A 55,613-nucleotide genomic window follows, 5' to 3' on the forward strand; every position below is an offset into this window, starting at 1 on the left:
CAGCTCAATCAGCACCCGCATATCCACGTCTCCGTCACACGCGGCGGCCTCGACATCAAACACGGCACCTGGCGGCAGCTGTTCTTTAAAAAGAAAGAGGTCGAGCAAATCTGGCGCAATGCCGTGGTTTACCTGCTGCGCGACAACTACGCGCAAATCAACCCTGGAGGCCTGCCGGGCCTCGGTCATATCCGTAATGAAGATCGGTGGCACCGTTATCTGCATGCGCAATATCGCCGCGCCTGGAAAGTGCATTTTGCCAAAAAGACGCGCGGTGCCTGGCGCAGCGTCAAATACCTCGGCCGGTACCTGAAGCGCCCGCCGGTGGCCGCTTCTCAGCTGCGCCACTACCGCGGCGGTGCCGTGGTGCATCCGTATTACGACCACCGCACACAGCAACACAAACGCCAGAAAATCAGCCAGGAAGAGATGCTGCAGCGGTACGTCAGCCATATTCCGGCGCGGCATTTTAAAATGGTGCGCTACTACGGCTTTCTGGCCAACCGCAAGCGCGGTTCGCTGCTGCCGAAGGTCTACGACGCGCTGGCGATGACGGTACGGGAAAAACCGAAGCAACCCGGATTTGCAGTGCTGATGAAAGGCTTCCTGGGTACCGATCCGTACCAGTGCATCCTGTGCAAGGGCCGGTTGCGTTTTACCGGTGCCGTGGCGGGCGAGCACGCCACCAAACTGCTCTCTGACCGGCTGCAGCGGATGGCGAAAAAACGATGGCTTCAGACCCCTTATCTGGATGAGTGCGCCTGAAAAATAGGTTTTAGCTTAAAAAAACAGCAAAACTTGCATTTTCCCGCATTACTCTGCGACAGGCCGCACCATATGAGGTTCTTCCTTGCCACGGTTCATGGTTAGGAAACCCAATAAGGGTCGATTGAGTTTCCTAACCATCAAGAAGATAAACTGGGTGCACTGGGCATTGGTGACCAATGCGGTTGTGCTGTGGAACACGCTTTACATGCAGGAGGCGCTGTCACATCTTCGCCAGTCGGACGAAATACCTGAGGAGGAACAGCTGACAAGGTTATCCCCGCTGATAAATGGCCATGTAAATATGTTGGATCATTATACATTTTCGTTATCGGAGGACATTTTGAACGGGGAGTTTCCCAACCATGAACAGTGGGTTAAATCAAGTATTATTGTTTTGAAAAATTCGACAACATCAGCTCTAATCAATTCTTCAATATTTTTCTCTTTACTTCCCATCATCCAGCCGCCCTCGTGTCTCCGGTCAAGAGATAAGAAAATAATTAAAAATCCTAATAACACACTATAACCGTTAAGAATATATCATGTCAAAATAAACGGCAAGTTATTGTTTTTGAATGGATTAATTTTTTTATCTATTTTTTTTACATTTGTTTTTTATAAGTATATCTGTATTATAATTGAAGGTGTTAGTGCATTTTGGCGTGCACACTCGGTACTATGCTGCAAAGATGAAGCCTTCCGTTACATCGGATGCCACTGCTATGGAGGGAGATTCTAGGAAGCCGTTAATCAGCACCGCAATTTTACAGCTATGGCAAACGGGGATAGGTAAAGTTCGGTGAAGTGCTACAGGCAAGCATGGCTTCGGTGATGAATAGCTCGAATTGAAGAGGGTATAGGAATGTTTGTTGTAATAGCGGCTATGAGCCAGCTAACGCCGCGAACTATGACCATTAACTGACGTTGATTTTAGCAGCGTTGCCGTGTTCGCTCTATGCAGGGGGATAAGTTAATTTTGATCAATTAGTAATGCCAGGCTACTTGTTAGCCTTATAATGCTAAGTTAAAAATTTATATGGCCTGTATTTAAACCATGAAGATACAATTAATTAGGCGTGTAATAATTCACATCTTTACATAAAGTTAAATCAAATTTAACCATAGGTACACTTATGAATACAGTTAATTTAAAACTAACCGAGCGGGAGCGAGACATTTTGATATATCTTTCTTTTGGTATGGATTCATCTGACATCGGCAGATTTCTTGGCATTCATCGAAAAACAGTTAGCTATTACAAAAAAAAAATAATGAAAGATCTGGGATTTAGAAATACAGCGTCACTTCTAACGTGGCTTAGAACTGAAAGGGCAAAGGAGTTGATATGCTGTAGATGAATAATGAGGCTGAGTCCTAGTGGAGCTAAATATGGACGTCAGCGGTCAGCAACAAAATTAATCCTGCTGAGTGCACAGAATTGATGTGCTCCTGAGAGCCACCATTTTCAGATGTTAGCTTGCCCTCATCAAGATAATCCTCGATATGGCGCAGAACAGTGGTCTCATGAATCAAATGGGACGGCGCAATCATGGATATAGACCAACCCAGAGCCGAAAGGATCACACAGCGAATTCTGTCGCAGACACGGCGATCACGACTTTGTCGGTGCCAGCCCTCAAGGGCTGCAATCTGTTCGGGTGGAATCGGATGTTCATGTGTTGAGCATGATCCCCTGCCGGCATGAAATCTAGCAGTTTCAATGATTACCGGTACAGCATTGAATGGTGGTCAAGAAATATTAATCTGTCGAAAAGAAACGTGCTACATATCTTTTATTAAGGTTTTCACCCTGTGCTAAAGTTGATCCAAAACTGGTTACACATGAATAAGATTCCATTACCCGATAGTGTTAGTGCCCCTTCAGTATTCCAGTTGATCTTCCTGACAGTGACATATGATTATGGGAAAGATATGGCGATTTTGTCCACTTTTAGGTTGGGATGCGTTAATCTTTATCGTCAATAAAATTAAGTAGATCAACCGTTTTATTGATACACCCTAATTTAATTATTTCCAGGGTCAGCCCGGAAGATCATTCCTCCCATTTTGGTGTTCGCGAATCATCAATAATATGATTTTTTTTGTTCTTTAATAATTCAGCCGCATCAAGTAAAATTCCCATGTACTGTAGGTCTTTGGTCCGAAAAGCAAAATATCGTAATTGTTTTGCAATTGAAAGGTTGTTAATAGTAACTCCAGAAAAAACCAAGTCAAGAACAGTTCTTCCAATAGCCGTTGATAACTCAGACAATCTATCTTGATCTAATTTCATCTCCCCCCCTCTAAACTAGACAGTGAATATATTTCTGTTTCCTACTTCGATTGAGTGCAAGATTTTGAAAGGGAGTTGGCCTTCCTGTCAGTTCCTCCACTCTGAGATAGTTCCCCTGTTCCAATCACAGCAAAGCGTTTTCTCCTTTTAGGGGGGTAATATATCACGTTCTACGCGGAGCGTTCCTGATATTCAGTTCATTCATCATCTTAGATCAATTAAACCGCACTGTTAGGATAAATGTATAGAACGTAGCGCCCCTACGGGGCGAGCACGGCAGCGCTGCTGCCTCAACCGTCTTTAAGCCTCAGCCTCACCTCAACGCCGGTGCCGTTTGACAGACCGCCCGCGAGGTGGCGCATGCCCCCGCTGCGTTGACTCCCGCATAAAATGAGCACACCTGTGGCGTGAGCCGGCTGGCGCCGACGCCCTTTTCCTGTTCCCTGCCGCCCTGTAAACTCTGCACCATGTACATTCCCCGCCCCGCAAAGCTGCTGTTCCAACATGATGATGGCTGGAGCCGCTATCTCGACAAACACGGCCACACCCTCAGCGACTGGACCAAACTCGCCGTCGAACGTATGCTCGCCTGTGGCACCTGCGCCATGGGCGTGCGCCGTTACTGCTGCGCCTCACCGGACTGCGCCCATGCCCGCTTCTTCCAGAGCTGCAAGTCAAAAGCCTGTAGCAGCTGTGGCCTCAAGGCCACCGAGCAGTGGATCGCCGAACAGCAGCACATCCTGCCCGACTGTGACTGGCAGCACATTACGTTTACCATGCCTCACCTGCTGTGGCCGTTCTTCAACAACAACTGGCCCCTGCTCAATGACCTGTTCCGCTGCGCCACCCGCGCCATGCTCCGCTGGACGCGCCAACAGGGGATCGAAGTCGGTATCTTCTGTGCGCTCCATACCTACGGCCGGCAGCTCAATCAGCACCCGCATATCCACGTCTCCGTCACCCGCGGTGGTCTTGACGTCAAACACAGCACCTGGCGGCAGCTGTTCTTCAAAAAGAAAGAGGTAGAATCCATCTGGCGCACCGCCGTGGTTTACCTGCTGCGCGACAACTATGCCCAAATCAACCCCGGCAGCCTGCCGGGTCTCGGCCATATCCGTAATGAAGATCGGTGGCACCGCTACCTGCATGCGCAATATCACCGTGCCTGGAAAGTACATTTTGCCAAAAAGACCCGCGGTGTCTGGCGTAGCGTGAAATACCTTGGCCGGTACCTGAAGCGCCCGCCGGTGGCCGCTTCTCAGCTTCGCCACTACCGCGGCGGTGCCGTGGTGCATCAGTATTACGACCACCGCACACAGCAGCACAAACGCCAGAAAATCAGCCAGGAGGAGATGCTGCAGCGTTACGTCAGCCATATTCCGGCGCGGCATTTTAAGATGGTGCGCTATTACGGTTTTTTGGCCAACCGCAAGCGGGGCTCGCTGCTGCCGAAGGTTTACGACGCGCTGGCGATGACGGTAAGGGAAAAACCGAAACGTCCCGGGTTCGCGGTGCTGATGAAAGGCTTCCTGGGCACCGATCCGTACCAGTGTATCCTCTGCAGAGGTCGGTTGCGTTTTGCCGGCGCCATGGCGGGCGAGCATGCCACCAAACTGCTCTCTGACAGGCTGCAACGGATGGCGAAAAAACGATGGCTTCAGGCACCGGCTCTGGATAAGTGCGCCTGAAAAACGGATTTTAGATGAAAAATACAGCAAAACAGGCATTTTTCCGCATGACCGTGCGACAGTCCGCACCATATGGGGTTCCTCCTTGCCGTTATTCATGGTTAGGAAACTCAAAAAGGTGCGATTGAGTTTCCTAACCATGAACAGGTTTTCCGTCCGGATCTGAAAGGGCGTCCTGTGGCCGTTCTTTCGAATAACGACGCTGCCCTGGTGGCAATCAACCGCGAGGGAAAAAACCTGGGGTTGAAACGAGGAATGCCATACTTCCAGGCAAAGGAAATCATTGAAAATCAAAATGTTACTATTTTTTCTAGCAATTTCGGCTTGTACGGTGACATGTCGATGCGATTCATGACTATTTTAGAATCACTAGCGCCCACAACAGCTTACAGTGTTGATGAGGCATTTTTACATGTATCTGGCATCGATGCAGTCGAGTCGTTCGAACATTTTGGCCATCGTGTTCGCGATACTGTGCTGCAGCAGACAGGCCTCACCTGCGGGATCGGTATTGCCCAAACTCTGACCCTTGCCAAACTAGCAAATTACGCCGCAAAAACCTGGCCGGCTACTGGTGGCGTCGTTGATCTGACAAACCGGGATAGACAACGACGGTTGATGGCGTTACTGCCGGTCAGCGAAATTTGGGGATGTGGGCGCCAGTTGACCAAAAAGCTGGATGCGATGGGGATCACGACTGCACTGCAGCTTGCCGACAGCAACCAGGCGTTGATACGCAGAACGTTCGGGGTTGTGCTCGAGCGCACCGTGCGTGAACTGAACGGTGTGCCGTGTATCTCGATCGATGCGCTGCCGGCAAAGCAGCAGATCATCGTCAGCCGGTCATTTGGCCAGCGCGTCACACAGCTGCAGGACATGCACCAGGCAGTGTGCCAGTATGCAGAGCGTGCGGCCGAAAAACTTCGCCGAGAGAAACAATATTGCCGACACATTTCAGTTTTTGTGCGAACCAGCCCCTTTGCGCCTCATGAACCGTATTACGCCAACAGCCACAGCGTCCAGCTCATGTTGGCCACGCAAGATACCCGCGACATCGTGGCCGCGGCATTGAAAGCCATCGAGTCCATCTGGCGCGATGGGTTTCGCTATCAAAAAGCGGGGATCATGCTGAACGATTTCTGCGACAAACCCGGCCAGATCGATCTCTTCGACGAACATCCACCGCGCGCCGATAGCGAAAAATTGATGAAAGCGGTCGATGGCATAAATCACTCCGGGTTGGGGAAAGTCTGGTTTGCCGGCCAAGGGATCAATAAAGTTTGGGCAATGCGCCGCGAACTGCTTTCCCCCTGCTACACGACACGACTCAGCGATATTCCCGTCGCCAGGCTGACGTAACCTTCTATATCACCGTTTTTCGATATCCAAACTGACCCCTAGTACGTCAGGGCCGGCCACTAGTTCAGAGCATACGTGAACGCCTTCGCCAGCTCCGAGTGTCGTGACAGGGTTTTCAGCTGTGGTTTAGCTTTTTGCTGACGTTCGGCAAGCCGTTGCTCCGCCGGCATTCCTCTTATATTGGCCCTCAAACCCCATAAACAAAACGTGGACGCTGCTTGATGATAGCGATTATCACTTTCATTGGAATGTGGCATCTGTGATGCTACCATCACAGAACGTCATATCACTTTGAAAAGGACAAGCAGGATGAAAACAAGAGCAGTGCTGGCAACTCTGGTTTTATGCAGCAGTTTTTATTCCATCGCTCAAACAGCCGACAACACAAGCGCTGAAATTCTCAACCGTCTGGATATGACCTCCTTTCACAACTCTCTGGGGCCGCGTCATTTGAAACAGGGCACAACATTAACTGAGTTAAAAAGCATCACAGTTTCCAGTGAGAAAGGAATGGCAACTGCAACTAATTCGGACAAGAGCTGGATTTACGCGTTGAAAGTGTTGGATGAAGACAAACAGAAAGAAACCTATACGGTTTGCTTTAACGACAAGGCGTTACCTGGCCCTCCGACTTACAACAACAGCCAGGAGCTGGTTGTGAAGAAAAGTTCCCAGGGAACTTACAAGGTTATACAGGTCATTGCCGAAAATTCAGCATGTGCATCGGCGCAGTGATCCAAATAAAATGCCTGGGAATTGGAAAGGCATAATTCCCAGGCGCCAGTTTATTTCAACTTACCGCTATTGATATCGGATTGGATCAATGCCGCTTCCGATTGCCTCCGCGTCGGATAGGCGTCTCCGAAGTTGTTGAGTTCATTAACCACATTGGCCCACTGCTTCTGCGTGACATAGCTCCAGAACGTGGGGGCCGCCTGCGCCAGGTTTTGACCATACTGATAGGCAACGCTGACGATCGCAGTACGCGTGTTGAGTGGTAATGCGCTAAACGGGCTGCCGGCCGCCGAGGAATAACGGCTGGCCATGCCGGCTGAGTATTGGTTGACATAAATATTGGAGATGTCCATCGCCTGTGATTCGGGCAATGACAGGGGAGACTGGTTCAACTTATCGACCGCGGATTGCCCTTTCAGTCCCAGGTATGGCGTTAAAATATCGACCAGATTTTGCGGCACGCCGTCATTCAGCATGGATTGAGCGGTACGCCCCCCAAGGTCAATACCCACGCCAATTGTCACGCCGGATTGGCCTAAAGCATTACCGGCCGCATCACGAGGAACATAGCCGGCCGCATGAAAACCCTCTTTCTCACGGATAAACTCCGTTTTGGCGATCCGGTTAGAGTTGGACAGGAATGAGGTCATCTGGTTGACGTCGCCGAAGGTGATGAACGTAGTGTCAGATAAGACCAGGATCATCGACCCCTGCTTCCAGACATCGCCCAGGCGATTAAGCTCGTTCAGGGCGTCACTGAAATTCTTGTACGTCAGTAACAGGCGTTTATCACCGCGCTCGATAGAGACGGTATCGTCGTAAGGGAGTTCGCCTGTCAACGGATCGATGGTACTTTGGTTACGTTTCGTGGCATCAAAGACATCATTATTGATAGCAAGAACCATGAAATCATCATGACCGGCGATATGAAACGGTACTGGGAAATTAAGCCCGCCGCCGGCGTTTCCGCCTGTGACAGGCACGCCATCAGGCGCTGAAGGGGACGTGGGTTTACCGATAACGACAATAGTATCACTCATAGTAAATTCCTCGTTGCGATTAAAAAAGCGCGCAGACAACTGTATGCACAACCAGTAAATTACCTTGTCGATATCGTTTCAGCGATTGAGCCGTGTTGTGCCATTGTTCACACAACAGCAGCGCGTTATGCGCGTTAGCGCATGAAGGCGACAGCTGGGCGGCAATAGAACACCATCAGGTCAGGGTCGCCGGTAACGCGGCGTAGCCGCCCAGACCTGATAGGAATTGCCTATCCAGCCCTTCGCCCTGCAAAGCCAGTTCTGCTAAACGCGATGTGTATCTTTGTGTGCGCCGTCGGAGTGGCCACGGCAAGGCGTAGTCGCCGCCGGGGCGTATCTCCGCGTTAGCGGGCCGTGAGGGCCGCTTACGGGCGTGTACGTTGAACTTGAAGCAACACTTCTGGCAGCGCCGAAATTGTTAGATACAACATCCATCATAAAAGCGACACTGTTCCGGCCCTTTGGGCCGGGGCGGGGCCGCTTTTCAGTGGTGGTCGGAGGATTGTGGTGCTGAGGTTGGTGAGTTCGGTTAGCTGAGAAATTTCGACGGTTCCTGCTTGGGTGCAGAGTCTTTTGCCTGCAGCTGTTGCTGCAGGAGGTACTTCAGGTTTTGCTGAGTGAGATTGGGATGTTAAGGGCGATGTTGTTTTTTGCCCGAGCGAAGTGAGGGAGGTACTCAGGGGCAACGGCGTAAGTCGATGCGCTGAGTTACTCCCTTTTTAAAGGGCTTAGTTTGTTCAGAAACAACCTTCGAAATTAAGCATATTGCTGAGTACCTTTTCGAAATTAATGCGGATTACGAAGTTAATGTCGAAGTTAAAGGGTTATTCCTCGTCGATCGCTATTGTCTGCGTCCCCGATCGACGTCGGCGGTCGCGAAAATCATGCCGGCATCTGCCGAAACAGGCCGGATCAATGGCCAACCAGGCATCCGCGGCGGGAAACAGGCAGCACAAAATCCCCGCAGGTCAGGCAGGGTAAGGCACGGTATGTTCGGGAAATTAGCCTGGAATGGCGCCGGCGCGCTCCAGCAGCAGCCGATAGAACGCCTCCGGATCGCTGTTCAGCAGTCCTGGCTGTTCACGTTTGAGCGTATTTTCCAGCTCCATGGCCTTCAGTGGCGAGCTGCCCATCGTCCACTGCACCCAGGCCTGATAAAAGCCGTTCTGCTTTTGACGCCGGGCGGCGGCCAGTTTTTTGATGCCGGCAGCGGTGTCATCCAGCAGCGTATCCAGCCGCTGCTCGTTCTGCTGCCGCCTGGCCAGTTCGTTGCCAATCACCTGCTCCGCGTTACGTTTGAGGTTTTGCAGCTCGGGACTCACCACCCAGCGCCGGATCTTTTTCAGCCGGTTTTTCAGCGAGTGCTTGCGCTCGATGTCGATCCCTAGATGCGCGATGCGCGCAAGGTGGCGCTCGTACTTTTGCCTGAGCGTTTCGGTCAGGCCGTTTTTAATCGCCCACAGCCGGTACTGATTCAGCCACTGGCGAATTTCGTCCACCTGGATGCCGCGACTGGTGAAGAAGTTCTCTGTCAACCAGATGCGCAGCGGCTTGTTCTGACCAGTGTCAGTATCCTGCCCGCGCGACACGATGAGGTAGTCCAGCTGCTCGAGCACCGACAGCGCATGCAGCGCCACGTCATACGCCTTGCGGCCGCTTTCGTAGACGTGCAGTACCCCCATGGCCTTGGCCACATCCTCGAACGGCAGCATGATCTCGAACGGGTAGTCGCTGTCCGGGTTGTAGTCGCAGTTGGCACCCAGCACAAGGGAAAGCACCGTCAGCGCCTCGCGGCTCTCCGAACGAGCAGCAATCCGCATCGGTTTGGGACGATAGTCCGGGTTGTTGCGTTGGGTATAAGGGATATAACCCTGCCGGCGCAGACCGATCAGGTCATCATTACGCCGCCAGTCGTGACTGCTCATGCGCGCCACCACTTTGCTCGCCATGCCCTTCGGCACCCGGCAGCACAGATTTGGGGTGTAACGACGATGAATTTTTTGTTGCCCACGCCGAAGCGCATTAGCTTCGCCACGCCGGGAGCTACGGGATTCATTGATATGGTGCTCAACATTCGCAAGTTGGCTATTCAAATAGCCCTTCGCTTATGTTGCGCCGAAGGAGTTGACCTTTAAAAGGCATAAAACTATACTCCCTGCATAGAGCAACGCTTCTATACAGTTTTAAGTGAGCCCCGTTAATCTTTCCCGTCCGCCAAGATAGAGAAGATTATCGGGGTTTTTGCTTTTCAGTGTTCCGATAACAGCCTCGGAACCCCTTCCCTGCCACCTTGCGGCGTGGCCAACCAAAAATTCTGCTAAACGATCAGTAATCTAGCACTCACGGCTACAACGATCAAGAATGTGATGTCGTTGCATTTCAAATGTGTCTTGTCGACTCCATTTCAATCAATCGCTCAATCATTTCGGCCTGTGTAATACCTTCTCGTTCACACATGCTTTGAAGTTGATGCTTGAGTGAGTCTCTAACAAAAACACGTACTTCTTTGTGTGTGCTTTTCTTCCGTTCCAGAGAGATCTGCTGCCGTTCAGCGGCGCTCAACGGACTCCCCTTACGATAGGAACGTTTCGTTCTCGATGAGGAAGTTACTACGCTTACGGCTTGTGTCATTTCAGCCTCCCCAAGGATCTAAAAAGGATCATTTAGCAGAGACTACTACAAAAACCTTGGCTTAGCAGCTTCAAAGCGATCTTTTCTGTCCAGAACATATGATATTGGCGGATATTGCCCTACATACTGAGATCTGCATCACCGATTTTTTTACCGTCTTAACGAACCAACCAGGCGAGCAACGCCAGCATCAACAAGTGACCTACATAGCCGTATAAGAAAAATCCTCGCGGCAATAGGCGCCGGTGATTGCCCTGGACACCAGGAACAGCCAGTGGGAACGACCCCATAATCAACAGTGTCGGTATCACAAGGCCGGCCAGCATCAGCGAGACAGGTAGATCGGCGTTGAGCATCAACACACTAAGGGGCCAGGAGATGATGGACAGGCCCCGTACCGGCCAAACAGTCGTTACATACCCCGGAAGAGAAACGCATAACCCATAACTGGCCAACAACACCAAAATGCCGGCAGTACCGTAAGTTCCGTCTGTAGCACCATATACATCCCACAAAAACAGCAGAACGCCACCGACCAACAACGGATTTGGCGAGCCTTTGCTTATTGGCCGTGAAGCCAACACTAATACTTGCGTTACCACCGCAAACAAGAACAAAATATTCGGATCGGTAAATGCCAGCCCGTCATGACGCATCACCAGCCAATAGCCCGGCTGCGCAACCACAGCCCATATCCACAGCCGAGTCGCCTGCGCCTGCCGGACAGGCCGCGACGCCAGGTTGTACCCCCACAGCAAGGCGAACAGCGGAAATGCTCCCCGCCCCAGCAGCAGCAGAACCGGCTCATTTAGCCCCAGCGCGCGGTTGGCGTGATCGACAACCATCAACACCAATGCCAAAAATTTCAGTACGTCCTGCTGCAGGGGGGTGAAGCGCACTACCTCGCGTACCTGCTGTAGTTTTCCGCTGTGCGGATCGAACATTGCCATCCGATTTCCTTTCTTAGTAAGTCGACTGCCAGTCCTGGCCCTGCGCCCAACGGGATTGCCAGTGAGCCAGGTACTGTTTGGCCACTTCCGGCATGTCGCGCAGCACCACCACATTTTCCGAGTTGGCGCGGTGTGCCGATCGGCTGAAATTAAAGCTTCCCGTTTCTGTCGTCACGCCATCCACGACGATCACCTTGTCGTGCAAAATTTTATAGCTGTTCACCGTCCTGACGTTCACGCCGGCGTTAGCCAGCAGGTTCAGTGCCGCCCGGCCGGCGCCGTTCTGGTTGGCCTTCGCATCGACCACCACCCCGACGACCACCCCACGCCGGTGCGCCGCAATCAGCGCCCGCGCCACCTCCGGCGAAGTAAAGGCGTACCCCATCAGGCGAATATCGCGCCGCGCTTCGCCGATAACGCTCAGTACCAGCTGCTGCGCCGTCCCTTCCGGCGAAAACCCCACCTGCACCGCCGGTGCCGCCAACAGAGGCGACGCCGGCAGCCAGCCGCTGAGCACCAGGGCGGCAACGCCAAACACGCGGGCGGGGAGTCGCCGCGTCTTATTCATGCTCATCCGCCCTGTTCAGCCGCGCCTTCAGGTGCTTCATGCCCATGTGGACCAACAGCGGCAACGGGACGAGCGCATTGCGCCAATACTGCGGCTGATCGCTCAGCACGTCCCACTGCACATATCCCCAGAGCGCCGCGGCCCCAGACAGCAAGACCGCTGCGTTTAACAAGACGCCCTGCGTCGTTGATACGTTTTGGGTTGTGTTCATCCGTTCTTCCTTTAGGTAATGCCGTGCGGGGCAGGGGCTTGTCGCTGTCTCGCGCGGCGTTGGACAAGCGCAGCGCGTCAGTCGCCGCCCAGGGTTTTCTCTTTGTTCAGTTCCCGCTCCGCATGGGTATCCCGCACCAGGTTCTGTTCATCCTGCTGCAGCCGGCTGCGGGTCGATACCGGCTCGCGCGCCACCTGGCGGACAGCGGCATCGACCCGCTGTGCCACATCCTGCCCCATCACCTCCCGCATGATCGCCTCCGGCAGACGGTCTTTCACGTCCTCGGCGCGCAGTTCGCCGCGCGCAAGCAACGCACGCAACTGTTCGTCGTTAAGCCCGCCCAGCCGCTGCGGGTCAGGGGCGTTCGGTTCACGGCCCAGTTTGTCGGCCTGCGTCTGCAGTTCACGCTGCAGGCGTTCTTCCGAACTCTCCGGCAATTTAATGACACTGTCGGACGCGCCGCTCTCCCGCGCAGTGGCCTTGAGCGTCTCGTCGTTCACCCACACCCTGCCGCCAGTCATCGCCTGGGGGTTGAACGGCACGTCGTCACCCTGCAGGCGTACCACCACGCCACTGTCGGGATAGCGTGCCGCCAGCCGGATACCGTCCTGCATCGTCCCGGCCAGTCTGGTCTCGTTGTTGCGGCTCCCCTGCAGCGCCACGAACTGCGCGCTGTCACTGCCGAACACTCGCCCCTGCGTCGGCAGTCCCCCGACGCTTTTCCCCTGGGTGTCCGCCAGCGGCGTCAGCCAGGCGCCGGCCGGTTTGCCGTTGGCGTCATACATCGGCAGCATGGCGTGCGGTTGGGGATATTTCTTGCCCGGCGACACATAGTGCGCCAGCGTGTCGCCGGTAAGTTGGCTACCGCGCAGCACCGCACGTCCCAGCGCGTTATCGGATAAAGAGACCGCTTTGCCGTAGAGGTCGGCGGCCGCTTTCTGGCTGCCCGGCGCCATCCCCAGTACCGCATCATGAGCCGTGGTGCGCGCCTTCGCCTTGCCGATGGCGTTCAGCCACCCGGCTTCGTTGTCGGTGTACACCTGCACGTGCTCCTTGGCGCGCGACAGCGCCACATAGGCCGATGCCCGGTTGACCAGCGGCTCACGCCCGCCTTCCACCCCCTCGAGCGTGATGGCAAAACGTTCGCTGGCCCCCTGTGCACCGTGGGCGGTGATGGCATAGGCCAAATCGACGTGCCGGTCTTGTTGCTGCTCGCGGGGATTGACGGTACGGGTCTGTTGTCCATCGGAGAGCGTGACCACGTCACCTTTTATCGCCTCGACCGTCCAGGTGCTGTTGGCCACATGCCCGCGTTCGACGTCCGATTTCGAGAAGCGCATACGGTCGCCCACACTTACCTCGATGGTGCGCGGGTTGTACAATGTGACGCCTTCGCGCACCGCACTGGCCGGGGAAAACTGCCGGGTATTGCCCTCGTTGTCCTGCAGGCTGACGGTACGGGACTGACTGTCGATGTCGGCCATCCGGTAGTAGGTGTTATCCAGCAGGACGACGGCGTCCCGGTTACGCGCCCAGGTGTCCAGCTTGCGCAGCTCGCCGTCGCGAATATTGGCGGTTTCCAGGATAGGTAGACTGACGGACTCACCCTTCAGCTCCCCGGCCGCTTTACGCTCGCCGTGAATGCTGGCATTGATGATGTGCCGATCGGCATTGAGGTGGGTGATAATCAACGTATCCTGCCGGGCCGCCTCGGTACGCCCCAGGTAATCGCTGACAATCGCATCATGAATATCTGGAATATCTACTGCAAGTTCCATCACCGACTTTGCCGGCACCCAGGCATTGGCTTGTCGAGGGACGTTGGCCGGCGCCACGGAACGCACCACGTCCAACGCGCCGGGCACATCGTTATCAATCATCTTGTACACCGCCGGCTTCAGCTCGGGGGTCTGGCGCACAATCTCTTTCATGACCGCCATATCGATGGCGCTGCGTCCCTGCGCCAGCCGGAACGGCGCGCCCGGTGCAATCGCCTCCAGCTGGGCGTCGTCACCGCTCATCACCGCGCGGCCGTTGCCCTCGGAAATCAACGCGTAGGCGCGCGCCATGTCGCTGTTGCCCACCATCGAACTCTCATCCACCACAAACAGCGTGTTGCGGTAGTCCGGTTTCTCGCCGCCGGCGACCTTCAGCCCCTCATCGTGCAGGAACGATGCCAGGGTTTGGGCATCGACGCCGGCCGCCTGCATTTCACCCACCGCGCGGTGCGTCGGCGCCAGCCCGACCACGCGGGGCCGCTCGCTTTCAGGTAGCTGTGCTATCCCTTCCAGCACCGCCTTGAACTGGGTGGTTTTCCCCACGCCCGCATAGCCCTGGATGGCTACAAACCTGTCGGTCGTACCGAGAATGAGGTCAACACTCTCTTTCTGCCCCTGCGTGAGCGACCTTTGACTTGATGCCAGTTGATTTCTCGCCGATTCACTCATCAGCGCCGGCATACTGTCTTTGCCGTCGGCAATCAGCCGGATAATGCTTTTTTCCGCCTCGAAGCTGGCGCGCGAGACCAGCAAATCCGCCCCGACGCCGGGCGCGACATCCACTTTCAGCAGCTCCCCGCGTTTGACCTGCGCCTCGATTTCCGTCTGGATGGCCTCCATCGATACGCCTTCGGCCGCAAAACCGAGACTGCCGGCCAGCAGTTTGGCCTGGCCAAACGCAACGCTATCCCCTTCCAGCGTCGGAATGGCCAAATGGATGGCCTGCTGTGCCGGGGTAAACAGTGATGATTTTTGCCCGGCGATCGCGGCATCAAGCCCCTCCTCACCGGCCAGTTGTTTGACCTGCTCGCCTGAAAGACGGTACGCCGGATGCTGGGCCACTTTCTCCTGCGTCTTGCGCGCATCAAGCGCTGAATACAGGGTGATGTGCCCGCCGCTGCGTGCAATGCCACTCAGCGTGGCGCTGTTAAGCTCGTTTTTCTTCACTGCGGCATAGACCGCCGCCGTACTGCTCACCGATGCGCCGAGGCTTTCCACATACGCCGGCGCCACCTTGACGGCGCTGAAGACGTCGCTGCCGACCGCAAGCGCTCGGTCCGCCGGCTTCTGCGTCGCATCCGGCTCGCCGGCCACGCGCACCTGCAGCTCGCCGGCGCCGGCACGAACAACCGTCAGCGCCGTGCCGGCCTTCAGTGCATCCTTTCCCCGTCCTTCCTGGCCTAATACCTGCAGGCGTTCGCCGTCGGCAACACCCATCGTGCCGGCCCGGAACAACGACCAGTCCTTGTCCACGGCTTTGACGGCAAGCGTGTGCTTTTCACCCTCGGCGTTACGCAACACCAGGTTGCGCGTTTGCGAACCGACCCGGTCGATAACGAACCGCTCGCGCTTCCGGCTCTCCGCATCCCAGCGCTCCATCACCATGCCTTCCCGGTAGGTATCGATGGCGCCCCGATTTTTGCTGTCCAGCCATACCGGTGTCAGCGTCGTCACGGTGGTCTCTTCCCGTCCCAGCAGCCCGGTATCTTTCAGCTCGTCGCGTATCATGGCCGTCAACATCCGCTGGTCGGCCGGGCCGTTTACCTGCGCGACCGCCGACCGGTCTTCAACCAATGCCTGCACCACCCCTTTGGCCAGCTGGCCGAAGCGTTGCGCCTTGTCCGGCTCGCTCACCACCTCTGCCACCGCCGCCTGGCGGCCACTGAACTGATAGCGCGGGATACCGGCCTCTTTCATGACGGCAAGGGCATTGCCCGTCCCCTTGCGCTTTTCGGTATCCATCAGCACCAGCTGCACGTTGTTACGCACCGCGCCATTCAGCAGCGCTACGGTCTCCTTGAGCGTCAGTTTCTCCGCCTGATCAACGACCAGCGTGCTGTTCGGCGCAAACAGCGCCTCGGTGCCGAGCGCGGCGCGCGTCACCACGCGGCCTTCATCAAGATGGACGCTTTGCTGCAGATACTGCTGTGACTGCCGGTCAACGGTCAGCACGGTGGCGTCGCGGCCCTGCTCGCGTGCCAGCTCCACCACTTCTGCCACGCGGGAACGGTTCACCGATGCGCCACCAATGCCCGACAACACCGCCATCGCCGGCGCATGTTGCGCCAGCAGCTGCACGGCATCGCTGTAGGCCGGGTGGCTTCCGGTGCGCGGGTCAGACTTTGGCGCACCAATCACCACCGCGCTCTCGTCAAGGTGCGTGCGGCTCAGCTGCGCCACGCTCAGCTCATCGAGCAGATGGATATCGGAGGTAAAGACGCCTTTCTCCTTGTCGAGCGGAATAAGCTGCTCGCGTTCGATGGCGCGGTCGATGCCGTCACGCACCGCGTCCAGCATGCCCGGCTCCCCGGAGAGATAGCTGATGGCCTTGTTGGCCACCTGGTTGTGCGTGAAGTTGACCTGCCGGTCAGACAGCGCCGAGATGGCTTGTCCCACCGCCTGGTCGACAAGCGCGTCCCCCCCCGCTTCCAGCGGCGTCGGGGACGGCGTCACCATCGTGCGAGACTGCGCCACCGCCAGATAGGCTTTGGCATCAAAGCCGGCGGATTTCATTTCCTGCAGCCACTCGACCGCCAGGGCAGCCGGATCGCTGGCGACCTTGGCCTTGCGGGTGTCGAGGGTTGCCATATCCCGTGATTTGAGTGAGGCATCTGGGCCGGCGGCAGCGTCGATGGCGTGGTTGCGTTTGGAAAACACGTCAATTACGTTCTCCATACCTTTAAACTCCCACATGCCGTGCGGCCCGACGTTCTCGGTTTGATACCCCATCGCTTCCGCATCCTGACGCAGCACATGGCGGTAAATCTGCCCGAAAGCCACCTGATTGGCATAGACGCTCTCAATAAACCCGGCCTTACCGACCGTATCGGAGGACAGCGTCTGCCACTTGCCGTCATGCTGCGTGACGTTGGCCACCACCGCATGGGTGTGCATCTGTGGGTCAAGGTCGCGTGAGGTATCGTGGTTGAACAGCGCCACCACCAGGTTGCCGGTCAGTTTGGTCTCTGAGACGCCATCAGTCATGCTGCGGGTCGAGGCCAGCTTCTCCACCTCCCGTACCGCAACCTCCACCGCGTGGTTATGCGCGGCGATAAGGCGTTTGTCTCCGCCCAACATCGCCATGATGGAGACACTTTTGGGTGCCGAGAATGTCAGGTCATAGCCGGGGCGGTGTTTATTCTCGCCACCGACCATGCGGGTCAGGTCACTGCCGTCCGGTAACTTGCCTTCCAGCACGGCCACGAAATCTTTGACGTCCACCTTGCCAGTTAAACCCAACGCTTCTGCGCCCTGCCCCACCCAGCGTTCGTCCATGCTGCCCAGCACGTAGTAGTTGTCCTGATGGGTGTAGTAGTCGCCGGCTTTACCGGCGGGACCGACCTGGCCAATGCTCATCATCAGAATTCATCTCCCGGTTCGCTGTCCCCATGATGAACTTCAGCCAGCTCGCGCCGATGCCTATCGATAGTGATATTGGTCTCTTCCCGGCGCTGCATGGCTTGCTGCCCCATTGGCTGCTGCTGCGCCTGCCAGGCTTCATATTGCGCAATGTCCACCACTTCGCCGTCGCCACTGATACCGGGGGGCAGCTCCTCCCGTTCTGCATCATCATCACCGGGTGCCGGTTTCTGTTTCAGTTCCGCCTCCTGCCCCCCTGTCGCGGTGGCAGCAGCTGACACGTCTGGCACGTCACTGGCGGGGTTCTCTGTCGGGACCGTACTCACGGCAGAGACAGGGGCATCAGCAGTTTCGCGCGCACTGGCCGCCGGCAGGATGGGGGTAGCAGCGAACAAGGCATCCAAATTGCCGGTCTCGGCTTCCCGCATTTCGATCGCCGATACAAGCCGCCCATCGGCAGCGGCATCCATCTTGCGAGGCTCATAGGGGTGCGCGACCTGCCTGACTTTTTTGTACACCATCTGCAGCCTGACGGCCGGGTACGGCCCCGGCAGCGTCACATAGCAGCACAAATCAGGCAGCGTCTGGATGTCGCTGTAGCTCACCAGCTGCATGCGCTCCAAATCCTTACCGACGGACACCCCGTCCCTGACGGGGTCGGCCCCGTAGGAAAACTGCTCGGAGGCCTTGCGATACTCTTTTTCACCGACTTCGCCGGCGGCGAACTCGGCCCCCACGCGATCCGGTACGCTGAAAAGGAAACGGGTGCGCAGCACCCCGAACAGGGTGGCCGCCGCCTTGACGCCATAAATATCTTCAAGCTGAGAGTAGGTCTGGAATCCCAATACAAAGCATCCGCCGAACTTGCGCGCTTCCGGCACGATGGACACCAGATCAGGCAGCTTGTGCAGGGTGGGTAATTCATCGGCAAAAATCCAGACGCGGCGGTCCGGGTTCTCGCCCATCGACAACAAGCTGTGTGAGGCGATAGAGAGCCACATGGAGATCAGCGGTTTGAGCGCCTTGTGGCTGGCTGAATCGGAGGTCAGGAACAACCAGCCGTTTTTGCCGTTGTCCTTCACGCCGCGCATCCAGTCACGGATGGTGAACGGTGCACCCAGTTTCTCCACGCCCTGCATGTAACGTAGCGCTTTCGCGTAGTTGGTCAGCACGCTGCGAATAGAGATGGCGGTCTTCTCGATTTTGCCATCCACCAGGTTGGCCGCCGGTGTGCCCTCGAGATAAGCACGCAGCCGCGGCAGATCGATGGACAGCAGCGTATTGAGCAACTTGGCGTAGCTGCGGTCTTCGTCATTGCGCATGCGGTAGGCCGCTTCCACAAAGATGGTTCGGGCCGACCCCTGCCAGAACGGATCTTCGTTGCTGCCCATGGGGATAAGGATATCGGCGACGTTCTCAAAATCCGGCAGTGTCAGACATTCCGACCATAAATCCCAGGCAATGCAGCGCGCATCCTGCGGGTTGAGGATTTTATCGTGCTGCGGATCGTAGTAGTCTTTGACAAAATCACAGGACTTGTCGTAGACAATAACCATGTCACCGCGTTTGCGGGCATAGTCCATCACCTTGCGATACAGCCGTGACTTCCCCGTACCGACGCTGCCCATGGCGCAGAAGTTTTTGACCTCGCTGTTTTTTAGCAGCGGCAGCCCATCAATAATGATATCGGACGCCATACCATCGCGTTTGAGCATGTTGGCCACCACCGCAGGATTATCGGTGAGTGTTCGCCCGCCGGTGACTTCGTCCTGGCTTTGCTGCTTGCCCTGACGTCCCAACACCCAAATGGTGACGATACCGCCCACCACACAAGCCGCCACGCCCACGCCGGCGGCAAACACAGCCTCACGCCAGACCAGCTGCCCGCAATACACGACATAGCGATCGGCCAACACCTGGCTCGCGGTGTAGACCAGCTGCTTGCCGTAGTAGTCGAGATGATATACCGACTCGGAGGGCGTAATGCTGGGCCAGCTGTCGAGCATCCGTACCCACCAGTAAATCAGGCCATTGGTGAGGTTTTGCATCGAAATACGCCACAGCAGGACGTTGACCGCCACGATAAGAAAGGCGATGAACAGGCCGTAAAAGATCAGGTTACCAATCTGGGCAAACATCCGCAGACGCATAAAGGCGATCTGCCCGCCCTGCGTCATGTCCTTGGCGTTAAAGCTCATCAACGCCTCCCTTCGCCGCGTCCAGAATGCAGGCCTCCCGCTCGCTGTAGGTCAACCGACTGAGCGCCAGCAGGGCGCCACGCATCACATGCGAGGGGTTGTAGAAGGGATTCTCAGCCACCATGCGCTGCAGACGCCCCAATGCGCCGTCATCCAGCCGCAGGGTGGTGGCATGGTTCTTGTTGTGCGCTTTAGCCACCGTTACTCCCCTCCCTGCTTACGGGATTTAAGGAGTTCCATTACCGAGGTAAATGCGGACAGGCGATAACGGCCTATATCCATATTAAAGATGAAACCCATCATTACTGTGCAAAGAACTAATGGGAAGAGATAAGCCATTGAACCTACGTCGCTGTAGGCCGCAGATAATGAAAATATTAAAATCAGGACGAAAAAAGTCGCCGCATAGGCTCTTATTTTTTTTCTTATTAGAGATAACACCTCCGAGGTCGCCCTAAATTCTCGAGGTAGTGACAGATATAGACTTCTAGTATTTATAAATCCAAACGATAGAAGCATCCCGAGAAAAGCACTGCCACCCGTTGCGGCTAACAACTCACTAACAGGTTGACCGGAAATAAAAAAACTAAATAACGGACATAAAATCAACCATGCCACAAGAAGTAAACCTGGCCACAAACAGCTCCAGAAGTCAGGAATTTGAATACCTCCCGCCTTAAGGATATCTTTCAGTTCTTCAGCTTCTTGTTGAACTATTTTATGCGTAACCATCATTTACCACCCCGCTCTTTATTGAATTTATCTTGCATGACCTTTGCTTGCTCCATCATTTCATCTTTACTGCTTGCTCCAGGTATACTTTCCTGTTTCTCTTTTTCAAGGTTATAAACTTTATTTTGTGCAGTTCGTTCTGATGAGTGATATTGCTGCAGATCGTTTCTCTGACCTTCAACATTTTGTTGTTGGCTATGAATATCTGACTGAGCTTTCTGTTGGGCTGTTTGGTTATTTTCAATCATTCCCTTAACCTGATCACCTACGTCACTTTTGATGCCGGCCGCTGCGGTTCGCTCGTCTACCGCACTTTGATGGTGTTGATGGTCGCCGGTGATGTCGCCGGTACTACCGCCGCCCCCTGCAGAACCCATCGTCGCCCCCAGCCCCTCGCGATTGACCTGATATTGCGCGTCCACCTGCGGCGCCACCTGGTCACGTACAAAATCACGTGCAAGCGACTGACGCGCAGCAACCGCGTCCTGCGATTGCCCGGTCAGAATGTTGCCGGCATCGTTTGGTGCCTTGTCCATCACATACTGCGCAAACTGCTGGCTCAGGTTTTCACGCATATCGGCGCTGAGACTTTCGGTACGGGAAGCCTGCTCGGACAGTTCATGGCTGCGGGTATGCGCGCTGCTGTACTGTTCATAACTGCTCTTGGCACCTGACAGTGACGCCGACAGCTGGTCGACACGCGAGTCTGCATTGTTGTCGGTATGGCCACCGGACTGGCTGGTACGCTGGCTGGTCAGATAATCCATCCCCTCCTTGAAGTCGGCAGCGGCCTGAGTACTCTGATCGTGCCGTGCATCCTGACTGCCACGCGTGCCACTACTAGCAGAATGAGAATCTGTGTCGCTCCCTCTTTTGTCGTAACTTACCCCCATATATCCTTCTGCCGTTACACCGTTCCCCAACACTTTTAATCCACCACTTGCGGAAACACCCGCTCGCGTATTAAAGCCCGCGGTATCAGTAACGGATCTCGACGCCAACTCCTGTGTCGCCTGTTCATGACTGATATTATTGGCCTTGGCATAGCTGTCCACCGCGCTGGCCATCTTGTGGGCGGCGATACTGGACTGGCTGTTCTGCGCCGTATCGGCACCACTGGTCATCGTATCGCTACTGCCACGCTGACCGGTGAACTGTGACAGTTGCGTCCAGGCGCTGCTGATATTGCTGTTGAAGCCGTGCATCGCCGTTTCTGCCTGGCTTTCCGCTTCACGCGCCATCTGCTGCTGCGCCGTCGAGATTTGGCGTGTCACGCCAATATCTACCGGAATGCGCGACGTCGAGCCGGTAGCATCGAACACCTGGCTGCCGTCGGCGGTGCGGGTCTGGCTGCCGCCGGTGCCCAGCTGCTTGGTCATCTGACCGGTGCGTACCACGCTGTTGGTATCCCAGGTGCTGCCGGTGACGTTATCCGACTGCATGTTGTTGAAGCTGTAGTTGGCGTCCGTGGTGGTGCTCGCCGCCGCACTGCTGGCGCCGGCCGCCGCGTTGTTGAACGAGTGGCCGATGCTGTTCAGTGCGTTGCCCAGACCAATGGCGATATACCAGGAGATGAACGGGATAAACATCGAGATATACCCCGCCGTGGTGGCGATGTCCGAGTAGTTCAGCTGCACCACCGACAGGTTGGCCAGCACCACCGGGCTGCCCATCTTGCGGGCGTAGAAGGTCATGGCACTGTTGAGGATGGCGTACAGCAGCGGCCAGCTCATTAGCCATAGCCAGGCGAACACGTAGCCCTTGAATACCTGCCAGCCCTGATTGACCAGCCCCACCAGGATAATCATTGGGAATACGCCCATCATGATCCCCATCATCACCACGTGCAGGGTCGGCAACATGCGCATCGCCACCTGGCCCATGGTGGCCTGCGACAGCCGCTGTTTCTCCAGCGCCGAGGTGGTAGCGATATTGAGCATGCCGGCGGTGTCGTTACTGCGTGAGGCGTAGCTGAGTATTCCGCTGCGCAGGCCGTTCATCACTACGTTCTGTTTGATGATGTCGGAGGCCGAGTTTTTGTTCTGGTAAAAATACTGGTAGCTGTTGCCCAGCAGCTGGCCGAACAGCAGGTCGGCATCCGGTTTGCCGCCGAACAGCTGACGGGCATAGTAATGCCAGGTCGGGCTGCCGGTCTGCCCTTCCAGACCCAGCATGTTCTTGAGCGGCGCAGCCGCCTGCTCGCAGGTCATGAACTTGCCGTCCTTGCTGAACAGGCCGCGCAGCGGGCTCGGTTTGCTGAAGACGAGCGTGTACGGGTCCGTCGAGTTCATCAGCTCGTTCAGGCTGTATTTGCGGTTTAGCAGGATGTCGCCAATCACGCAGTTCTGCACATAATCGGCAAACAGGTCGGTCAGCTCCGGGTTTTGCGCGGTAAAGTCGGTGCTGCGCGCCATTAAAGAAGCGCCGAACAGCATGCCGGTTTGACTGTAGGTCGCCACATCCGGCTGACTGAAGACCACCTCATAGCCTCGCACCATTAGCATGCCGAACTGGGTAAACAGCGATGCCGGCAGGGTGATGCCCAGCGGTACGTTATCGACGACATAGACGTCCCGCGGGTTGGTGATATCGACGACCTGCACCCGCGGGCCGCTACTCACCACGACCGCCACCCCCACCATCACAAACACCCAGGTTAGCAAGTGCATCAGGTCGTGCGTGCGTATCCACTGCACCATCAGGACATAGACGCCGGCCAGCGTGCCCACATGACGGATGTAGTACCAGCTGTCGGAATGCAGGAACGCCGCCACCGCATTGAGGGTCTCGCGCAGCCAGTCACCACCGCCGATAACGTAGATTTCTGCTGCCATTATTGACCTCCCCCGAAGCGATAATTGTCCTGATAACGCGTCAGCATGCGTGCCGACACCTGCTGGCGCATGTAACGCATCTGCTGGTCAACAACCAGCAGCGCATCGGTCTGTACCTGCACCCGGGACTGCAGCGAGGCCAGCAGCTGGTTGGCCTGCGTGAAGTTGCTGTTGATTTGCTCCATCGTCGCCTCCGGATAGTTGCCCACCGCCAGCATGGCGCGGGCGCCGCTCATCAGCTCTTGCAGGTACTGCAGCATGATGTCGTAGCCGACGTAATCCGCCAGACTGTAGACCAGCGAGTTGTCGACACCCAGCATCTGCGGATCGACCAGGTAAGTCAGCAACGGCACATGCGTGCCGGAAATCAGCCCCTTTTCCTTTTCGGTCAGCGGCACGTCATCACGCGCCTTGCTCTTGATGCTGGTCAGCATGTCGAGAATTTGCCCCTTGAGTGCCCGTTCCGGGCTGATGGTGACGCTGCTGTCCGCCACCACTTTCAGGCACTTGTCGCTGTCATTGCAGTGATAGATGCGCGCCGTGCCGCCTTCCATTAGCGCGCGGATAATGCTCTGGTCGGTAGTTTTTGGCGCCAGTGGGGTAATTTCGCCGTTGGCGCCAAACACCAGTGAGCCGGTCAGCGTCATCACGAACTCTTTTAGCTCCTTGTTGCCACTGAACATCTGGTTTTTGGAGAGCGCATCCCACATGATGTTGATGTTTTTGGAGACGCGCTCCTTGTCCTTCTCCCCGGCCCGGTCGCGCACAGACTCGCCCTGGCCGCCGACCGTACAGCCCTGACGGGATGCCGCCCAGTCGGCGAAGATGTTCGACTGCCCGGCGATATCCTGACAGACCTTCTGCTGCGAGACCTGGGTGCGCGGGAACAGCCCGCCGACAATGCCCTGCGCGGCCTGACAGCTGCTCATGTTCATGCTGTTGACGTCGCTGGCCATCTTCTGGATGAAGTCCTTGGCATCTTTCAGCTCCGGCACCGTGGTCTGCAGCGCCAGGTCAAAGAAGTAGCCGGCGGCATTCGACATGATTTGCTTGGTAAAGCGCTGCAGCTGTTCGCCATTGATAAAGCTGAACGATCCCAGGTAGGCATCGATACCGCCGCAGCCGGCATTGATATCCGGCAACGTCATCGACACCAGCTGTACCTGACGCACCCCGGTGCGCGCATAGATGGAGCCGCCGGAGGCATAACCGGCGGCCTGCCCCTGCCAGACGCCCGGCATGGTGGTATTGGATTCAAACCCCAGCTTGTCGAAAAAGTGGTTCATGTCGCTGTTCATGTCAGCCGAGGCGGCGCCGACAAACAACCCGATCACCACGCCACAGCACAACTGTGTCAGCCTGCGTGTCATCGTGCACCTCCTCGCATCGTCGCGTCCTGCAACACCGTGTCGAGCCGCGCCATAAAGCCGGCTTCATCTGCCGCCCCCTGGATAAGGGGGTAAGTCGCCAGCGTATGCACATTCACCAAAAACGTCGTCGGCGAGGCCACCGGCAGGCCGGGGAAGAAGGTGCGCATCACGTCCGGCGGCGCCGGAATGGCTTCGGGAAACGTCTGGTCGCCCTGGCCGTCGAAGGTGTAGACAAACAGCGGGAAGCCGTGCTGTGCAGACATCGCCTTGATAAGCGGATCGAACTTCTGGCAATAGCCGCAGTGTCCCTGCATGAACAGCACCACCGTCCAGTCATTGAGGTTGACGCGCGCCCCGTTGCTGAGCGTCAGCCACCGTGCCGGTTTTGGAGCGGCGGCTGGCATGCCGGACGCCGCCTCTGCCTGTGCCCGCTGCTGTGCTGATTGCTGCAGCTGAGCAATTTCGTCGCGCGTGCTCGCGCTGGCTGTCGACATGCCCAGGCCGAGCAGCACCACTAACGTCATCAATCGCTTAATACTTGGGCGCATGGGGCTCCTCCTGTACCGGTTCACCCGCATCCGTGGCAACGGCACGTTCGCCGTCGCCATGCTGCGCACGATAGGCCGCCTTCTCGGGGGCCAGACGCTCATCCGCCACGCGGGTCGCTATCGCATCCAGAATGCGATAGCCGCCGATAATCACCAGGCTGACAGCCAGCAGCTTGGCCAGCCCCCAGGCAAAATCCGGCAACGTCCAGACGCAGCCCGCTATCATGTTGCACCACAACCCCAGCCCGACCATCCACATGCCGGCAACATCAATCTGGGGAAATTTGAATTTACGCATCCACGTTCCTTTAATAGTTCGGTTTGAAATCGGTCAACACGTCGCGGAACTGCCGCGCCAGGTCGTCCTGACTGATAAAGCCGTAGGCCAGCGGCTTGACTGCCCCGCTGCGCGGATCAACCAGCATCAGTGCCGGGAAGTGACTGACGCCCAGCCGCTGCGCCTGCCCCGCATCACGCCGACTCTCCGGCATGGCGGGATTGACCACCCCGTCGACGGTCACCGGCACCACCGACAGTCCGTAGCTGTCACGAAAGCCTTTCACCACGCTGACCAGCTGGCCGTCGATAGGCTCGGCGCCGCGATAAAACAGCATCACGCCATAACGCTGCGCCAACTGGCCGATGGCCTCGCGCTGGGCAGCAAAGTCAGCGGCCAGCTGGCTTTTCACCGTGCCGTTGTAGTGGCTGTATTTCAGGTTGTAATCCAGCTCCGGGTGCGCCAGGAACGCGCGCTGCGCGGAGCGCTCAAAAAGTCCCGCCTGCTGGGTGAAATAGTTCTGCATCTGGAAGAACTTCACGAAGTTCTCGGTACTCGGGTACAGGATGGCGTCCGCCAGCTTCTCCTTGAGCGACTGCTGCAGCAGCTGCAGCTTTTCCAGTGCCCCGGCCGGTGCGGCCGGGGCTGCAGCCTGCGGTGGCATCTCGTCGTCAGCGGGTTTGGCCTCCCGCTCATACCACTGCCAGCCGCCGGCCTGCGCAGTGAACGCCGCGCCCAGCAGGCTCAGACCCAACAATGCTGCCGCCCTGCGGTTGGCCAACCCGCGTGCCGCCAAATTGACATTTGAAGTCCCGCGCGTTTTCACTTGGCTGCCTCCTGCATACGTTGTGCGATTTGCTGCTTAACCTTCTCCAGCAGTGCCGCGTCTTCGGGCACCTTCTGGTTCTTCATCAGGTCTTCATAGAAATTGGCAAAGTCCAGCTGGTCGAAGTTGATGCGCTGCAGCTCGTCTACGGAAATGCCCCGGCAGTCCGGTGATTTTGCGTCGCCAAAGCCGATACCCAGCTGCCACGCGCGCCCCTGCTGCTGAACAATCTGCGCCAGCTTGCTGTCGAACTGGCAGTAGCTGCGCTTCTTCTGCAGGCAGACACCCAGCACTTTCTTGCTGCAGTATTCGCCGACGCTGACGGTCAATTTGTTCTCTTTCGCCTTGCCCAGTGCCTTCTCCTCGCTGTCGCAGTGCGCCAGCCCGACGCTGTTACCCCACCCGGAGTCCTTGCAGCAATCGCTAAAGCCGGCAAACGCCTTGCGGCAGGACTGCCCCTTACCGGTGAAGGCGCGCACATCGATACCGTTCAGGGCCGCCACGTCCTTGCCGGCAGCCGCCACCGCGGCCAGCTCGGAAACGGCGTGCGCAAAGTCGTTGCCCTGGGTGCCTTTTTGGGTTTTGTCGCACTCCCCGTCCAGGCAGTACATCTGGCCACCGCACAACATCACATTCCCGGTGGTGCGGGTTTCGCAGGAGTAGGTCACGTTCTCATGCAGGCACTGGCCATACTCATCGGAGAAGGCACAGCCGTGCGTGGCAATAGTGCAGGCCGGATTGTTGGCATAGGCTTCGCAGCTGCCCTGGCCGGCCTCCTGCAACCGATAGGTGTCGGTAAAGCGCCAGCAGCTGGCCCACACCGGGTAGGTCTGGCCGTTGACCGTAACGGTTCGTTCGCCGCCCGGCTCACTGCAGACGGTATTGACCTTCACCGCCCCGGCCTCCTGCGCCAGTGGGCAGTCGGCCGGCGTCGACGTGGTCGGCACCCAGACCTGCACCGATGAACTGCCGTCGAACTTCACGTAGAACACCATTGGCGAACCGCCCGCGCCGCCGCTCAGTTGCCTGACCATCGCATCCAGGAAGGTATCCAGGTGGCCACCGGGATCCATGGTGAGGAATATATCGACCTGCTGACCCTGCGTGAGCGTGACGTTACCGACGTTCAGCGGCCGGCTGCCCCAGTCCTGACGGCCATAGCGCACCTCATTCCCCAGCAGTGAAAAGGCCAGCGGCACGCCATAGCTGTGCAGATCGTCCTGCAGCTCGAGGTATATCGACCCCGTAGTGAGCTTGCCGGTAAACGGCGCCGTAAAGGTGCCGTGAATGCGGTTGCCCTCTTTCCACCAACGGATCATCGATTTGTCGATGTGCGCGTTACGGTCTTCATAACGGGTCTCATGGTGGCCACCGATGTCGGTGGCACGTTCGCAGGTACGCATCACCGCCGTATCACGCTCGCACACATGGCGGGTGAACTCACTGCGGGTTACCTGTTCGGCCTTGCAGTCCGGGCCGGTCTTGCCGACGATGCTCTCGGCCTTGCCTTCAATCTCCTTGCCGGCCTGAATAAAGGGCGCATCGTGAGAAATCGGCTCCTTAGGGTTCTTGAGCACCGAATCGGTCACCGCCTGCCCGACCTCGGTCTGTCCCCAGGCGGTGCCGCCGTCGGTCTTTAGGTTGTTGGCATCCCCGGCCGTGACACCGCCGTAATACCCCTTCTCTTTCGGGTTGTCGGTGTAGTTCGGCAGCACGTTGGCCGGGTTGGTGTTCTGCAGCGTACCTGTGCCCTGACCGGCGACCTGTTTGGCAAACTCGCTGCCGGTCTGGAACACGTCATCACCTTGCGCGCGGCAATCGCCGGTGGCGAAGATAAACGTCCCCAGCACCAGGGCATGTGTCGCCAGCAGACCGGGCAGAGATTTCACCAGGTGGGTCATTTGTCCTTCCTCCTGCTTTTTTTATTGTTTTTTTTCGGCATTAGAGCCCTGAATAGCAGCCATAACAGCAGTACGAGCCCCATGAGCCCCGCGATAACCAATGTCAGTTGCATCAGTGAAAACAACTTCTGTAGAGGCGTGCCAAACATGTCCATATTCACGCTGCCGCTCATTTCACACCTGCCTTATCCAGTAATGCCTGAGCCGAGGCGGCGCAGTCGCCGTCTTTGGCGACCTTCTTCAGCGCCTGCGCCATCAGCAGGTTGCCGCGCACCACATCAAAACCGGCCGCGCAGCGCACGACCAACGCCGGCACGGCGGTGATGCCGAACTGACTGTAGGGCTGCGGGTCGATTTGCACGCCGTCAATGCCGCCGGCTTCCACCAGTTTTTGCACCCGCTGCACCGTTTCGCGCATGTCGCCATTCACCATGCCGCGCAACGTGGCCGGAATGCCGAATCGACGCGCCTCTTGCAGCATGCGACGCATGCCCTCTTCGGGAATAGCGAAGGACACGAAGTACAGCGCCCCCTCGGCCGGTTGTTCTGTTGCGTCCTGACGCTGCTTCGCGGCCAGTTGGTCAATAAAGGACTGGTCGTCCTGGGCCAGCGAACGCGGCGGCTGATTACGCAGGAACTCCGGTACCGGGGTGTTTTGGTGCAGGTCAGCCGAGCGCTTTTCCTGCTCGCGCAGCCATGCCCGGTTACTGTCCACCGGGACGGTCGCCTGCTGCTGTGCGGTAGCAACAGAGTCTGCCGCCGTTTGCCCGACAGCGATCATCGGTACGGTTGCCGCCGTCAGGAGCACTGTCAGCAGCCCTATAGCCTTGCTGTATGTCGTCATGGCCTTCTCCTTATAAAAAGACGCAGTTACGCTTGCGCCACATGACGTAGCCGAAGTTCTTCTTGCTGGCCGGCGAGTTGTGGCCCACTTCCCAGCGCATCACGCTGCGCCCCATCGGGTGACAGCGGGCGCTGTCCGGGTACATGTTCACCATCTGATAACGCCAGCGCTCTTTCGGCATGATCGGCGACGGATACTCGAAACAGACCGCCCGGTCTTTGCCGATGGACTCCATGATTTGCCCCTGGCGGTGCAGCTTGAACGCCATTTTTTCCGAGACCAGCACCGACGACTGCAGCGGGCTGATTTCCTTCGCGACCCAGCCGTTGAACGGGTACATCGAGCCCTGACTGCCGGCGCACCAGAACAATGCGTCGATCGGCAGATGGAAGCCGCTGGCAATGGCGTCGGCCGCGCAGGCGCCCTGCGCCAGCGGGTTGGCAAAGACCACGGCTTCCGGGTTGAGAATGGTGGTCAGGCTGCTGTCCACCCAGGTCGGATCGATTTCCGACAGGTAGGCGATATCCATGTCCCCACCCTGCAGGCAGCCCGCGGAGGTGATGATGTTCAGCCAGTAGGTCAACGGGTACTTGTACCAGTGGACGTGATAGAACGCGGTGGTCACGTCCCCCTTGCCGCTGCTGCCGCCGGTGCCGGTGCCAATCTTGCCAAGGTTGATGCTGAAACCGCCCAGGTTGACCATGCAGCCCGGCGAACGGGTCACGTCAGTCATGGCCATCGGCTCCCAGTACCCCATCGCCATCCCGATACGCTGAAAAATCGGCGGCGGCATGGGGCAGAACTGGATTGGGCTGCCCGGATTGCCGGTATCCGGCAAATCCCCTTTCCCGACCGGAATGCTCCCAATCGAGAGCGGGAAGATGCAGCGCCAGCAGATATCGGTGATCGGGTTAACAAAGCGCCCCTGACAGGCCGCATCCGCTGCCTGAGACGGTGCCGAAAACAGGCCTGCCGCGACCAGCAACGCCGAGAGCCAGCAACGGATCATGCGCGACGCTCCTGGCAATGCGTTCCCCGGTAGATCTCTTGCACATCACCGGCGGCAACCATCCGGGCGGTGGGACGTGCCTCATCCTGCGGCGGTAACAACGCCGCCAGGGTGCCCAGCAGACTGTCGATAAGCGCCAGCTTGTCGAACAAATAAGGGCTGTGGCCGTCCTGATCGGCAGGCAGCTGTTCACGCAGCTCATGGGCGACCTCACGGCACTCCAGAATGCATTTGTAGATCCCACCCTTTGCCGACGCCGCCTGGCGGATGGCCATCAACTCGCCGTGGCGCGCGGCCAGCAATTGGCGACAGCTCTGCAGCTGATTCTCGGTCGCAATAAAACGTTTACGTGTCACAAACATGCTTATCCCCTTCAGTTCGCGCTGCCGGCGGCAGGAATGGATTCGATACGCAGCCGCAGGCCGCTCGGTGCCGCCGTGATGCGCGCCGGCACCGTCGTCAGCCCGAACCGGCGCGACAGCGCCCCGCCCTGATCGAAGTAGATACGGCTGTCCAGCGCAGCAGAGGTCTTGGGAACGTCGCCGTTGATCAGAATGATCTTCACCATCAGGGTCTCTGGCTGCTGTGCCTTCATCCAGGCAACCTGCTGCGGATCGTCGCCGTCGATGAAATACAGCGTCTGCGCGAATGGCACGGTGGCCAGCGGGTTGATAACGTCGCCCTTGCGGGCAAACACCCGCCCCTTGTCGTCTTTCAGATCAGAAGAGAGCTGCACGCTCGGGTCGAAGAAGCGTTCGGCATAGCGCTCGGTTTTTCCGATGCCGGCGACCGGCTCAGGCCGCTGGCTATGCTTCACGGTGCGCGCTTTGAACGCCGTCATTTCCTCATCCCAACGGCCGCTGCGCTGCAGCGCGGTCAGACGTTCGTGAATGGTCTGCAGCATGTCAGGCTCGGCCACCGGGTACAGGTCGCCCCAGGTGCCGAAGTCTTTGGCCACCGCCATGCTCGTAAGCTGAGAAAGTCCGAGCACCACTATCAGCAGGCTTTTACGTAAAGGCTTAGCCACGCTCTGCCTCCTGATACCGTTCGAACCAAAACACGACGGGCGCGGGTTTGACTTCAATCAACCCGAAGCGCTCGGCAGTGCGGAAATTGACGCTGTAAGCCCGCGCTCGCTCAGCTTGCGCCGCTATCTGCTCGCGGAACGTCTCGAGGCTGAAAGTCGTTTTGAACAGGTTGCACGGGGCGCACGCCGGGTTGAGGTTCTCGATTGCATCGCGGCTTTCATGCAAAACCTTGCCGGTCGCTTTCAGTTTGAACAGACCTTTTTCGGCGGCGGCCATGTCCTGCTCGGATTCTCGCATCACCGGCTCGAGGTGATCGGCATGCCAGCCTTTCTCCGGCAGTTCACAACCGCAGTAGGCGCATCGGCCGCCAAACTTCTCGCGCAATACCGCGCGTTGTGCTTTGGTCAATTTAGCCATGCGGCACCGCCTGTGAGGGAATATCCGCTTGTTTTGCCTGCGCAACCGCCGACTGCAACGCCTTCACATCCACGGCGCCGTAAAGCGGCGTCACCTGATCCGCACGTGCATCACGGGTCGGCATAACGATAAAAGCGGGGGTGCCGCTGATGTTCAGCTGCTGGGCCAGCTCACGTGTGGCCAGCAACGTTTTCTCCGTCTCGGGCAGTACGGTCATCGGCGCGGCGCCGGCCGCCAGGAGCGCCGCATTAAGCGTGTGTTGCGACAACCGCCCTTCGTTCTCACCGGAGGCAAACACCGCATTGTGGTAGGCAAGATAAGCCTCACCGCCCTTGAGCTGCCACAGCGTCAGGCCGGTGCGTGCCGCCTGCACCGACATCGGCCAGCGACTGCCGAAAATGGGGAATTCCTTGAACACGAAACGCACATCGGGATTGTCCCGCACAAAGTCGGCCACCACCGGCGCCATACGCGCGCACCAGATGCACTGATAGTCGAAGAACTGCACCACGGTCACGCCGCCGTCAGGATGTACAACCGGCGTCGCCGGATCGTGCAATAACGTCGCCTGCAGTTCCGGCTGCGTGGTCAACGCGGTTTGCACCGTGCGATTGGCTGCGGTCTGTTGCTGCGCCTCCAGCTTTTCGCTCATCTGCAGCAGGATGTCCGGGTGCGCCAGCAGGTAATCGCGGGCAAGTGGCCCGATAGCATCCTGCTGAGCCGGGGTAAACACCCCTGGAGCCGCCGTAATGGTGGCTGGCGCTTGTTCCATCAACCGGTTCGAAGCGAACATGACTATTAAACAAAGAATAAAGCCCGCCATAAAACTGATTGCTGAACTATTCATAGGTTTGCCTCCTTACCTACACGGGCGATATTGCCCCGCTGCATGCGGGCAGCAATATCCCGCTGCAACTCGCGCGTCACGTCTTTTGCCCCGCCCACAACCGCCGGCGATACCAGAATGATCACGTTGTTGCGCTGCTGGTAGTGCGTGATACTGGCCTCCAGCGCACCGGTAAACCGTTCTGCCAGTTGTTTGCTTTGCTCCGGTGGCAGCGCTTTTTTCCCAGCGCTCTCATAGAACGCTTCCATGGTCTGCTTCATGTTGAACGTGACAATCACCGGCTGGCGCTGCACCAGCCACAGCGCCACCAGGCTGCTCAGCAGCACGGCCAGTACCACCGCGCCGCAACCCCACAGCACCAGCCGGCGGTCTGACCGTTGTCCGCCCGCGCTCCCCTGCTCAATCACCTGCAGTTCAGTGCCTGTCATGCCGCCATCCTCCGGTTAGCCTGCCGCTCGACCCACTGCTCCAATCGGGCCATCTCGTCACCAAACTCCTGACAGGCCAGCGCGTAAACGGCATCGTGTACCGACATTCCCTGCGCGCGCCGACTCTGGATAAACTCAAAGTCTTCCCCGCGCGACGAATACAGGGCGCGGCTGAGTGGATCGACAAACAGTCGGTGCCAGGAACTGCGCCCGTTCACCATCAACAGGAACGAGCTGAAGCCCTGCGCCACCGCATCGTCGAAGCGATTGATGACGTCCTGCTCCAACTGACTGAAATTGTTCGGGTACTCCTGGTTGTAGTTTTTGAACGCCATCGCCTCCTGCATCAGGATGACTTTGTACGCCGAGTTGGCCCAGGCAGCCCGCGCCGCGCTCGATGCCTCTTCGGAGTCAAAGTCCTTGATGTTCTGCGTGATGGTGATGTAGGCACCGCCGTGTTTACGGGCCACGCGGTAGCCTTTCTCGATGAACTTGCCGACCTTCTTGTTCTCAAAGTCCAGCAGGCGCCAGCCCTCGTCGATGACACAGAGCTTTTTGGTCTTACGCGACGTCTGATACATCCGGCCTTCGATAAAGATGATGAGGGAGAACATCACGGCGACCAGCAGATCGGGCCGGTCTTCCAGACTGCCCATTTCCAGCACCACCATACGGGCGTCATCATGCAGCGTCGGTTCGTCCGAGTTGAAGAACTCGCCATGAATGCCCCCACGGGTGTATTTGTCGAGCAGGATGGTCATCTCGTGAATACGCGTGCGGATCGGCGGTGACTGGCGGTACTCCTCGGCATCCATGGCTTCTTTCAGGAAATCCACTACGTCATCGATGCGCGCCGAACGTCCCTTGGAAAGCCAGGCCGCTTTCGCCGCCATCAACAGCAGGGACTCGGAGACTTCATCCAGGTTGCCGTCCGGGCTGGCCATCACCGACAGCTGATCGCGCAGGCGTTCCGCGCTTTCATTAATGTTGACGATGTTGGCAAAGGGGTTGAACTTGAGCGACTCGGCATCGATGTAGACGCCGCCCATGTTCTCGCAAAGCGATTTGTAGCCCGCGCCCATATCAAACACCCAGGCCACACCACCGGCGTCGATCACGCTGCGGATCATCGGCTGAATAAGTCCGGTTTTACCGGCGCCGGACGTCCCGCACACCGCCATGTTGTAGTTGGGGTTTTTCATGCCCTTGGCGTAGATATCGATAAACGCCAGCTGGTTGCGGTAGGTGGGCGCCAGCAGGCCGGACGGTGCCAGACGATTATCGGCCACCACCGGCATCAGATTGACCACGTTCAGCGTCTTGGCCCGGTGCACCGCGCCGTGCTTGCGCAGGTCGTCCAGCACGCCGTGATGCGCCATGAACGGCAGGCAGGCCAGGAAATTCCAGTGCTGCTTGAACCGTGGGGCGATCAGGTCGATACCGTTTTTGCGGTAGGTGTTGATGACATCCTGCTCACAGCGCAGTGCCACGTTATCGTTGTCTTCGCAAAATACCGTGACGTTGTAGAAGTAAGAGGCCAGCGCCGTCTGATTGGACGACAGCGCCTCGCGCAGCTCTCCCCACTCTTTGGCTTCTGCCACTACGTTCGGGAACACCTTGGCGTAGGACGTACGGGATTTTTTCTCCAGGTCGAGGTATTTGCGGTTGGCCTCGAACTGGTTCTTCTCCTGCTCTTCGACCACCATCGTCAGCGTGATGATGAACGGGCACGCGATCGACAACTCGGGGTTCAGCAGGTTGCCGTAGTTGTCGGCACTGGCCCACAAAAATGCCATGTCTGGGTTCTTTTCCAGCTGGAAATTCATCACCCGTGCCACGCTCTCGTTCTCACGGCCCGCACTGCGCAAGTTTATCTTGAGGCAGTCAGGATAAACGTTCATACCAAAACCGTTGTCGATGCACTGAAAGTTCAAATCCTGATAGGGGTCGAGCGTGCGTTTCGTGTCATACAACTGATCGGGATCGTGGTTGATCATCTCGCCAACCACGTTGATAAAGGCGCCGGCGTCAACCGGCCGGGAAGGTATCTTGGCGCCCATCAGTGACGCGCGCAGGACCTTCACCAGGTTCTCCATCTGTAAAAAGGCGGCCTTGTTATTGCGCCTGGCCTTGATGCACATCGAGATGAACACCCGGTAATTACGCAGGGTCAACGGGATATCAACCCCCAGGGGCAGCGCAAATCGGTCTTCCGCCGCCGTCAGGTAAAAGGCGCGGGTGATGGCATTGAACTTGTCTGCATCCCGTCCCGACCAGGAGAAATCACGCAGGCCGGACTCGATGTGGTCACCCACGCGCTTGCTGGACATCAGATGGATGGACAGCGGTACGCCGCGCGGCAGTTTGGTACGCAGCAGGCTCTCAATCGCCAGCACCTCGGTCGGGCTGGCGCCGGTCAGCGGCTGCACTTCCAGCATGAAACCGATAGAGCCGTCATTGATGAACAGCCCCGAGCTTTCGTCATAATCACGATAAGGCAACAGGCTGCTCAGCTGCGGGAAACGCATATCGCCGAGCAGCTGGTTGGCCTGACTGGACGCATCGGGCATTTTGAGCGCCGACAGCAGGCTGTTGGCCGTATGGGTGACCTTGTCGAGCAAATTCATGAAGGACTCCTGTCAATACACGGACTGGGGCTTGCCCCAGACGGCCGGTTTAACCACGAACAGCACCTTGCCCGGCTGGTGATAGACGTCCTGGCTGTCAATCCAGGGCGCGATCCACAACTGCGCGGTCTGCTCGGCCTGGCGGGCCGGGCGGGTGCTACCGACACCGGCACAGCGCGGCAAGGTGCAGGTGCTGACGGTCGTCACGATAGAGGCCGGCGCAGCGATCGCCGGATACGCAGGCACCGCTGGCGCCGGGGATACAGCTCCCTGACGGGACAGCAAGCGTGACGAACGGCCGACCGCAACCGGCACCGGGCCGGTATCCCGACCAATCGCCGCAAAGTCGCCGTCAGCCAAGCGAGGCAATGCGGCCGCAGCCGGCTTTGCTCCGCTGCCCTCTTCCAGTGACTTGGCTTTCTCGTTGGCCTGCTCCATCGTCATGCAGCTGTCGGAGGTGGTGGCGTTACAGCCGAACTCGCTGCTGACGCCGGCACAACCAGCCAGCAGCAGCACGCCACCTAATACGGGGAGTAAAAGCAGTGATTTCATGATGTGCGTTTTCATTGAGTCTCCTTAAACCCTGACAGAGAAAAAAGTCACTAACGGTACAGCCAGAGTCATTACCCATCCGGCGCATGTATGCGCCATCAAGAACGTCGGCACATCAAACTCCAAGTGAATGAAAGAACTCCCGGCAACGATTGCGACCGAGATGGGCACTATCAGTGCCAGGCATACTGACAGTGCGTAAACAGAGGATTTTTTGTTGGGACCCGTCATTAAGAAAATTAAGGAGAGCGCCGCCGACCCCGCACACCAGAGGATGTCACGCCGAAAACCGGCCCACTTGTCGGCATCGGTCAGCAGGTTATCAATGCGCCACGCATCGAGCGCAAGCCAACCACCCCACCAGGCCAGCAATAAAAAGACATATAACCCCGTCATTTTTCGTTCAGTCATGATTTGGCCTCATCCTCAGAAGGCGGTGTCGGTGCAATAGAAATGCCCTGCCGCACGGCATCCGCGCTGTATTTATCCACGATGGACTGCATCAGCGTTGTTTTCCCCGCGCCGGTTCGGCCACAGACGACGAGGTTCCCGATTTCTGCAGAAGCGACACCCAGGAAGGGAAAGTCATCGAAATGCTGGATAGTGGGTCTATCGTTGTTATTCATGGTGTCACCGCTCTCCTGTTGTTGATGTGCCTAGTCCGAACTGGGCCGGATCAACCTTGCCAAGATGGTTCAGCATCTGATCGGTGTTGAAGCCGTTCAGGTTCTGCCCGGACTTGGACTGATCGCCCCCGTCGATCTGCGCCTGCTGACGGCTCTCTTTTTCCGCCGCCACTTCCTCGATGGTTTTCATCTGGAAGCCTTCCTGGAACACCACCGTGACCTCATTGCCGGCGCCGATCGGAATCACCGGGTGATACTGTTCGGCGCGCTTGATGTAGTAGTCGCTGAGGGTCGACGCCGCCTTGCTGGCGCCCCCGCCCAGGGCCGATTTGGCAATGTCGCCGGCGCCCATGCTGGCCGTTGCGCCCAGGCCAACGGTCGGCTGCGCCGCCCGGCCGGCACCTTCACCTAACCCATCAAGGAACCCGGCGCCCCAGGCAAAGCCGAGGATTTTGCCGTTACGCATCACCACCTCACCCTTGACGCCGTTCTTGCCCATAAAGGAAACGTGACCGTCGATGTCCTGATCGATAATGTCGTCACCGCGGATGCAGCTGATTTTGCGGGTGCGCACGATGGCGCGTTCGCTGGAGACGTCACCGTAGGCCTCCATGCTGATAAAGCAGCCGGTCGCGTCGTAGGTCTTGCTGTTCGGCATCTCGATCCGGCCGGTCAACCGTACCTGCATCGGCACCGTGGCCGTGTTCCCGGTCACCGAGGCGTTGGCATCCGCCCCCTCAATCAGGATGGATTTGGCAAAGCTGCCGGTCGGGATATAGGGGTACTTCTTCTTTGGCTTGCCGGCGTCTTTCGGGCGCAGCACCTTGCGATATAACTGGCCCGGCACCGGAACAGGCGTGTAGTCCACCACCGGCGGAGGAACCGCGCCGCGCCCCGGATAGAAGGCGGTTGGCGGCGGCACCGGGCCGCCTGGCGCCGGAGGGAAAGCTGACGGCATCGGCTCACCTTCCGGCGTAACACCGGCAGCAAGAGGGGGAATGGCGGTGGCGCCGGGCGTGGTGCTCCCTGGTGTTGGGCTCCCGTCGCCACCTGTCTGGTTATTGAGCTTGCGGTTTTCGTCTTCCAGTGTGCTGATGCGCTTCTGGTCTTCCTGGTGCGCCTTACTCAGCATGTCGATCTCCTGACGCAGCGACGAGAACTGCTTGTTGATTTCGGCCTGCGCCACCTGGGTTTGCGTGATGGCGTTTTCGGTCGCCCGCTCGCCGAAGGTGTTGTCCACCACCCCGGTCAGATCCGGGGCCGGTTCGCTGGCCTGCGTCGGTTCACTCTCACCGTCCTGCGAGACGTACCAGCCCACGCCCACGGCCGCGGCAAGCGACAGCGCAACGCCGGCCGCCCACAGGAACTGTTTGCGTTTGACGATGACATTAATGTTGGCCATCGGCGGCCTCCCCGGAGAAGGTGATCCACACACCTGCGCGGCCGCCGGCAACTATCTGGCGGGTTGGCGTGTCAAACATCACCGCCCGCACCCCGGCCGTCCAGAAATCGTGCTCGTTTACCCAACGCGGGGACGTGCCGGGATTAGTCACGGTAAAGCGCACCACCTTGAGGTTGTGCCCTTTCCAGACCTGAGCAGCTTCGGCACGCAGACCATAAGGCGCAGCCAGCTGCTCGGCGGTCACCGGCACCTGGCCATAACCTACCGGCACCCCCCCTTCCATCAGTGACCGGTTGAGGTCGACCAGCATCGACTCATACGGCTGTGACTGTTCCCAGATCCGGGCAGGCTCGGACACGCCACGATCACCACTGACCAGCTGGAACGTGCGGCCACTGCCGGCGCGTGGGACTGCGCGAATGGAGAAATTCATCCCGCGCTCAGTTTCAATGACGAAGGTGAAGGGCTTTTTGTTGAGCGTACTGAGCACCAGCCCGCCGTTGGCGGTCGGTTCATACCGCACCAGGTTCTCGTCAACGCCGGACACTGCCAATACGCTGTCACCGGGGACGTTGAACAGGTTGGGTTCACTGTTACTCAGCGCCACGGCCGCCTGACTGCCGTTCTGCAAAGGAATGGTGACCGGCGCCAGCACCGTGCCGGCCTGTGCAGTGCCGGCAGCGATCAGCGCACAGACAATCAGCCATCCGTGGACGGGGTTATTGGTTTTCATCGGATACCTCGACAAATTTGGCCAGCCAGGTCACGCCGTCAGTTCTGTCGATATAGAGGGCGTAATGCTTGAGCACCGAGTCCGGCTTGCTGTCGCCGAACCAGGTTTTGAGTTCACCGCGGATATCGACTCGACCTTCTGCGGGATAAACGCGAACACCGGTTTTAAAGAACGCCGCATTAACGTCATTCTTTTTGATTTGGTTGGCCTCCTTGGCCAGCGTCAGCTTGAGTTCCTTCTGCGAGGCGGGCTTGACCATCGTGAGCAGAAATTGATGCGAGGCATCAACCGTCTCAGGGGAGACGTTGAGACGCAGTGAGACAAAGCTCAGCGCCATCTGCTCGAGATAGCCGGCGTCCATACTGTTCTCTGAAATCGCAAACGGCGCCTTGAACAACATGGGTATGGCGACGACCTGACGATCGCCCTGCAGTTTGTAATTGGTTACGGAGAGAATGACGTTAGAAACAATGCTCAGGAATAACAGCACACCGAGTAACACGAAACTCAGGGCGATAATCCTGTTGGAATTAAGTCTGGCTGAATGTTTCATTCCCTCACCCTATTTAATCCATTGCCGAAAACACGAAGGCGGCACTTTTTTATAAAGGTCACGCAACATAAAGGTGGGCAGATACCAGTACGCCAAATCGCGCAACCAGACGCTGCCCTTCCCTTTTTTAACCTTGCGTATTGCCAGATAAACCAGAGCCGCCACGATAATTCCCGCAATCTGTTTGCCCTGCCAAAAGAACCAGCAGGCAGAAAGCACAATGGGAATTAATTCGTCAGGGGTTAAACCAAACCAGCGGCCCTGGTTGTTCAGTGTTTTCGGGAAACGGTAAAGATTGATATCGTCTCCCGACATAACGCCTCCTCAGTAGCCGGCGACCTTCATGCCGACGTTGCCGATAATGGACAGGATGATGAAGCCGAACAGGAACTTGAAGCTGTGCGTAAAGACGTAGAGGCACAGCCCGGTCACGACCTCACCGAGGATGATCCACTTGTACATGGTGGAGCCGCTGCCGGCGGTCTGCTTAACGGTATCGTCACCCGTTTTAAGCAAGTCACCGGAAGCCCCCGCAGCCAACGCCAGCTGCGGGAACAACGCGGTCAGCACGGCAAAAGGCAGAACGAGTTTGAGGAAATTCACGACGCGTTGCCGAGAAAACAGCTTACGAAGTGAAAACCCCTGACGTTGGGCAACAGAAGGCCCCTGAGCGCTTAATAAAGCATTCATTATTAAATTTCCTATAAAATAAAAATCACGTATGGATATGTTTTAATATCCAGATATGGTCGGTTTATTTAAAGTGTGATTTGATATTTGTAGTTAGCCTCCTTATTAAATTCAGATATTAGTTTGTTAAAATTTAAAACTCTTGCCCTGGGTAGCGATGTCTCGGACTTGCTGAAGATGGTCTGTGAGCCTCAAAAGAGCCTCCTGACGCTTTGTTCTCCCAGACCTATTTGCAGCATGTGTTAGCAGTTCATTCACCTCAGGACCAAGCTGCAGGGTGATAGAAACAGAACTGTACTCATGTTCCGATTGAGATTTTTCCATAAAAACCGTAAGTTATGTTAGTTAACGAGGATGAAAAGCCATCAGAAGACAAAAAATCCCTGTTACATCTTACACTTACAACAATAGTCATAAGAACGTCACAAACACTGGATGCAGTAAAACAGTCAGTACTACACTGAGAGTGGACCAACGCTACTTGATCACACTCCACACACATTAAAGTATAGGCAGAAAACATTATAATGCAACAAAAACACATTAAAACATCAGAAGAAAATCATATGTCATTGAAAATGATAGGCGAAAACCTTACTTACCTCATGCGTTTGCATGGTGTTGACGCCAATCGGCTAAGTATCGAGACAGGGATCGGTATAGCAACCATCAACAATCTTAGAAAGGGAGTTGGTAATCCAACGATATCGACTCTTACCTCCATTGGAGATTATTTCAACGTTAAAGTAGGTGACCTTACAGATAATGACTTGAGAGTTACTGGAGAAGTTAGTCAAAATGTAAAATCAATACCCCTTATAACCTATAGTGATATTGAGAGATATCTAGCAAATAAGATCAGATCAACAGGCACATACACAACAGAAGTTGATGATATTGAAGATGATTCGCTTTTCGCTGTTGAAATAACAAACAACTCACTCTCCCCAGAATTAGATCGTGGCACATATTGCGTAATATCCTTAAAAGAACAATATTGCGATGGTGATATTGTTTTAGTTAAATTAAAGAATTACCCAATATGTTTGAGAAGAGTTTTCGTTTCAGATGGAAACTTACAATTTACAAACATATCGCTCGAATCAGACAACGTTGCCAAGTCTTATAGTGACTACACAATCGTCGGGGTGTTATTAAAAACAGTAAAGAGGATGAAGTAAAATATGGAATTATACAAAATCAGTATGTTTATAAAGAGGATATTTACTCCTTGTTATATATACACATTAGATCGCAGTGTTGAAAGGACTTCGGATGGATATTGGCTGTTCAAAGAGTTCGGAACACATACGTTTGTAAAAAAAAGTTGGAATCAACTAGTTGAGGGAGATTTTTTAAGGCATGTCAATCCGAAAGACATAGCTCATATAGCAGAAACCGAATCAAAGCTTAAAATAGAATCAAGTAAATATACAATTTTGGAAGAAAAAAGAAACTGTACTTGGACTCTAAGGAATGGGATTAACTCAATATCAATATCAGGCATAGAGTTTGTGAGAAACAGAGATATCGTTGATAAAACTGATTCATTAGATGCAACAAAAATTGCATTTTATACAGGAATAAAAGAAGGCAGAGAGCTCTCTGCCCAATCAAAAAATCAAAACTTAAAAATAAATCCTAAAAAAACAAAACTTACATTAATCAAATAAACCAAGGTGTTACATGTACATGTTCACCAAGGTTAACTACACTAAACGCGCTATTATCAATGAAGGAAACCTCTTTAGTTCCATTCTTCCATTGAGAACACGCAGCTGGAGAAACTGACACCAGGGTATCTCCAATCTTACGTTGAAAAAGTGTATGAGCATGTCCTGAACCAATAAAGGAAACATTCAAACGCTGGCAAACATCAAGAAATTCAGATGCGTTCATCAACATACAATTATCTACAATCGGGGTGCCAACTTGAATAGGATGATGATGTAAGAATACAGCAATTTTTTTACTTTTACTTGCTAAAACTTCCTTTTCAAAATCAACCAAATCTTTCTTTTTTATAAAACCATAATCCTCATTATCCACAACAGAATCGACACTCAGTATACGCCAATCCTGATTACAAAATGAATTAACATTTAAACCACAATCATATTTCTCGGAAACATAATGCAACCCCTGTTTGTTATCATGATTTCCAGGTATAACATAAACAGGTAAGGAAACATGACTCATCGTTTTAAAAAACTTCTCGTAAGACGCATCTCCACCATCATGAGATATATCTCCAGTAACCATGATTAAATCTGCGCTAATCTGATCAAGATTTGACTCAATAAAGTTAATAATATATTTCAGGTTAGAAAGGTGTTTTAACCCAACCTTATTCTCTTCAGAATAAATATGTGTATCAGTGATTTGTATAATCTTCATGGCAAATCCTTCTGCTATTACTTGAACGGGTTGTAAGATGTACCCCAATCATAGTGGTCGGTTTTTTCAATTCTTTTTACAATACCGACCAAATATATAGCAAGGGGTAACAAGATTATTGAGACAACGACTTTATATGACCATGTTGTACTGATAATATTTACTAACTCCGTGAATGTGTACTTACCGGATAGACTAATTGGATAAGCCGTTAGCAATAAAGCTGCTTGTGTTGTCATAGAACCTACGATATATCTCACAAAAAAGTACTTTCCAGAAAACACTATTTTCATTTTCGATATAATAAATCCGTTAACAAAATATGATACTGGTACAGACACCCAAGTCCCAATCATAACCCTCCAGAACTCGTGGTATAAAAAATAATAACCACTTGCAATAGCATTCTCTTCAGGTTGTATAATAGCAGCTACATTAAGAATCAAAACATATAAGCTTTGACATATAACCATTATCCAAATGGCTCTTACAGACAACTTATAGCCATATACCTCTGTTAGGAGTGTTGAGATTAAAAAACACAACGAAAATACAATACCACTTGCAGTTATTTTGAAACCATACACATCGAGAACCTTGTAAACCAAGGTATCACATGTAATCATTATGGTAACAGTTAGCCCAACAAAAAAGCCATATAGTTTTAGATTTCCTTGCATACACACTCCTTTGATAAATTCAATGTCACTTTCACTTTGATTATAATAGATATATTTGAAATTACACTAAAAACCTACTTTCAATCATCATCATGTTCAAAGTTATCGCTAACCAAAAAGAACCGTTGCAAATCTTCTTGAACCGAGTCTTTTATTTCAGAAATGATTTGCTGATAGTTATTAAGTTTTGGCTTATCTGCAACGTGTGGAGCTAGAGTACTTGCACCAAGAACCTTTGCCATTGCAAGTTGAGTTTTCAATACGTTTTCTAAAAGTGTTTTGTTAAACTCCGTCTGATTAAAAGGGTCATCTTTTCTTTCCATCTGTGCCTCATAGACTCTGAGACCGAGTTCAAGAAGCATGGAAATAACACTAGATGTACTTACTTCAGTTTCAGCAGCCCCTTCTTGACGGCGCTGTTCAACAATTGCATGAATCTTTTCAACCGCCTCCTTGCTGACATATGCTTGAATTCTTGCCATATATTTTTTACTCCATGACATTATTAGCTGACAGATAATCTGTATGTATTTTAAGTTGGCATGCACGAATCAAATCCGACTCTAATTGCGAGTCTAATGATAGCTATAAAAGCAAAAACATACAACTCGCCTCTAGGGGCGAGTCTGTTTATCTATATGAAATTTAGAGATAACTCTATATAGAGTTGTGTATAAACTCGAATGAAGACTCTAGTTAGAGTCTTTTACAACTCTAATTTATCAATATGTAAAAATATAACAGTAAGATATAACTTACAACCTGCTGTTTTAAATAAAAATTTCTGCAAAAAACAATTTTGCGTGGGGTGTGGTTCTGTTAACCAAAAGAGCGCGAATTTGTTGACTCGAGATCCCGAAAAGGCTAGATTTTCACCAGGGCTAGGAATTTTAAGGATAACATGAAGAACCTCATCGCAGTGTTAATGCTATTCAGTTCAACGGCCGCTATGGCTGATTGTTTTGACATGGCGGGTCGTGATTATCACATCGACCCGGATCTGCTACGTGCTATTTCATGGAACGAGTCACGGTTTAATCCCGTGGCTATCGGTCCAAATCCTACAACAGGGTACGGCGTGGGGTTAATGCAAATTGACTCCCAGCACTTTAATTCGCTCTCATCGATAGGGGTTTCAGAACGGCACCTGAAGCAAGATCCGTGCATGAACATCTACACCGGTGCTTATTATCTCGCGATTGCCTTTAAGAAGTGGGGAGCGACCTGGCAGGCAGTAGGTGCTTATAATGCAGGATTTAAAGATTCGCCTAAGCAGGCGCAACGACGTTACAAGTATGCAAGCAAAATCGAAAAGACCTACCGGGCGATAAAAGCCAGCAAGCAGCAACCCCTCCTCGTCCAGAACCCGTAGTTTATCCACATATGCACATAAGACAAAGCCAGTGAAGTTTCCCATCCCCCTAATGGGAAACGAACGGGAGCGGTTATTTCACCGGGACAAGGTGAAATAACGTCGATTGTGTAGATGTGGGTAAGCCGACCACAGAGTTAACGAACACCTCCAAAAAACGGTCGCGTTTTTTGGTGCTAACCTGGGCGCCCCTTTGGGGCAGCGGGAGCGGGAAATTTATTTCCCGCTGGGCGGGCGGGGAGAATAAGAGACGCCCCCTCGATGGGGACGTCTCTTATCAGCGCGCTACCACTCAAAAACCTCGTGGCCGGGAAGAATGGATGCATCACAATCAAAATGGATGTAGCCTATGCGATGATATTTTATCTGGTGAATTAAAAACCGCCTCAGCGCTTTTGACGCTCCTTGCGACTTTAATACCCGCAGCCGCCAGCGATAATCCGTCAGCACCAGAATATAACCGTACTGGATGTTAACCACCCAGGAACGAAAAGCCGCCTGCCCTGCCATTGTCGCTAACAGCTCGTTATCTTCCGATGTAAAATGTGCCGTACTGCATACCCGTAAATTTTCCGTTTGCATCTTTCACCCCGTTATTTCATACTGTCCGCGTTGTATTAACTGTACGTTCTGTAGCAGTGTTCGGCCCCGGTATTGATGGGCGTCATTACCGGGGCACCCTGTTACTTCATTCGGTTTTTGAATTCATCCGCAATCAGCCATAACGCACGGTTCAGTTTTATATCGCCATCAATACCGTTGACCGCCCGCGTCTGGGTATTTTTCCCGGTCGCGCTTTTACCGGGTAATCCGCCTTTAATCATGTTTTCCTGAACGCGCTGGAATGTCGTCCATAAATCGTTGCCGTAATCTTCACGCCGCCGCGGACGCAAAACTTGCGACGGCGTGATCGGGGATTTATCTTCGTATTCGTAGCGATAACTTAACGCCGCCCGCGCAAATAATTCCTGATCGCGCTCTGACAGTGAAATGCATTTCATGGTATCGAGGTCATTATCTACGCGGTCAAATATGCCAAGCACTTCATAGGCACCTTCAATCACCTGCCCGACTACGTCGCCTTTATGCGGGACACGAACATCACCGAACGATTGACCAAATACCATTCCGTTGGCACAGACATAGCGGAACATCCCCGGGATCATTTGGTAACTGCTGCTCCCGTCGTGGCTGTTCAATAATACGATTTCGGGTACTTCCTTATTGCCGGAGACAATCATATTTTCCCTACGCAGCCGCAGCATGTGTTTGGTATGGCCGCGTTTGCTTTCATCCCGGACGCGCGTCTGGCAGGCATAAAACGGCTGAAAACCTTCCTCACGTAATTTATCCAGCAGCGTAATGGTGGGGATATAGGTATAGCGATCACTGCGCGAATCGTGTTTATCTTCAGAAAACACGCTCGGCACTACGTTCATTAATTCGTCGTTGGTTAATGGGCGGTCTTTACGGATGGCGTTATAACGGCCAAAACGGGAAGTCAGACGCATGATATTCTCCTTTCTCTTTGAGTAATGCCGGCCAATTTTTTTAGACCGGCGATGAATTAACGGTATGAGTGATTGATAGCCAGCTGAAGGTGCAGCCGATAACGCGCATGCTCCCAGGCAGTGACGCCGGTCTCGCCAAAATAGGCACCGGCCAAACGCTGCGCCGTAATCCAATGTTGCGCGACGGCATACGCAATTTTCGGTTTATCGGACGGCGAGTTATCGACGCCGTTAAACACCACCCGATCCGTCATCGTGTTAAAAATTTCATACAGCGATTGCGCCAGTTCGTCAGGGGACAAATACACGCCGTGTAATTCCTCCATCAATGCCAGTTGACGGATCATGATGCTTTCCGCGTCGGGGTATTTTCCCGCCCATCGTTTGGAAGATTCTTTGGTGGCGGTGTTGACGTTTTGCGTGTTCATCCTGCGCTTGCTCCTCTCTGGTGGTTATTCCATCGTTCGGTGAGTTCCCTGGCGGCAAAGGGCGACGGAGCAACGGCGTAAGGAGACACGCAAGGGGCGAGACGAAAAGTTTTTACCTGGAAAAAGTTTTCGGTGAAGTGCATTTCACCCCTTGCGGGGCGACGCGACGGTTCTACGAACAGCCCTCTGCCGGGGAACGGCCGTCCGATGGCGCACCGGAAACGCAGCGAGGAGGAACACGGCCGACACGGCGACAAGCCGGGGCGACCTTAGCGTTCCTCGCCTGGGCGAGAAACAGTGAAAAGCGGCGCCGGCATCGCCGGCTGCAAGCGTGCCCATCGCGTGACGGATGGAAGCCCGTCAGGGGGGAGACGGCGTGCCGGCTCCCTGCGCAGCACGACAGCCGGGCCCGAAGGGCACGCCCAGGCATCATGCGAAAACCCGATTCACCGCAGGAATACCGGCTGCCAGCAAGGGAGAGGTAGGAAAACCGCCACCAGGTCTTTTTGACAGCGAACAAGAAAAGAGAGAATGGCCGGTGCCGCAGGTTCCGGCCTTTCGTTCTGTTCGTCTTTTACCGCGCAGTGCTGACCGGAGTCACCGCCACCGGAAAAAGGGCGGCGTGCCATCCTCCGTTTCCAGGTAGCACACGGCGTCGTCATCAAGCGCCCAGTTTTCCCGCCCCGATCAGTAAATTCGCCCGATAACGGCCGCAAATCGTTTTCTGTCATGCGGTATCGGGCAGGATCGCCCTGCCCGCCTCGGTTGTTAGCGATACATCGGCCAGCGCTTGGACGTCACGCGATACCAGAACGGCGTATACATCTCGCGCTGATAGGTCAGTGTCAGGCTGTTGCCGATCACCACGCGTGCCGGGATACCCAGCAGCGACAGCTGGATGTAACACATCCGCGCCGCCACCGGATCGATGTCCACACAGTCGGCGCGCAGCTGCGTTTGCGGGTTATAGCCGCGCGCCAGCATCACTTTGGCAAACGCGATCACCATCCCGCCCGCGCCGCAGGTCGGTTCCGACAGCGTGATATACGGCTCATTTTCCAACGCCGCCAGCCGATCACCGGCCACCAGTCCCGCCATCAGCTCGGAGAGATGGAACGGCGTGAAAAACTGGCCGATGTTGCCGCTGCCCAGCTCCAGCTCCATAAACAGCGAGCCGAGAAAATCCCCCATGCCCTGATCCAGCCCGATGATCAGCCACGAATACAGCTGCGCCATGCGCTGCTGGTCGGCTTTTTCATAGCGCTGGATGGTGGCCAGATACTCCGCCTCGATGTCCGGCGACTTTAACAGCAGATTTTCCAGCGCACAGGCCGTCAGTTTCACAAAATCGCTGAACACTTCGTAGCGATGGTGATAACGCGCCGTTTCACGAAACGTACTCAAAAACGCCTTGCGCGGATCATCGCCGGTGATTGTCCGTTTCCGTCCTGGTACAGGGTCGGCAGATTTTGACGGTTCGACCGTATCAGCCCTGACGTTCTTTTCCGCCGGGCGCACTGCATCGACGGGCACGGAAAACAGGGCATCAAAAGAGAGTTGTGACATCAATTAACCTCCGGGTCAGTGAATAGCCGCCCCAGATACGGCGGCGGCTCGCGTTATCAGGCCATCGCCCGCGTTAACTCCAGCGCACGCAGAACGTGCCCCCACTCACTGCCCCGCATCGACGGCACCCGCACCGATTTGCCCTTTCGAACACATCCGGCGATATGACGCCCGAACGACCGTAAATCCGGATCGACGTCGGCGGCGGCTATATCGCCGCGCGCGATCCGCCGCTGGCGTTTCACCTGCTCGCACTCAGCCTGCAGGCGCTTTACATACTCGTCGGTTACTGTCATGATGCTTGGGTCTGTTGATTTCATGGTTGAGACTCCATGTAGTTTGATAGAACGCCGGTCTAACTTTCCTAGGGGTAAACCGGCATGAGGAAGCAGCGGAAACGCTGCTTTTTTCATTTACGGGCTTGCGTCTCCCGGCTTAACACCTCCTTATTGATCCGCGCCAGAATGGCGCTGTGCGATAACGTCACCACATCGCGGAACTTAAAATAGCGATCGCCGACTTTTGCAAAAATGTAGGCAACGTCCCCGCAGTACATTTCGGCCAGCTTGAAAGTTTCGCTATGTGCGTCGCCCTCCCAGTCTTTCGGGTACATCACTGCGATGGCATCCATAAACGCCGCCAGCGTGATTTCTTCCACGTCGCTGCGTGCCTGCTGCTCGCGCCGTTGCCAGTACGCGGCCTCGGTGCTCGCATCCCACGCCATGCGGTTTTCGGTGCTGATTTCGGTCTGATACATCGTTTTTCTCCTCGGTTAGGGTGGCTTGCCACGGGTTAAATGCGGATCAACGTGCCGTAGTAAGGCAACTGGCGGCCATCGTCCCCGCGCCGCATCCGGCCATCGTCTGACACGTCGACGAAAACGCCGGTATCGAGACACAGCCAGATGAAGCCTTTTTGCATAAAGCGATACCCGGTTGTGCTCAGGCAAACAGGGCGCACAGGCTCGAGCTGTTCCACGGCGTACACCGTGCAACCCTGCGCGCGGGTTTCGCGCGCGAATCGCGCCACGGCATCAAACGGATTACAGGCGTTGGTGATGTGGCTGCAATTGAGGTTCACCGTGCCCCCGATGCACGGCGCCGAGAACTTGACGGAAAAGCGGCCGATCTCCTGAGTAGCAAACAGGCAGGCTTTTACATCCCAATCATCAGGCGATCCGTTAACGGCGGTGTTGATGCTCTGTTTCATAGTCTTATCTCCTTCTAGTGATAGACCGGGCAGCTGCGCCGCCGCCCGGCCGGTAAAATTTATGGGCGATCCATCCGGGCCATCGCGCATTCAAACTCAAATTTCCCCTCCAAATTTTCGAGCACATACGCCACGGCGTTGCTGCCCATTTCGCCGCACATCTCTGGCGCCAACGCCATCGCGTCCAGCCAGCAACGCACGATCATGTAAGGAACGCGGGGCTTATCACCAAAAGCGCCCACGTCTTTCCAGTTCGTCACCGAGTCCAGCACGTTATCGGCGATGGTCATCAGCAGCTCCATCAGCCGCTGCGCTCTTTCCGGTTTCCACTGATCGTTAAAATGGCGCAACTCGTTCAAGTAGCCCTGTTGTTCAGAAATGCGTTCAGCAGGCGACAAGCCCCAACCATAGGCTTCCGTCCACACATATCTTTCAGAGCGTTCCTTCGTGGCGGTTTTGACGTTGACGTTTTGTGTGTTCATGCTGGCATCCCTCTTCGGTGGTTGATTTATCTCTCGTCGGAACCTTGCGCGGCGAAAAGCTGACGTAGCGACGGCGAACGGGGGAACGCAAGGGCGCCGCTTGCGGCGTGCATTTCACCCTTGCGGGCACGCGGGCGACGGTGCTACAAAAGCGGCCGCGTAAGGGCCGATGAGAGATAACCACCGGTGAGATGAGCAGGAACACACCCGACGCGGCGATAAGCCGTGGCGACCTTAGCGTTCCTCGCCAGGGCGAGGAACAGTGAGAAGCGGCGCCGGCACCGCCGGCTGCAAGCGTGTCTTTCGCGTCAGCGATGGACGCCCGCAGGGGGGCGACGGCTTGCCGGCGCCATGCGCAGCACGACAGCGCGCCCGGACGCCCGGCGCCGCATCGTTTCGCCAGGCAAGTCGTTCAGAAGCGGCACATTCATGCCCGACAGTCACAGTGACTCTATCAACAGGAACCGTCTCCCCTGCTGAAAGAAGAGACAGGCCTGGCACAGGGATCAGAGAGCAACAAGCCGCAGTGGCGAAGCCACTGCAGCCTGTTGTCCGGGGTTAGCGGCCTACCAGGCGATTCTGCAGCCGCGCCGCGTTATCGATATGCGCTTCAGCGGACAACTCCGCGCTGATCAGACTGACCTGAAGACGCGCCTCCCAGAACGGCATGTCAGCCCAAAGATAACGATCCAGTTCGGCAAGGCACGGAAACCGCGCCGTCCACGCCATCACCAGCCCGCTCAAATCATCCTCGGCAAGTCCCTGCTGCTGCGCACGCCGTACCCAGCGGTCAAGCTCGCCCGGCGTGATGAACGCCAGCTCGACTTCCGCCTGCGCCAGCCGCACCTGGTAACGTCGCTGCTTGTGCCGCCGGAGTGTGGCATCGATGCGCGCCTGACGGGTGTGTTTCATCGTCAGCCGGTGTTCGAAGCGCTGTCGGCGGCGGCGGTTCACTTCCGGGAACAGCGTGTCACGGGTGTCGCCCGGCAACGGGGAATAACAGTGCTCCCCCCGGCTGGCAATCAGGATGTCGAGCGCGTCGATATAGTCTTCCTTGCGCGTGGCGCGGCGGCGATCGCCGGGCCGGTAGGTCACGTCTATCATGCGGATGTCCCTGGCTGAAATTGTGAGCCGCCCGGTTAACTGGCGGAAAAACGCCGTGGCATACGGGTAGGCGGATAACCGCCTGCCAGCTTCACGGCGGGCTTCGACCTGTGCGATGGCTTGCCAGACGGCCTGCCGGTACGGGTGCCACGGCACCAAAGCGAGATGATGGGGGATCACAGGCAATGCCCTCCCATCCGCAGCGCGACCGCCAGCTTTTCCGGCCGCCAGAACCCCAGCCGGTAATAGCCCGCCACGGTATGCAGCACCCGGTTGACCGTGGCCGGGGTGTAATGCTCATCCAGGTACAGCCACGCCAGCGACTGACCGCCGTCAAACGGCAGCGTCATTGACCAGTTCGGCACCTCCGCGCCCGCACTGCACAAATAGAGCGCCGTCGCCTCATCCCCTGCCGGGCTTATCCGGCACACCACCGGCACGCGCCCGCAGAACTCACAGCCCTCTTCCGCCACCACGCGCCAGCCTTCCGGCACCGCCAGTTGCCCCAGCACCGCGCAGTTGAGCATCATCCGGTACTCTCTGCCCCGATCGCGGTACTGCTCCAGTTCGTCGGCGCTCATCGCCGTCAGTGTTTCCAGATTGAATGCATTTTTCATCGCTGTTTTCTGCCGCCCGATGGGCGGCAGCTCCCTGTCGTTTAGGCGGCGGCGCTGTTGTCAGCGCCCTGTAAAGTGGTGGTGTCCTCGGCCACCGGCTGCAGGCACTCCGGCACCCAGCCGCTGGCTGTCAGTTCATCCTCGGCCAGCTGCGCGGCGTCACCCTTCTTCATCTTGAGCACCGAGGCCGCCTGTGCCACCTTCCCGGCATCAAGTAGTGCATCGCTCATTAACTCCTTGCTGATGCGCCCGAAGTAATTGGCCTTGGTCGGTTGCCACCAGTCGCGCAGCGTGAAGTCCAGCGCGTGCTCGAGCGGCGTCAGGGCATCGCCGACTTTGCCATCCTTCGCAGGCCACAGCTGCACGGCATCGAGCGACAGGCCGACGCAGTACGACAGCAGCGCCACGACCTCGGCCAGCTCCCACGTCAGCAACCATGAGAAATCGGTATTCCACTCCGGCGGCAATTTCGCCTCCCACTGCGCGTGCAGCTCGCACAGCTGGCGATCGGCGCGGCTGCCTTCCGCCGTCGGGGCTTTGGTCAACAGCTCCGCCCGTTTTGGGGTCAGGCTGGTTTGGAGCAGCGATCCGGCGTAACGCGAACCGAACACCTTCACGGCCAGCGTGTGGGTGTGCAGCGCCAGCGCCACGGTCGGGTTCTCGACCAGCGCCCCCATCACCGCCAGCGTGCGCTCCGCCGACAAACTGGTGATCAGCGCCGCCGACAGCCCTTTCTCCTTGGTTTTCGGTGCCGCCGTTTCGGTGGTCGCCGTGCCCTCGCCGTTGTCATCCCCGGACTTGTCGGTTACTTCGCTCGCCCGCAGTACGATCCCGCGCTGGTAAACCACCTCCCCGTCACGCAGGGACGCCACTACCCCGCCGCTGCTGCGCATCGCCGGCGGCCAAGCCCGGACGATGGCTTGTGCGGTAAGCAGTTCGATTTTGGCTTCCGCTGCGTCGCTTTCTGCCATCAGCGCATCAGTTTCGGCATCCTCTGCCCCGAAGGCATCTTCAAGCTCGTCCAATCTCGTTTGCAGACACTCGATCTCGGTCAGCTCGTCATCGGTAAATTCAGGATCTGGCTTGGCATGAACGCGATACAGCTCCGCATCCTCCCCCCACGTTTTAATGGCCGAAATGCGCCCTTCCGCCCAGCTCCAGCCCTCGTCCTCGGCCACCTGCTGCGCCAGCGCGTGCAATTTTTCACGGGCAAGACGCTCCAGCATCGCCGGTTCGGTCAAAAAGCCCTCGTCGGTAAACAGGTCGAATTTGAAGGTGCCGCCCGCCGCTTCGTAGGCCTCGCGCCCGACGAACGCCAGCTGGTTGTTGTCTCTGGCCGAGACTTCGCCTTTCAGCACCGCCTCGCGCAGGTGCTGCGGCGCAGCCGCCCAGCCGTGCGCGTTTTCCCAGACGTCACACTGACGTTGATGATCTTCGGTGGCCGACAACGCCTGCAGCTGGTCGAGGGTGATCTGGTCGTCGGCCAGTGCATCGAGCAGCACCGGCGCCATCGTTGCCAGACGCAGACAGCGTTGAACGTGGCGCGTGCTGAACCCCAGTAGATCGCCGATCTGTGCCGGGGTTTGTCCGTCCGCCGACAGGTCGCGGAACGCCGTGACTTGATCGGCCGGGTGCATCTGCTCGCGCTGGCTGTTCTCCATCATCGACACCACGCGCGCCATCGCCTTGCTGACGACCAGCACCGCGACCGGGTAATCGTCGGTCACGATGCCGTCCGGGGTAGTCTTGTCGGCGTCGTTCTCAAGTGACATCAACCAGCGCAGCGCCAGCGTGCGCCGCTCACCGGCGGCGACGCCGTAGCGGCCATCGTCCATTTCGAACACGACCAGATTCATCAGCAGACCGGCAGAACGGATGGCGGCGGCCAGCCCCTCGATCGACGCCTGCGAGGACTTTTTCTTGCGCACGTTCAGGTCAGTCAGCACCAGCTGGCCGAGCGTGGCGGTTTTGCGCACGGCCTTGGCCAGCGCCGCCTCGATTTTTTCCGTAAGCGCGTTTTTCTTGGTGGTTTTGGCCGGACGGGTTGTCTTGCCCTTGGTTGGTGCTTTAGACTCAGTCATAGACATGGTGTAGCTCCTTCAAGTTATTGCCTGTTGAGCCAGCGTCAGAAGTGGGTGCTTCCGCGCTGGCGGTGAGAAAGCGGCAGCGATGCCGCTTTTTTATTGCCCTGAATTCATGCGCCAGTGGGTCATCGTCATCTGATCGCTGGCAGCCACCGGCCAGCCTCCGACGATCCACACCGAAATGGTGTCGAAATCCCCAAAGTCCGCGAACACCTCTTCCGCCTCTGCCGGTACGACCGGCGGTTCAATGGTGCCGGTCGAGCGACCGCACACCGCCTTCACATAGCAAAACAGGTCATACACCTGCGGTATGGTCATAGCACTGCTGGTCTGTGCGGATGCTGCTGTAGGCTTCGTTGTCGCGCCTTTGACGTTTTGTTGAGCCATGTTGAAATCCTCCGTGGGGTGATAACTGATGCCGCTGTGAGTATTCGCCGTCGCAATAAACTGATTCAGCACGGCGAAGAGCGGCACCAAGGGGCGGAGACAAAAAGTTTTCTTGACCGAAGGGAGGAAAAAGTTTTTGGCGGAGTTCATACACCCCTTGGTGTTTAAGCGAGGCGTTGTGCTGTTATCAGTTGCGGCGGGAAGACTGACTGCGGCTAAAGCACCCTGGAAGGTTGAATACGGATCAACCCGACACGACGGCGCGACAGCGGCCGGCGGGGCGTCAACAGCGTCCTGCAGCCAGGCTGCAGGACAGTGAGTGCGGCGCCGGCATCGCCGGCTGCAAGCGGGGTTGCGTGAGGATGGAAGCCCGCAGGGGGGAGACGGCCGGCCGGCTCCCTGCGCAGCACGACAGCCGTCCCCAACGGGGCACGCCCAGGAGAAATTACGTACAGTACATACCTGGCACAAAGCAAAGGAGAATACACTAGTAATTCAATACAAATACTTGTGTATTACATTTGTATTGCTATAATCTGTACAGATGACGAAGTTACATCCGCGTCTAAACGTAATACAATAGTATTTCATTGAGAGGGAAATCCCGATGACAGAAGCTCCTGTGCAGTCCATCCTCACGCCGCTGAGCAACACGGTGGCCAGCATCATCGCCATCATGAACAACAAAGGCGGTGCAGGTAAAACCTCCACGATCACTAACCTCGCCATGACTCTTGCTCAGGCAGGCCGTCGCGTGCTGCTTATCGATGGGGATCAGCAAGCCAACTCAACCGAGGTGATGGCCAACGGCAAAAAATACTATGCGCAATATGGCCATACCATCTGTGACCTGTATAACAACCCGCGCTTCAATATTTTTGATGCCATCATTCCGGCCGTCAGCGGCGAAGAGGTGATCGAAAACCTGTTTATTATCCCTTCAGATCCGTCGTTTGAACGCGTTATGGAAAATTGCCTGACACGTCATCACCGGGAAAAAATACTTTCTCGGCACCTGCAGCCCGTGATGGACAGGTTCGACTATATTCTGATCGACTGCTCACCCGGTCTGAACCTGTCGACCACCAATGCAGCCTTTATGGCCGATCACGTGCTCATCCCGGTCGATGGCGGCAGCTTCGCTCTGACTGGGCTGGATGTGGTTCTCGACTACCTGGACGAGATCAGGGAGACCCGCTTTACCCAGTTCAGCGTATTCCGCAACGAGTACAATGGCGCCAAGAAGAAAATGAATACCTACCTTCACGATCAGCTGGCCAGCAACGATCGGACGAAGGATAACTACCTTAAAACCCGCATCCGCGCCGATGAGAACATCTCACAGGCACAGGTAGCCTGCGTACCGCTCTACTTTTATAACAAGGGCTCACTGGCCCTGAACGATTACCGCGCGCTGATGCGTGAACTCGAAACCGTCTTATCGAAAGAGGCTGCATAAATGGCTAAAGGCCCCCTCACCCGTCCCGCGATGGTCAAACCGGAACCTGCCCAGGGCGAGACTAAAACCCGCCTTTCCAACGTAAAGGTTAACCGAAACAGAACGACCAGCGAAAACCCGAAGACCATCCGTATGACGCCGGCAGAAAAAGTCATGTGCAGCGAGCTGGTCGATGAGATCCAAGATCTGACCACCAAGACCATCACGGACTCGACGGTGTTACGCGCCGCACTGTACCTGGCCAAAGAAGTTGGCCCGGAGAAAATGCTGGAGAT

59 protein-coding genes and 2 pseudogenes (1 of these 61 running past the window's edge) are annotated in these 55,613 nt (G+C 56.0%); 11 read left to right on the forward strand and 50 right to left on the reverse strand.

Going from position 1 to position 55,613, the window contains the following annotated elements:
• The 3 genes and pseudogenes from ACJ8PE_RS23840 to ACJ8PE_RS23850 form a co-directional block, all read left to right on the forward strand.
• A partial coding sequence (locus ACJ8PE_RS23840; protein WP_442536894.1) for an IS91 family transposase occupies positions 1-765 on the forward strand: 765 nt, incomplete at its 5' end.
• 141 nt (positions 766-906) lie between these two features.
• Positions 907-1,120 (forward strand): annotated as a pseudogene (locus ACJ8PE_RS23845) (Tn3 family transposase); the annotation flags it as partial.
• 781 nt (positions 1,121-1,901) lie between these two features.
• On the forward strand, positions 1,902-2,126 hold the full coding sequence (locus ACJ8PE_RS23850; protein ID WP_442536895.1) for a helix-turn-helix domain-containing protein: 225 nt from the start codon (positions 1,902-1,904) through the stop codon (positions 2,124-2,126).
• Between the two features lie 695 nt (positions 2,127-2,821).
• Here ACJ8PE_RS23850 and ACJ8PE_RS23855 read toward each other — a convergent pair.
• A complete protein-coding gene (locus ACJ8PE_RS23855) occupies positions 2,822-3,061 on the reverse strand; it encodes a hypothetical protein (protein ID WP_442536896.1) in 240 nt (79 codons plus the stop codon).
• 467 nt (positions 3,062-3,528) lie between these two features.
• Here ACJ8PE_RS23855 and ACJ8PE_RS23860 point away from each other — a divergent pair, with 467 nt between their 5' ends.
• Both ACJ8PE_RS23860 and umuC read left to right on the forward strand, forming a co-directional pair.
• Complete coding sequence (locus ACJ8PE_RS23860; RefSeq protein WP_442536897.1) at positions 3,529-4,749, forward strand: IS91 family transposase; 1,221 nt, start codon at positions 3,529-3,531, stop codon at positions 4,747-4,749.
• A gap of 123 nt (positions 4,750-4,872) precedes the next feature.
• Positions 4,873-6,108: a translesion error-prone DNA polymerase V subunit UmuC gene (umuC, locus tag ACJ8PE_RS23865; RefSeq protein WP_442536937.1), complete on the forward strand. Its 1,236-nt coding sequence runs from the start codon at positions 4,873-4,875 to the stop codon at positions 6,106-6,108.
• Between the two features lie 62 nt (positions 6,109-6,170).
• Here the strand turns inward: umuC and ACJ8PE_RS23870 are convergent.
• A pseudogene (locus ACJ8PE_RS23870) lies at positions 6,171-6,308 on the reverse strand (hypothetical protein); the annotation flags it as partial.
• A gap of 109 nt (positions 6,309-6,417) precedes the next feature.
• Here ACJ8PE_RS23870 and ACJ8PE_RS23875 point away from each other — a divergent pair.
• Positions 6,418-6,843, forward strand: a complete 426-nt coding sequence (locus tag ACJ8PE_RS23875) for a hypothetical protein (RefSeq protein WP_019456410.1) — start codon at positions 6,418-6,420, stop codon at positions 6,841-6,843.
• A 50-nt stretch (positions 6,844-6,893) separates the two neighbouring features.
• Here the strand turns inward: ACJ8PE_RS23875 and ACJ8PE_RS23880 are convergent, their stop codons facing one another.
• From ACJ8PE_RS23880 to ACJ8PE_RS24040, 33 genes are all read right to left on the reverse strand, one after another.
• Positions 6,894-7,883, reverse strand: coding sequence for a pesticin C-terminus-like muramidase (locus ACJ8PE_RS23880; RefSeq protein WP_208061515.1), 990 nt, complete (start codon positions 7,881-7,883; stop codon positions 6,894-6,896).
• Positions 7,884-8,884: 1,001 nt separating this feature from the next.
• Positions 8,885-9,832: a Replication protein gene (locus ACJ8PE_RS23885; RefSeq protein WP_442536898.1), complete on the reverse strand. Its 948-nt coding sequence runs from the start codon at positions 9,830-9,832 to the stop codon at positions 8,885-8,887.
• A gap of 430 nt (positions 9,833-10,262) precedes the next feature.
• On the reverse strand, positions 10,263-10,514 hold the full coding sequence (repA, locus tag ACJ8PE_RS23890; protein ID WP_160126138.1) for a replication regulatory protein RepA: 252 nt from the start codon (positions 10,512-10,514) through the stop codon (positions 10,263-10,265).
• A 158-nt stretch (positions 10,515-10,672) separates the two neighbouring features.
• Complete coding sequence (locus ACJ8PE_RS23895) at positions 10,673-11,464, reverse strand: TraX family protein (protein ID WP_442536899.1); 792 nt, start codon at positions 11,462-11,464, stop codon at positions 10,673-10,675.
• A 13-nt stretch (positions 11,465-11,477) separates the two neighbouring features.
• The gene (locus tag ACJ8PE_RS23900) at positions 11,478-12,032 is read right to left on the reverse strand and encodes a phospholipase D family protein (protein WP_442536900.1); all 555 of its coding nucleotides are present in this window, start codon (positions 12,030-12,032) and stop codon (positions 11,478-11,480) included.
• Positions 12,025-12,243 carry a hypothetical protein gene (locus ACJ8PE_RS23905; RefSeq protein WP_442536901.1) on the reverse strand — a complete coding sequence of 73 codons (219 nt, stop codon included), beginning with the start codon at positions 12,241-12,243 and terminating at the stop codon, positions 12,025-12,027. Before ACJ8PE_RS23905 ends, ACJ8PE_RS23900 begins: the two co-directional genes overlap by 8 nt.
• A 77-nt stretch (positions 12,244-12,320) precedes the next feature.
• Positions 12,321-17,600 carry a conjugative transfer relaxase/helicase TraI gene (gene traI / locus ACJ8PE_RS23910; protein ID WP_442536902.1) on the reverse strand — a complete coding sequence of 1,760 codons (5,280 nt, stop codon included), beginning with the start codon at positions 17,598-17,600 and terminating at the stop codon, positions 12,321-12,323.
• A complete protein-coding gene (traD, locus tag ACJ8PE_RS23915) occupies positions 17,600-19,798 on the reverse strand; it encodes a type IV conjugative transfer system coupling protein TraD (protein WP_442536903.1) in 2,199 nt (732 codons plus the stop codon). Before traD ends, traI begins: the two co-directional genes overlap by 1 nt.
• On the reverse strand, positions 19,788-19,997 hold the full coding sequence (locus ACJ8PE_RS23920; RefSeq protein WP_055313819.1) for a hypothetical protein: 210 nt from the start codon (positions 19,995-19,997) through the stop codon (positions 19,788-19,790). The genes traD and ACJ8PE_RS23920 overlap by 11 nt, the downstream gene beginning before the upstream one ends.
• Positions 19,998-19,999: 2 nt before the next feature.
• Entirely contained in the window at positions 20,000-20,533 is a 534-nt protein-coding gene (locus tag ACJ8PE_RS23925; protein WP_442536904.1) for a hypothetical protein, read from the reverse strand.
• Positions 20,530-23,364 (reverse strand): conjugal transfer mating-pair stabilization protein TraG, encoded by a 2,835-nt coding sequence (gene traG / locus ACJ8PE_RS23930; RefSeq protein ID WP_442536905.1) that lies wholly within the window; start codon positions 23,362-23,364, stop codon positions 20,530-20,532. The genes ACJ8PE_RS23925 and traG overlap by 4 nt, the downstream gene beginning before the upstream one ends.
• Positions 23,364-24,734, reverse strand: coding sequence for a conjugal transfer pilus assembly protein TraH (traH, locus tag ACJ8PE_RS23935; RefSeq protein WP_442536906.1), 1,371 nt, complete (start codon positions 24,732-24,734; stop codon positions 23,364-23,366). Before traH ends, traG begins: the two co-directional genes overlap by 1 nt.
• On the reverse strand, positions 24,731-25,270 hold the full coding sequence (gene trbB / locus ACJ8PE_RS23940; RefSeq protein WP_442536938.1) for a type-F conjugative transfer system pilin assembly thiol-disulfide isomerase TrbB: 540 nt from the start codon (positions 25,268-25,270) through the stop codon (positions 24,731-24,733). The genes traH and trbB overlap by 4 nt, the downstream gene beginning before the upstream one ends.
• Entirely contained in the window at positions 25,266-25,580 is a 315-nt protein-coding gene (locus ACJ8PE_RS23945; RefSeq protein WP_442536907.1) for a type-F conjugative transfer system pilin chaperone TraQ, read from the reverse strand. The genes trbB and ACJ8PE_RS23945 overlap by 5 nt, the downstream gene beginning before the upstream one ends.
• A 10-nt stretch (positions 25,581-25,590) precedes the next feature.
• Positions 25,591-26,340, reverse strand: coding sequence for a type-F conjugative transfer system pilin assembly protein TraF (traF, locus tag ACJ8PE_RS23950; protein ID WP_442536939.1), 750 nt, complete (start codon positions 26,338-26,340; stop codon positions 25,591-25,593).
• Between the two features lie 41 nt (positions 26,341-26,381).
• Positions 26,382-28,286, reverse strand: a complete 1,905-nt coding sequence (gene traN, locus ACJ8PE_RS23955) for a type-F conjugative transfer system mating-pair stabilization protein TraN (protein WP_442536908.1) — start codon at positions 28,284-28,286, stop codon at positions 26,382-26,384.
• Positions 28,287-28,455: 169 nt separating this feature from the next.
• Positions 28,456-29,130, reverse strand: a complete 675-nt coding sequence (trbC, locus tag ACJ8PE_RS23960; protein ID WP_442536909.1) for a type-F conjugative transfer system pilin assembly protein TrbC — start codon at positions 29,128-29,130, stop codon at positions 28,456-28,458.
• Between the two features lie 10 nt (positions 29,131-29,140).
• Positions 29,141-30,139 (reverse strand): conjugal transfer pilus assembly protein TraU, encoded by a 999-nt coding sequence (gene traU, locus ACJ8PE_RS23965; protein ID WP_442536910.1) that lies wholly within the window; start codon positions 30,137-30,139, stop codon positions 29,141-29,143.
• Positions 30,136-30,501, reverse strand: a complete 366-nt coding sequence (locus ACJ8PE_RS23970) for a hypothetical protein (RefSeq protein WP_442536911.1) — start codon at positions 30,499-30,501, stop codon at positions 30,136-30,138. Before ACJ8PE_RS23970 ends, traU begins: the two co-directional genes overlap by 4 nt.
• Before the next feature lie 11 nt (positions 30,502-30,512).
• Complete coding sequence (gene traW / locus ACJ8PE_RS23975) at positions 30,513-31,166, reverse strand: type-F conjugative transfer system protein TraW (protein WP_442536912.1); 654 nt, start codon at positions 31,164-31,166, stop codon at positions 30,513-30,515.
• Positions 31,159-31,584 (reverse strand): HNH endonuclease, encoded by a 426-nt coding sequence (locus tag ACJ8PE_RS23980; protein ID WP_125835646.1) that lies wholly within the window; start codon positions 31,582-31,584, stop codon positions 31,159-31,161. Before ACJ8PE_RS23980 ends, traW begins: the two co-directional genes overlap by 8 nt.
• A complete protein-coding gene (locus ACJ8PE_RS23985) occupies positions 31,577-32,431 on the reverse strand; it encodes a DsbA family protein (RefSeq protein ID WP_442536913.1) in 855 nt (284 codons plus the stop codon). Before ACJ8PE_RS23985 ends, ACJ8PE_RS23980 begins: the two co-directional genes overlap by 8 nt.
• On the reverse strand, positions 32,428-32,859 hold the full coding sequence (gene trbI, locus ACJ8PE_RS23990) for a type-F conjugative transfer system protein TrbI (protein WP_442536914.1): 432 nt from the start codon (positions 32,857-32,859) through the stop codon (positions 32,428-32,430). Before trbI ends, ACJ8PE_RS23985 begins: the two co-directional genes overlap by 4 nt.
• Entirely contained in the window at positions 32,856-35,486 is a 2,631-nt protein-coding gene (traC, locus tag ACJ8PE_RS23995) for a type IV secretion system protein TraC (RefSeq protein WP_110147665.1), read from the reverse strand. The genes trbI and traC overlap by 4 nt, the downstream gene beginning before the upstream one ends.
• Positions 35,487-35,498: 12 nt before the next feature.
• The gene (gene traV / locus ACJ8PE_RS24000; RefSeq protein WP_442536915.1) at positions 35,499-36,053 is read right to left on the reverse strand and encodes a type IV conjugative transfer system lipoprotein TraV; all 555 of its coding nucleotides are present in this window, start codon (positions 36,051-36,053) and stop codon (positions 35,499-35,501) included.
• Between the two features lie 9 nt (positions 36,054-36,062).
• Positions 36,063-36,449: a hypothetical protein gene (locus tag ACJ8PE_RS24005; protein ID WP_442536916.1), complete on the reverse strand. Its 387-nt coding sequence runs from the start codon at positions 36,447-36,449 to the stop codon at positions 36,063-36,065.
• Positions 36,446-36,664 carry a hypothetical protein gene (locus tag ACJ8PE_RS24010; RefSeq protein WP_442536917.1) on the reverse strand — a complete coding sequence of 73 codons (219 nt, stop codon included), beginning with the start codon at positions 36,662-36,664 and terminating at the stop codon, positions 36,446-36,448. The genes ACJ8PE_RS24005 and ACJ8PE_RS24010 overlap by 4 nt, the downstream gene beginning before the upstream one ends.
• Before the next feature lie 4 nt (positions 36,665-36,668).
• A complete protein-coding gene (gene traB / locus ACJ8PE_RS24015) occupies positions 36,669-38,066 on the reverse strand; it encodes an F-type conjugal transfer pilus assembly protein TraB (protein WP_442536918.1) in 1,398 nt (465 codons plus the stop codon).
• Positions 38,053-38,799 carry a type-F conjugative transfer system secretin TraK gene (gene traK / locus ACJ8PE_RS24020; protein WP_442536919.1) on the reverse strand — a complete coding sequence of 249 codons (747 nt, stop codon included), beginning with the start codon at positions 38,797-38,799 and terminating at the stop codon, positions 38,053-38,055. Before traK ends, traB begins: the two co-directional genes overlap by 14 nt.
• Positions 38,786-39,352 carry a type IV conjugative transfer system protein TraE gene (traE, locus tag ACJ8PE_RS24025; RefSeq protein WP_442536920.1) on the reverse strand — a complete coding sequence of 189 codons (567 nt, stop codon included), beginning with the start codon at positions 39,350-39,352 and terminating at the stop codon, positions 38,786-38,788. The genes traK and traE overlap by 14 nt, the downstream gene beginning before the upstream one ends.
• A gap of 9 nt (positions 39,353-39,361) precedes the next feature.
• Positions 39,362-39,667, reverse strand: a complete 306-nt coding sequence (traL, locus tag ACJ8PE_RS24030; protein ID WP_038883523.1) for a type IV conjugative transfer system protein TraL — start codon at positions 39,665-39,667, stop codon at positions 39,362-39,364.
• 9 nt (positions 39,668-39,676) lie between these two features.
• Entirely contained in the window at positions 39,677-40,042 is a 366-nt protein-coding gene (traA, locus tag ACJ8PE_RS24035) for a type IV conjugative transfer system pilin TraA (protein ID WP_097103297.1), read from the reverse strand.
• 126 nt (positions 40,043-40,168) lie between these two features.
• The gene (locus tag ACJ8PE_RS24040; protein WP_097103299.1) at positions 40,169-40,366 is read right to left on the reverse strand and encodes a TraY domain-containing protein; all 198 of its coding nucleotides are present in this window, start codon (positions 40,364-40,366) and stop codon (positions 40,169-40,171) included.
• A gap of 203 nt (positions 40,367-40,569) precedes the next feature.
• On the opposite strand from ACJ8PE_RS24040, the gene ACJ8PE_RS24045 reads away from it, so the two are divergent.
• On the forward strand, positions 40,570-41,223 hold the full coding sequence (locus tag ACJ8PE_RS24045) for a helix-turn-helix domain-containing protein (protein ID WP_097103301.1): 654 nt from the start codon (positions 40,570-40,572) through the stop codon (positions 41,221-41,223).
• Positions 41,224-41,226: 3 nt separating this feature from the next.
• Positions 41,227-41,715 (forward strand): hypothetical protein, encoded by a 489-nt coding sequence (locus tag ACJ8PE_RS24050; RefSeq protein ID WP_442536921.1) that lies wholly within the window; start codon positions 41,227-41,229, stop codon positions 41,713-41,715.
• On the opposite strand, the gene ACJ8PE_RS24055 is transcribed toward ACJ8PE_RS24050, so the two are convergent.
• The 3 genes from ACJ8PE_RS24055 to traM all read right to left on the reverse strand — a co-directional run bounded on the left by ACJ8PE_RS24055 (position 41,708) and on the right by traM (position 43,601).
• Positions 41,708-42,439: a metallophosphoesterase family protein gene (locus ACJ8PE_RS24055; RefSeq protein ID WP_442536922.1), complete on the reverse strand. Its 732-nt coding sequence runs from the start codon at positions 42,437-42,439 to the stop codon at positions 41,708-41,710. The two genes, ACJ8PE_RS24050 and ACJ8PE_RS24055, sit on opposite strands and share 8 nt — an antisense overlap.
• 17 nt (positions 42,440-42,456) lie before the next feature.
• Positions 42,457-43,119 (reverse strand): VUT family protein, encoded by a 663-nt coding sequence (locus ACJ8PE_RS24060; protein WP_442536923.1) that lies wholly within the window; start codon positions 43,117-43,119, stop codon positions 42,457-42,459.
• Positions 43,120-43,199: 80 nt separating this feature from the next.
• Positions 43,200-43,601 (reverse strand): conjugal transfer relaxosome DNA-binding protein TraM, encoded by a 402-nt coding sequence (traM, locus tag ACJ8PE_RS24065; RefSeq protein WP_176589670.1) that lies wholly within the window; start codon positions 43,599-43,601, stop codon positions 43,200-43,202.
• Between the two features lie 419 nt (positions 43,602-44,020).
• Here traM and ACJ8PE_RS24070 point away from each other — a divergent pair, with 419 nt between their 5' ends.
• The gene (locus ACJ8PE_RS24070) at positions 44,021-44,491 is read left to right on the forward strand and encodes a transglycosylase SLT domain-containing protein (protein ID WP_110147658.1); all 471 of its coding nucleotides are present in this window, start codon (positions 44,021-44,023) and stop codon (positions 44,489-44,491) included.
• 285 nt (positions 44,492-44,776) lie between these two features.
• Here ACJ8PE_RS24070 and ACJ8PE_RS24075 read toward each other — a convergent pair whose 3' ends face one another.
• From ACJ8PE_RS24075 to ACJ8PE_RS24130, 12 genes are all read right to left on the reverse strand, one after another.
• Positions 44,777-45,073, reverse strand: a complete 297-nt coding sequence (locus ACJ8PE_RS24075; RefSeq protein WP_149543152.1) for a DUF5983 family protein — start codon at positions 45,071-45,073, stop codon at positions 44,777-44,779.
• Positions 45,074-45,174: 101 nt separating this feature from the next.
• Positions 45,175-46,002 carry a DUF932 domain-containing protein gene (locus tag ACJ8PE_RS24080; protein WP_442536924.1) on the reverse strand — a complete coding sequence of 276 codons (828 nt, stop codon included), beginning with the start codon at positions 46,000-46,002 and terminating at the stop codon, positions 45,175-45,177.
• Between the two features lie 56 nt (positions 46,003-46,058).
• Complete coding sequence (locus ACJ8PE_RS24085) at positions 46,059-46,430, reverse strand: dehydrogenase (protein WP_442536925.1); 372 nt, start codon at positions 46,428-46,430, stop codon at positions 46,059-46,061.
• Between the two features lie 768 nt (positions 46,431-47,198).
• Positions 47,199-47,834, reverse strand: coding sequence for an N-6 DNA methylase (locus tag ACJ8PE_RS24090; RefSeq protein WP_442536926.1), 636 nt, complete (start codon positions 47,832-47,834; stop codon positions 47,199-47,201).
• A 218-nt stretch (positions 47,835-48,052) separates the two neighbouring features.
• The gene (locus ACJ8PE_RS24095; protein ID WP_042785950.1) at positions 48,053-48,316 is read right to left on the reverse strand and encodes a hypothetical protein; all 264 of its coding nucleotides are present in this window, start codon (positions 48,314-48,316) and stop codon (positions 48,053-48,055) included.
• 89 nt (positions 48,317-48,405) lie between these two features.
• Positions 48,406-48,753 carry a hypothetical protein gene (locus ACJ8PE_RS24100; RefSeq protein WP_241389653.1) on the reverse strand — a complete coding sequence of 116 codons (348 nt, stop codon included), beginning with the start codon at positions 48,751-48,753 and terminating at the stop codon, positions 48,406-48,408.
• A gap of 35 nt (positions 48,754-48,788) precedes the next feature.
• Positions 48,789-49,205, reverse strand: a complete 417-nt coding sequence (locus ACJ8PE_RS24105) for a protein TraE (protein ID WP_442536927.1) — start codon at positions 49,203-49,205, stop codon at positions 48,789-48,791.
• Positions 49,206-49,264: 59 nt separating this feature from the next.
• The gene (locus ACJ8PE_RS24110) at positions 49,265-49,687 is read right to left on the reverse strand and encodes a hypothetical protein (RefSeq protein WP_442536928.1); all 423 of its coding nucleotides are present in this window, start codon (positions 49,685-49,687) and stop codon (positions 49,265-49,267) included.
• Positions 49,688-50,245: 558 nt separating this feature from the next.
• A complete protein-coding gene (locus ACJ8PE_RS24115) occupies positions 50,246-50,971 on the reverse strand; it encodes a plasmid SOS inhibition protein A (protein WP_442536929.1) in 726 nt (241 codons plus the stop codon).
• On the reverse strand, positions 50,968-51,408 hold the full coding sequence (gene psiB, locus ACJ8PE_RS24120; protein ID WP_172906375.1) for a conjugation system SOS inhibitor PsiB: 441 nt from the start codon (positions 51,406-51,408) through the stop codon (positions 50,968-50,970). Before psiB ends, ACJ8PE_RS24115 begins: the two co-directional genes overlap by 4 nt.
• 41 nt (positions 51,409-51,449) lie before the next feature.
• On the reverse strand, positions 51,450-53,495 hold the full coding sequence (locus tag ACJ8PE_RS24125) for a ParB/RepB/Spo0J family partition protein (protein WP_442536930.1): 2,046 nt from the start codon (positions 53,493-53,495) through the stop codon (positions 51,450-51,452).
• 93 nt (positions 53,496-53,588) lie between these two features.
• Complete coding sequence (locus tag ACJ8PE_RS24130) at positions 53,589-54,029, reverse strand: hypothetical protein (RefSeq protein ID WP_442536931.1); 441 nt, start codon at positions 54,027-54,029, stop codon at positions 53,589-53,591.
• A gap of 457 nt (positions 54,030-54,486) precedes the next feature.
• Here ACJ8PE_RS24130 and ACJ8PE_RS24135 point away from each other — a divergent pair, with 457 nt between their 5' ends.
• Together ACJ8PE_RS24135 and ACJ8PE_RS24140 are read left to right on the forward strand one after the other, a co-directional pair.
• Entirely contained in the window at positions 54,487-55,338 is an 852-nt protein-coding gene (locus ACJ8PE_RS24135; protein ID WP_435968823.1) for a ParA family protein, read from the forward strand.
• Positions 55,339-55,613: the 5' portion of a hypothetical protein gene (locus ACJ8PE_RS24140; RefSeq protein ID WP_089186945.1), read on the forward strand. It continues 19 nt past the right edge of the window; only the first 275 of its 294 coding nucleotides appear in the window; the start codon lies at positions 55,339-55,341; its stop codon lies beyond the right edge, outside the window.

This window comes from Serratia sp. CY74737 (assembly GCF_052166775.1).
Classification (GTDB): domain Bacteria; phylum Pseudomonadota; class Gammaproteobacteria; order Enterobacterales; family Enterobacteriaceae; genus Serratia; species Serratia ureilytica.

What these genes read in the sequence shown, in the direction of transcription:
- ACJ8PE_RS24045 (WP_097103301.1), top strand. Translation starts at nt 40,570, where the DNA reads ATGCAACAAAAACACATTAAAACATCAGAAGAAAATCATATGTCATTG.
- traG (WP_442536905.1), bottom strand. Translation starts at nt 23,364, where the DNA reads ATGGCAGCAGAAATCTACGTTATCGGCGGTGGTGACTGGCTGCGCGAG.
- traN (WP_442536908.1), bottom strand. Translation starts at nt 28,286, where the DNA reads ATGACCCACCTGGTGAAATCTCTGCCCGGTCTGCTGGCGACACATGCC.
- ACJ8PE_RS24040 (WP_097103299.1), bottom strand. Translation starts at nt 40,366, where the DNA reads ATGGAAAAATCTCAATCGGAACATGAGTACAGTTCTGTTTCTATCACC.
- ACJ8PE_RS24080 (WP_442536924.1), bottom strand. Translation starts at nt 46,002, where the DNA reads ATGCGTCTGACTTCCCGTTTTGGCCGTTATAACGCCATCCGTAAAGAC.
- ACJ8PE_RS23875 (WP_019456410.1), top strand. Translation starts at nt 6,418, where the DNA reads ATGAAAACAAGAGCAGTGCTGGCAACTCTGGTTTTATGCAGCAGTTTT.
- ACJ8PE_RS23885 (WP_442536898.1), bottom strand. Translation starts at nt 9,832, where the DNA reads ATGGCGAGCAAAGTGGTGGCGCGCATGAGCAGTCACGACTGGCGGCGT.
- traU (WP_442536910.1), bottom strand. Translation starts at nt 30,139, where the DNA reads ATGATCCGTTGCTGGCTCTCGGCGTTGCTGGTCGCGGCAGGCCTGTTT.
- psiB (WP_172906375.1), bottom strand. Translation starts at nt 51,408, where the DNA reads ATGAAAAATGCATTCAATCTGGAAACACTGACGGCGATGAGCGCCGAC.
- ACJ8PE_RS23925 (WP_442536904.1), bottom strand. Translation starts at nt 20,533, where the DNA reads ATGATGGTTACGCATAAAATAGTTCAACAAGAAGCTGAAGAACTGAAA.
- ACJ8PE_RS24095 (WP_042785950.1), bottom strand. Translation starts at nt 48,316, where the DNA reads ATGAAATCAACAGACCCAAGCATCATGACAGTAACCGACGAGTATGTA.
- ACJ8PE_RS23860 (WP_442536897.1), top strand. Translation starts at nt 3,529, where the DNA reads ATGTACATTCCCCGCCCCGCAAAGCTGCTGTTCCAACATGATGATGGC.
- repA (WP_160126138.1), bottom strand. Translation starts at nt 10,514, where the DNA reads ATGACACAAGCCGTAAGCGTAGTAACTTCCTCATCGAGAACGAAACGT.
- ACJ8PE_RS23905 (WP_442536901.1), bottom strand. Translation starts at nt 12,243, where the DNA reads ATGAACACAACCCAAAACGTATCAACGACGCAGGGCGTCTTGTTAAAC.
- ACJ8PE_RS24055 (WP_442536922.1), bottom strand. Translation starts at nt 42,439, where the DNA reads ATGAAGATTATACAAATCACTGATACACATATTTATTCTGAAGAGAAT.
- traK (WP_442536919.1), bottom strand. Translation starts at nt 38,799, where the DNA reads ATGAAAACCAATAACCCCGTCCACGGATGGCTGATTGTCTGTGCGCTG.
- ACJ8PE_RS24070 (WP_110147658.1), top strand. Translation starts at nt 44,021, where the DNA reads ATGAAGAACCTCATCGCAGTGTTAATGCTATTCAGTTCAACGGCCGCT.
- traI (WP_442536902.1), bottom strand. Translation starts at nt 17,600, where the DNA reads ATGATGAGCATTGGCCAGGTCGGTCCCGCCGGTAAAGCCGGCGACTAC.
- traC (WP_110147665.1), bottom strand. Translation starts at nt 35,486, where the DNA reads ATGAATTTGCTCGACAAGGTCACCCATACGGCCAACAGCCTGCTGTCG.
- ACJ8PE_RS23880 (WP_208061515.1), bottom strand. Translation starts at nt 7,883, where the DNA reads ATGAGTGATACTATTGTCGTTATCGGTAAACCCACGTCCCCTTCAGCG.
- ACJ8PE_RS24135 (WP_435968823.1), top strand. Translation starts at nt 54,487, where the DNA reads ATGACAGAAGCTCCTGTGCAGTCCATCCTCACGCCGCTGAGCAACACG.
- ACJ8PE_RS24010 (WP_442536917.1), bottom strand. Translation starts at nt 36,664, where the DNA reads ATGAATAACAACGATAGACCCACTATCCAGCATTTCGATGACTTTCCC.
- trbC (WP_442536909.1), bottom strand. Translation starts at nt 29,130, where the DNA reads ATGACGACATACAGCAAGGCTATAGGGCTGCTGACAGTGCTCCTGACG.
- traE (WP_442536920.1), bottom strand. Translation starts at nt 39,352, where the DNA reads ATGAAACATTCAGCCAGACTTAATTCCAACAGGATTATCGCCCTGAGT.
- ACJ8PE_RS24085 (WP_442536925.1), bottom strand. Translation starts at nt 46,430, where the DNA reads ATGAACACGCAAAACGTCAACACCGCCACCAAAGAATCTTCCAAACGA.
- ACJ8PE_RS24130 (WP_442536931.1), bottom strand. Translation starts at nt 54,029, where the DNA reads ATGAACTCCGCCAAAAACTTTTTCCTCCCTTCGGTCAAGAAAACTTTT.
- ACJ8PE_RS24005 (WP_442536916.1), bottom strand. Translation starts at nt 36,449, where the DNA reads ATGACTGAACGAAAAATGACGGGGTTATATGTCTTTTTATTGCTGGCC.
- ACJ8PE_RS24105 (WP_442536927.1), bottom strand. Translation starts at nt 49,205, where the DNA reads ATGAAACAGAGCATCAACACCGCCGTTAACGGATCGCCTGATGATTGG.
- ACJ8PE_RS24060 (WP_442536923.1), bottom strand. Translation starts at nt 43,119, where the DNA reads ATGCAAGGAAATCTAAAACTATATGGCTTTTTTGTTGGGCTAACTGTT.
- ACJ8PE_RS23900 (WP_442536900.1), bottom strand. Translation starts at nt 12,032, where the DNA reads ATGAATAAGACGCGGCGACTCCCCGCCCGCGTGTTTGGCGTTGCCGCC.
- traV (WP_442536915.1), bottom strand. Translation starts at nt 36,053, where the DNA reads ATGAAAACGCACATCATGAAATCACTGCTTTTACTCCCCGTATTAGGT.
- ACJ8PE_RS23985 (WP_442536913.1), bottom strand. Translation starts at nt 32,431, where the DNA reads ATGAATAGTTCAGCAATCAGTTTTATGGCGGGCTTTATTCTTTGTTTA.
- traD (WP_442536903.1), bottom strand. Translation starts at nt 19,798, where the DNA reads ATGAGCTTTAACGCCAAGGACATGACGCAGGGCGGGCAGATCGCCTTT.
- ACJ8PE_RS24075 (WP_149543152.1), bottom strand. Translation starts at nt 45,073, where the DNA reads ATGCAAACGGAAAATTTACGGGTATGCAGTACGGCACATTTTACATCG.
- ACJ8PE_RS24100 (WP_241389653.1), bottom strand. Translation starts at nt 48,753, where the DNA reads ATGTATCAGACCGAAATCAGCACCGAAAACCGCATGGCGTGGGATGCG.
- traM (WP_176589670.1), bottom strand. Translation starts at nt 43,601, where the DNA reads ATGGCAAGAATTCAAGCATATGTCAGCAAGGAGGCGGTTGAAAAGATT.
- traL (WP_038883523.1), bottom strand. Translation starts at nt 39,667, where the DNA reads ATGTCGGGAGACGATATCAATCTTTACCGTTTCCCGAAAACACTGAAC.
- trbI (WP_442536914.1), bottom strand. Translation starts at nt 32,859, where the DNA reads ATGACAGGCACTGAACTGCAGGTGATTGAGCAGGGGAGCGCGGGCGGA.
- ACJ8PE_RS24110 (WP_442536928.1), bottom strand. Translation starts at nt 49,687, where the DNA reads ATGAACACACAAAACGTCAACGTCAAAACCGCCACGAAGGAACGCTCT.
- traH (WP_442536906.1), bottom strand. Translation starts at nt 24,734, where the DNA reads ATGACACGCAGGCTGACACAGTTGTGCTGTGGCGTGGTGATCGGGTTG.
- traA (WP_097103297.1), bottom strand. Translation starts at nt 40,042, where the DNA reads ATGAATGCTTTATTAAGCGCTCAGGGGCCTTCTGTTGCCCAACGTCAG.
- ACJ8PE_RS23895 (WP_442536899.1), bottom strand. Translation starts at nt 11,464, where the DNA reads ATGGCAATGTTCGATCCGCACAGCGGAAAACTACAGCAGGTACGCGAG.
- ACJ8PE_RS24050 (WP_442536921.1), top strand. Translation starts at nt 41,227, where the DNA reads ATGGAATTATACAAAATCAGTATGTTTATAAAGAGGATATTTACTCCT.
- ACJ8PE_RS23980 (WP_125835646.1), bottom strand. Translation starts at nt 31,584, where the DNA reads ATGGCTAAATTGACCAAAGCACAACGCGCGGTATTGCGCGAGAAGTTT.
- ACJ8PE_RS23970 (WP_442536911.1), bottom strand. Translation starts at nt 30,501, where the DNA reads ATGTTTGTGACACGTAAACGTTTTATTGCGACCGAGAATCAGCTGCAG.
- traB (WP_442536918.1), bottom strand. Translation starts at nt 38,066, where the DNA reads ATGGCCAACATTAATGTCATCGTCAAACGCAAACAGTTCCTGTGGGCG.
- ACJ8PE_RS23945 (WP_442536907.1), bottom strand. Translation starts at nt 25,580, where the DNA reads ATGCGTAAATTCAAATTTCCCCAGATTGATGTTGCCGGCATGTGGATG.
- ACJ8PE_RS23855 (WP_442536896.1), bottom strand. Translation starts at nt 3,061, where the DNA reads ATGAAATTAGATCAAGATAGATTGTCTGAGTTATCAACGGCTATTGGA.
- ACJ8PE_RS23850 (WP_442536895.1), top strand. Translation starts at nt 1,902, where the DNA reads ATGAATACAGTTAATTTAAAACTAACCGAGCGGGAGCGAGACATTTTG.
- ACJ8PE_RS24125 (WP_442536930.1), bottom strand. Translation starts at nt 53,495, where the DNA reads ATGTCTATGACTGAGTCTAAAGCACCAACCAAGGGCAAGACAACCCGT.